Origin of the sequence: Marinifilum sp. D714 (assembly GCF_030851345.1) — a bacterium.
Lineage (GTDB): Bacteria > Bacteroidota > Bacteroidia > Bacteroidales > Marinifilaceae > Marinifilum.
Genome location: NZ_JALPNU010000015.1, coordinates 1 through 57,671, shown reverse-complemented (window position 1 = coordinate 57,671; position 57,671 = coordinate 1). Strand labels below are relative to the sequence as shown.

The following is a 57,671-nucleotide window of genomic DNA, read 5'->3' as shown; positions in this document are numbered from 1 at the left end:
AACAACAAATTCACCATGAAGAAAATTGCATTATTCGCCTCAGGATCAGGTACTAATGTTGAAAATATAGCGTTGTACTTTAAAAATAATTCCAATGTTGAGATTGCTTGTGTTCTCACAAATAATCCCAATGCTTTTGTGCTAAATCGAGCAGAAAAGTTAAAACTTCCTTCTTTTGTTTTTTCAAGATCAGATTTTAAAGAGACATCAAAAGTGGTTGATTATTTAAAAGAAAAGCAAGTTGATTTAATAGTGCTGGCTGGGTTTTTATGGTTGATACCGACTAATGTGCTACAAGAATTTTCAGGTAGAATAATAAATATACATCCTGCTTTGTTACCAAAATATGGTGGGAAAGGAATGTATGGTATGAATGTTCACAAATCGGTAGTAGAAAACCAGGAAACTGAATCTGGAATTACCATTCACATGGTAAGTGAGAAATATGATGAGGGTGAAATTGTTTTTCAGGCCAAGTGTTCAGTGGAACCTAATGATACTGCAGAGGATGTTGCAAATAAAGTACACAAATTAGAATATGAGCACTTCCCTAAAATAATAGAGCAATTACTTTAAAGTAATTGCTCTATTATTTTTTGACTCTCTTTTATTTTTTTGATGCCAGGGTATTGTTCAAAGAATCCGGTATTAATGGTTCTGGAATATTATCTAATCCATTTAATTCTTTCATCAATTTGTTTTTAAGAATTTCAAATTGAGCCTGATTTTCTTTCTTAACGGGAGCTACAGGAGGTGATTTCATTTTTAATGGATTAATTGGGCTTCCATTTTTATGAACTCTAAAATCGAGATGTGGTCCTGTTGATAATCCTGAAGAACCAACATATGCTATGGTTTGCCCTTGTTTTACCCTAACACCTGTGTTCATACCTTTGGCAAAACGGGATAAATGCATATAGGTTGTGGTGTATACACTGTTGTGTTTTATTTTTAAATATCTTCCACCGCCTCTTTTTTGGTAACCTTTCTTAATAATAACACCATCTCCAATAGTATGAACAGGAGTTCCCGTTGGAGCTGCATAATCTACACCATGATGAGCTCTATATCTTTTTAGCACAGGATGGTATCTGCGATTAGAAAACCTGGAACTAATTCTTGAAAAACGCAGAGGAGCTTTTAAGAATGCTTTTTGCAGGCTTTTCCCTTCTTCATCAAAAAAGCCTTTTTTTTCACCTTCTTTAAAGGCAAAGGCATAATTATCTGATTTGTGATGAATAAAATTGGCAGCTAGTACCTTGATATCATGTATTGATTCATCATCAACAAAAGCTTCTTCATAAATAATATTGAATTCATCGCCTTTACCTATACCAAAGAAATCTATAGTCCAGGCATAAATTTCAGATAATTCGATGGATAAAATAGGATCAGCCTGGGCTTCTACCATGGCATTCCAAAGTGAACTTTCAATGGTTCCTTTAATTTGTTTGCGCTTATAAATAATCTCTTTTTCCCCTTTGTATACATGCAAAGTATCTCGTAAATCAAATACAATATATTCAACTGGTGTGTTTTCGTATACAAAATACTCTGGAGTTCTTAAGCTATCTTTTGAGAACAACACAGAATATTCTCGTCCTGATTTTATCCTTCTTACATTAAAAACATTTTTGGCTTTTTTTGCAATTTTATCGATTGCAGCATATGATACATCGTATTGTCTTAATATTGTTGACAAACTCTGATTTCTCTTAACCTTACTTTCTTCAACATTAAAATTATCAATAGGAAATCCATATTTTAAATTAACAGGCTCTAAAGCTGTTGAATCAATCAATTCATGATTATCGCTTTTTACTTCCTCAGGTACATCTGATTTAAATTTTTTAAAAAGTAATAGGCCTATTACTACAAGGGCAGCAATAATGAGAGTTTTATAGTTGAAGAACTTTTTCATTTCGGAAATTTTGAATTCGCCCCTAAAGGTATAACTGTTTTTATAGTCATACAACTTGAAAAGATAGAGATTGTAGTATTTAAGCTTTTTTAAGTATTAAGATTTAATTTTGTCGAAACCTTGACCATAAACACCCATTACACTACCCATAGATATGAATGCATCGGGATCTACATGCTTTATCATTTTTAAAATGGTTTGAGAATCGCGTTTTTTTGCCAGTACCATCAATATTTTCACATCCTCATTACTATATCCTCCGGTGGCATTTATTACTGTAAGTCCTTGATCTAAATTGTGAATTACTTCTTTTCGAATTACTTCAGGTTTCTGTGTGAAAATTATTATTTGAACAGATTGTTTACTTCCTTCAATAATCATATCAACTACATAAGCACTTACACCCATTGTTACAAACCCGTATACCACCTGTTCAATGGAGTTTTCTAAAAAATATGATGAAGAGATTATTATCACATCAATTGTTAAAAGAAGTTGTCCCGGACTATAATTTTTGTACTTGTTGATCATCATGGCTAGAATGTCGGTGCCGCCTGTGCTTCCACCACGCGATAAAATCATTCCTGCACCTGCTCCAGCCATAATACCTCCGATGATAGCACACATAAACCTGTCGGAAACCAAAGGTTCGGTGATAATGGATTGAAGCAGCCATAGGAAAAATGAAATTACGGTAATTCCATACAATGTTTTTATTCCAAAAGAAAAGCCAAGCACACGTAATGATATCAGTAGAAATACCGTATTGATTAAAAATACACTATAACCAACCTTTATTCCTGTTACAAAATAAATCATGGTTGCAATTCCACTTACTCCTGAACCTACAATTCCAGATGGTATTATAAAACCGGTCCATGCCAAAGAACCAATAAGCAATCCTATGGTAATAATTAAATAGGAACGAATGTTTTCTGATAAACTGATTTTCTGATTAGCCATTATTTCTTTTTTTATGCTCTAATTTCTTCAAAACCTAATCCGTAAACTCCCATCACTGAGGCCATTGAAATAAAAGCTTCCGAATCGATTTCTTTAATTAATTTGAAAATACGCTGTGTTTCATGTTTACGAACCACAATCATTAACATTTTGCTTTCTTCTTTTGAATACCAACCAGTGCTGTGCAACATCGAAATTCCTCTTCCGGTTTCTGTGCTAATTCTATTTGCAATTTCTTCATGATGTGGTGATATGATGAATAGCTGAGCTGATTGTTTTGCTCCAGATATAACCATATCAATAGCATAGGCAGCAACGCCCATTACAACGTATCCGTATACAATGGTTGAGATATCTTTAAAAAGAAAATAAGAAGATGCGATGATAAAAATATCTAGATAGAGGATAATTCTGCCAGGACTTATATTGTAATATTTGTTAACCATCATTGCAATAATATCAGTTCCTCCTGTACTTCCTCCTTGAGTAAAAGTGATTCCAATACCTGCACCGCCTAGGATACCTCCTATAATGGTTGCCATAAATTTGTCATCTACTAGAGGTTCTGAAAAAATTCTTTGTTGCAATGTTAATAAAAGGGAACCTACAATAATTCCAAATATGGTTTTTATACCGAATTTACTCCCCAGTACTCGTAAAGCAATTAAAATTAAAAAAACATTAATTACAAGATAGGAGTACCCAACAGGAATTGTTTCACCTGATGCGTAATAAATAAGGGTTCCAATACCACCAGCACCTCCTGCTACGATTTCTGAAGGAATCAAAAATGCAGTCCATCCAAAGCTATAAACACACAAGCCAAGTGTAATAATAGCATATGATTTTAATTCATTAATAGAGAATTTCATTGTATTTTAAAAATAATTCAATGTGAAAAAAAAAGGCTCCGTTTATTAGAAAAACGAAGCCTGATTATAAATTGTGCTTATTGTTTTCTACTTTATACTACTATGTTGATGATTTTTTTAGGAACGATAATCACCTTCTTAGGTGTTTTTCCATCAATCCATTTTTGAGCCTGTTCACAATTCAGGACTTCCTGTTCAATTTCATCCTTACTCATACTTAATGACAGCTCTAGCTTAAACCTCATTTTACCATTAAATGACACTGGGTATGCATGAGAATCTTCAGCAACAAAGCTTTCATTGAACTCAGGGAAACTTGCTTTGGTAATACTTTCGTTATTACCACATTTGTTCCACAATTCTTCTGAAATATGCGGTGCGAAAGGAGCAAGAAGTTTTAAGAAATCTTCTAGTACAGCCTTATTGTTACACTTTAAGCTACTTAATTCATTCACACAAATCATGAAAGCAGAAATTGATGTATTGAAAGAAAATCTTTCGATATCATCCTGAATTTTCTTGATGGTTTTGTGAAGAACTTTCAATTCATCTTTTGTTGGTTCTGCATCAGAAACTTCAAAGTTTTCACCTTTGTAGAATAATCTCCAAAGTTTCTTTAAGAATTTGTGAACACCATCAATACCATTTGTATCCCAAGGCTTGTGAGCTTCCAATGGTCCAAGGAACATTTCGTACAAACGAAGTGTATCAGCACCATATTCTTCTACAATTACATCAGGGTTTACAACGTTGAACATCGATTTCGACATTTTTTCAACAGCCCATCCGCAAATGTATTTGTCATCTTCAAGAATAAATTTAGCATCCTTAAATTCTGGTCTCCAGGCTTTGAAAGCCTCTGTGTCCAATACATCATTCTTCACGATATTTACATCTACGTGAATTGCAGTTGTATCGTACTCTTTTCTTAAGCCGTAAGAAACAAATTTGTTGGTGTTCTTAACTCTGTAAACAAAGTTCGAACGACCTTGAATCATTCCTTGGTTGATCAATTTTTTGAAAGGTTCATCTTTGCAAACTTCGTTGATATCGAATAAGAACTTGTTCCAGAAACGTGAATAAATCAAGTGACCAGTTGCATGCTCAGTTCCTCCGATATACAAGTCAACATCTTGCCAGTATTCATTTGCCTCCTTAGAAACTAGCGCATCGTTATTGCGTGGATCCATATAACGCAAATAATATGCTGATGATCCTGCAAAACCAGGCATTGTATTCAATTCAATTGGGTGACCATCTGCTGTTTTCCAATCTTTAGCACGTCCCAATGGTGGTTCCCCACTTTCAGTTGGCAAGTACTTGTCAATTTCTGGTAATTCCAAAGGCAACTGATCCATTTCCATCATGTATGGCATGTTTTCTTTGAAATACACTGGGAATGGTTCTCCCCAATATCTCTGACGAGAGAAAATAGCATCTCTCAATCTATAGTTTATTTTTTTCTTACCTAAGCCTCTTGCTTCTACTTCTTCATTTGCTTTTACAATCGCATCCTTAACATCTAATCCGTTTAGGAAATCAGAGTTCATCGATTTTCCTTCTTTGGCATCGTATGATTCCTCCGAAATATCACCACCAGAAACAACCTGGATGATTGGCAAATCAAAATGCTTTGCAAATGCGTAGTCACGGCTATCGTGAGCTGGTACAGCCATAATAGCACCAGTACCATATCCGGCCAACACGTAATCGCTTACCCAAATTGGAATTTCTTCTCCTGTGAATGGGTGAATTGCATAAGCACCTGTGAACTCACCGCTAACTGTTTTTACATCAGCTAAACGTTCTCTTTCGGTTCTTTTCTTGGTAGCTTCAATATATGCATCAATTTTTTCTCTGTATTCTGGAGTGGTTAAAGTATCTACCAATTCACTTTCTGGTGCCAATACCATAAAAGTAACTCCAAAGATGGTGTCAGGCCGAGTGGTGAAGATTTCCATTTTGATATCAGAATCTTTCACTCCAAAATTCACCTCTGCACCAACAGAACGTCCAATCCAGTTTTTCTGAATTTCCTTCAAAGAATCTGTCCATTCCAAATTGTCAAGACCATCCAGTAATCTTTTTGCATAAGCCGATACTCGAAGTGACCATTGACGCATTTTCTTTTGAACAACAGGATGTCCACCGCGCTCAGATAAACCATCTTTTACTTCATCGTTGGCTAAAACAGTTCCCAATTCTGGGCACCAGTTTACCATTGTATCCGCAAGGTAAGCCAAGCGATAATTCAAAAGAATTTCCTGCTGTGCTGTATTTGATAAAGCTTTCCACTCTTCAGCTGTGAAAATATCAGTTTCAGAACAAGCAGCATTTATATTTGCATTACCTTCTGTTTCGAATTTTGTTACCAATGCTGAAATTGGTTGAGCTTTTTCTGTTTCGTTATCGAAATAGTGGTTGAACATTTGAATAAATGCCCACTGTGTCCATTTGTAATATTCAGGATCACAAGTACGCACTTCTCTGTCCCAATCGAAAGAGAATCCAATTTTATCCAATTGTTCTCTGTAACGAGTAATGTTTTGCTCAGTGGTTATTGCTGGATGTTGTCCAGTTTGAATAGCATACTGCTCTGCAGGCAATCCGTATGCATCGTATCCCATTGGATGGAGTACATTAAAACCTTTGAGGGTTTTGTAACGAGAATAGATATCAGACGCAATGTAACCGAGTGGGTGACCAACATGTAATCCCGCTCCTGATGGGTATGGGAACATATCAAGCACATAAAATTTGGGTTTGTCTGCATCGACATCAACCTTATAGGTTTTATTGTCGTTCCAGTACTTCTGCCATTTTTGTTCTATTTCTTTAAATGTGTACTCCATTGTAATATTTTGATAAAATATGGTTATTTCAATGTATTCAGTCCGCAAAATTAGTAAAAGTTTAGAAATAAAAGAGCTGTTTTTTAGCGAACTGTTTTTTTTATTAAAAATTGGTTAATAGAGCATTAGGAGAGTTGGTGAAAATCAATTATAGATTGAATGTTAGAGTAGGAAAGGAGAACAAAATAATTTTTTAAATTTGTGCACACATTGGCCCGTTAGTTTAGCTGAATAGAACATCAGATTCCGGTTCTGAAGGTCACAGGTTTGAATCCTGTACGGGTCACAAAGCTTGGATGCATTTCCAAGCTTTTTTTATTACAATTCATTGCATAAAAAAAGGAGCCCTAATGGACTCCTTTTATATTTTTAAGCTCGAAAATTTTTAGTTTTCTTCAGCACCTTGAAGAGCTGAATAGTTCAGCTTCAAAGCACTTGCTTTTCTTAACTCTTGTTTGATGTCAACAATGATACCCATTTTTGTGTATCTGTCAACTTTTAGAGAGGTTGTCAACTTGTTACGTAATTCTTCTTTTCTTGCTTCTCTTTCCGATGCAATGAAAGATTGAATATCATCAACAGTTGCAAACTGATCGTTCAGCTGGATTCTTGATTCAGTACCAAAAGTTTTTTGGTATTTTCTCAAAGGAACACCTACATGGATGTTACTTACCAAATCCTTTTTTTCAAGCTTTGTCAATTCCTTAGCTTGTGGCTGTACATAGCTTACATTCAATTCTACATCACGCATGGTAGTTGATACCATGAAGAAGAATAGAAGCATGAATACGATATCAGGAAGTGACGCTGTTGAAATTTCAGGAGTTTCTTTACTTCCGCCTTTTTTAAATTTTGACATTATCTTTTCCCTCCTACGTTTTTAGGTTCAGCCTCGGATATTGCCATTGGGACATATTTCTTTACAGCATCTTGTTGTTCTTTATCCAACTCACTGTAAACTTTTCCCCACTTAGACATTGCTTTTTCGTCTTTTAACTCACGAGCAGCAATGGCTAGCTCATCCTGAACTCTAATATACATTTCGTAACTCGTACCGCGGTCGTTCTGCAATGAAACCAATCCTTTCGAAACCATAACATCTCCAAAATATGGAACTGTTTTTACTTGTTTTTCAGGAAGTTCTTCACTGTTGTTTGGATTCAGGATAAACTCTTTGGTTTTTTCACGCAATTGTGAAATGTCCAAAAGTTCACCATTCACCAACAACTCATCGTTACGGTTTACCAATATCGCTAAAACATTACGTTTTTTTACCTTAACTTCTTCATCAGGTTGATCTGTTTCAGGGATAGGAGGTAACTTTTTATAGATACCAGTATCCACATCCATCGTAGTTGATACCAAGAAGAAAATCAGCAACAAGAATGCAATATCGGCCATCGAACTTGAGTTAATCTCTGGTGTTTTTCTTGCCATAATAAAGGTATTGCGATCCGAATCCGTAAATTCGGATCATATTCTTAACGTAATCTTCTAATAATTTCAGTAACAACAATTGAAGCTACAGTTCCTATACCTAGGATGTACATAGTGTAAAGTACTGTATCAGCAAATTGAAGTGAAGCAGGGTTGTTGTCAGTACCTGTGTAACCTGGAAGGTTTAACAATGTAGCATCTGACATACTATATGATACAAGGATTACCAATCCAAGTACTACTAATCCCATCAAACCTTTAAGCGCTCCTTTAGGGTTAACAACGATCTGAATGATTGGGAAAAGAATCGCTAATGCAGCAGATGCAAAAAACAAAACTTTAGCCCAGTTGATCAAAAGATCAGTGTAAACTGGAGTAGTGTGTGCTTGATTTGGGATTTCTCCACCTACGTAAAACATGATCACAAAAATAGCTGTTAGACCAATCATTACATAGGTAAGAATATTTAAATATTTACTCAATGTATTTGACATAGTCTATAATTATTTTTTCATGTTGTATTTTACAAGGATATCAAGAAGAGAGATAGAAGCATCTTCCATGTTGTTTACAATGCTGTCAACTTTAGCAGTACAGTAGTTGTAGAATACTTGAAGGATCATTGCTACGATCAAACCAGATACAGTTGTAATCAAAGCGATTTTAATACCACCTGCTACAGCTGCTGGAGAAATAGTACCCATAGACTGAATTGAGTCGAAAGCGTCAATCATACCGATTACAGTACCCATAAATCCTAACATAGGAGCCAAACCGATCATCAAACCAATCCAAGAAAGACCTTTTTCCAAAAGACCCATTTGAACAGATCCGTAAGAAACAACTGATTTTTCTACTACTTCAATACCTTCATCGATACGGTCAAGACCTTGGTAGAAAATGCTTGCGATAGGACCACGAGTATTTCTACAAACTTCTTTAGCAGCTTCAACACCACCGTTGTTTAATGCATCTTCAAGGTTAGCAATTAATTTCTTAGTGTTTGTAGTTGAAAGGTTCAAGTAAATGATTCTTTCAATTGACAAAGCAAGACCTAAGATAAGAGCTAGCAATACGAAGCTCATAAACATTGCACCACCTTGGATGAATTGCTTCTTAACAACTTTATGGAAAGATGTGCTTTCGATAGCTTCTTCTTCCATAACTGGAGCTGCAGGCTCTTCAACAGTAGTTTCCTCTGCAACCTGAGTTGTGTCTACGGTAGTTTCTGCTGTCTCATCCTGAGCAACTGCGTAAGATGATGCTCCTAAGCTTAGCATCCCGATAACTGCTATAAATGCAAATAACTTTTTCATAGTCTGTTTTTCAAATTTTAATTAACGAAATTATTTTTTACAAAATTAAACGATTGCGATCTCATAAACAACTAATTCCTTAGTTGTTTGTATATTATTCTTTAAAACTATTCTGTTTTTAATGCTTTCAACAACCTGCGATTAGGTATTTATGTAATATAGAAAGCTTTAAACAGTGCACCAAATTACAAAAAAAATGTGAAAAACAAATATTCTATTGGCTTAATTCGCCCTTTAGAGATTTATTTAAAAGCAATTTGGTTTGTTGCATGTCAAGCTTTTTACCTAAGATGAACATCAGTTTGCTAATTGCAGCCTCAGTGGTGATGTCGTGTCCGCTTACTACACCTGCGTTAAGTAGCTCTAAACTTGTCTCATAGAGTCCCATTTCAACGCTTCCTGCTGCACATTGTGTAATATTGTATACAACAATTCCTCTGCTGATTGCCTCCTTAATGGAATCAATAAACCATTTATCGGTAGGAGCATTGCCTGCACCATAAGTTTCCATTACTACTCCTTTTAATCCTTCTATATTTAAAATGGAATCGACTACCTGTTTATTGATTCCTGGAAAGATTTTTAAAATTGCGATGTTGGTATCAAACTCAGTGCTAATTTCAAGTTGTTTTGGATGACTTGGATAATGAATTGCGTAATAATTGTAATTGATATTGATTCCAATTTTTGCCAAATCTGGATAATTGTATGAGTAGAATGCGTTAAAATGCTCTGCATTGTGTTTTGTGGTTCGGTTTCCTCTAAACAATTGATTTTCGAAAACAATACAAACCTCAGGTACCATTGCTTGTCCATTTTTGTATGCAGCAGCAATCTCAATGGCTGTTATTAGATTTTCTTTCCCATCCGTTCTTAAGGTTCCAATTGGTAATTGAGATCCAGTTAATATTACTGGTTTTTGCAAATTATCAAGCATAAAACTTAAAGCAGATGCAGTAAAAGACATTGTATCTGTTCCGTGAAGAACAACAAATCCGTCATAGTTGCTGTAATTCTCCTTAATCAATTCTGCAATTTTTACCCAAACTTTAGGATTTAAGTTTGAAGAATCGATTAATGGATCGAAGGCAATGGAAGTAAGTTCGTATCCGAATTCTTTTAATTCCGGAACTTGTTTTAGAATATGATCAAAGTCAAATGGAATTAACGAGCCAGTTTCAGGATCGTTTACCATACCGATTGTACCTCCGGTATATAATATTAGAATAGAAGTTTGTTTTTTGTCCATTGAGAGAGGCATTATAAGTTGAACAAATTTCTTGCATTGTGGCTAGTGATTTCTGCCACTGTTTCTATACTGGTTTGATAAATATCTGCAATTTTTTGTGCGGTGTACTTTACGTATGAACTTTCGTTTCGTTTTCCTCTTTTGGGAACAGGAGCCAGGTAAGGGGCATCTGTTTCCAGCATTAGCCTTTCTAGAGGTACTTCAGCAATGGTTTTATCTAAACCTGAATTTTTAAAGGTAACGATGCCATTTATGCCAAGTAAAAAGCCCATATCTATGGCTTTGTTTGCTTGCTCTAGATTTCCTGAGAAACTATGAAATACTCCTTTTAAGTTAGAATTCTTATAATTCTCTAATATCTCAAATATTTCATTGAACGATTCTCTGGAGTGGATCACTATTGGCAAGTTGAATTTTAAAGCCCAGTTAATTTGAGTATCGAAAGCAATTTGTTGTTCTTTTACGAATGTTTTATCCCAGTACAAATCAATTCCAATTTCACCAATTGCACAGTATTTTCTCGAGTCTAACCAATTTTTACAAATGTCTAATTCATTCTGATAATTCTCCTTTACCGATGTAGGGTGCAAGCCCATCATTGGAATACAATACCCCGGAAACATTTTTTCCAAAGAATGCATTGGGTCAATTGATTCAGAATCGATGTTTGGTAAAAGTATTTTTTCAACTCCTGCCTTTTTCGAATTTTCAATGATTTGATGAATATCACCATTAAAATCTTCTGAATAAATATGTGAATGTGTATCGATTAGATTCATGTTTTTACTTTTTGTGCAAACTTATTGAATCGCAATAGGAATACAAAGGGAATTTGAACAGAAATCAGTACAAAAAAAGCCGGCAGAGCCGGCTTCTTTATATATTTAGGCGTGATTGCATATTAAACGCATCCTTGAGCTAGCATAGCTTCAGCAACTTTAACGAATCCACCAACGTTAGCACCTTTAACGTAGTTGATGTGACCGTTTTCTTTACCGAAACGTACACAAGTATCGTGAATATCTTTCATGATACGACCCAATTTTTCATCAACTTCTTCAGCTGACCAGTTGTAACGCATAGAGTTTTGAGACATTTCTAAACCAGAAACAGCTACACCACCAGCATTAGCAGCTTTACCAGGAGCGAATGCACAATTATCTACCAAGTAGATCATAGCTTCAGCAGTACAACCCATGTTAGAAGTTTCTACTACATACTTACATCCGTTTTCAACCAATTGCTTAGCATCTTCTTCGTTCAATTCGTTTTGAATTGCACAAGGGAAAGCTAAGTCAACTTTACATTCCCAAGGTTTTTTACCAGGGAAGAACTCAGCACCGAATTTTTCAGCGTAAGGAGCAACAACGTCGTTGTTAGAAGCTCTAAGATCCAATAAGTATTCAATCTTTTCAGCATCTAAACCTTCTTTGTCGTATACATATCCGTCAGGACCTGAAACTGTAACAACTTTAGCACCTAGCTCAACCAATTTAAGAGCAGCACCCCAAGTTACGTTACCGAATCCTGAAAGAGCAACAGTTTTTCCTTTGAAATCTTCGTTGTTTTCAGCCAACATGTGTTGAGCGAAGTATACAGCACCAAAACCAGTAGCTTCAGGACGAATTAATGATCCACCGTACTCAAGACCTTTACCAGTTAATACACCAGTAAACTCGTTACGGATTCTCTTGTACTGTCCGAATAGGTATCCGATCTCGCGACCACCTACACCTATATCACCTGCTGGCACGTCAGTGTTAGGACCAATGTGCTTGCAAAGCTCAGTCATGAAGCTTTGGCAGAAGCGCATGATTTCGTTATCTGATCTTCCTTTAGCGTTGAAGTCAGAACCACCTTTACCACCACCCATAGGTAGAGTAGTTAATGAATTCTTGAAAGTTTGCTCGAAACCTAAGAATTTCAAAGCACTTAACGTTACAGAAGGGTGGAAACGTAAACCACCTTTGTAAGGTCCAATTGCACTATTGAATTCAACGCGGTAACCACGGTTGATTTCAACTTCACCGTTATCGTTGATCCATGGTACGCGGAACATGATTACGCGCTCAGGCTCACACATTTTTTCAAGAATCTTTGCAGCCTTGTACTTAGGATTTGCATCATAAGTATCCCAAACTGTTTCTACTACTTCTTGTACTGCCTGATGGAACTCAGCTTCACCTGGAGTTTTAGCCTTAAGGCTATCCATGAATTCAATTATTTTTGCTTCCATATCCAAACTTGTTATGAAATTAAAATTGTTTGTTGTGTTTTAATTATTAGTTCTTGGTGTCAAATGTATACAAATTTTCATAATCACAAATTAAAAGCTGATTTTTTTTACAACGTTTTCGTAAAAATTAAAACGCAGAAAATCAGACATGTAGAAAGGCGTAATTTCTGTTCTACAACATGAAACCATAAAAATTGACAATTTTCAGGAATTTAGAGAGTAGATTTTTCCTGGATGTGACTTCACCATGCCATCAAATTCTAATTTTAAGAGCAAACTTGACACCTTACTCATCGGAAATGAACTCTTCAAACAAATCAAATCTATCGGTGTTTTTTCTAAATCTCGAAGTGCCGATATTATTTTTTCTTCCTCCTTGGTAAGCTCTACAAAAAGCTTCGTTTGAATTTCCTTTGCTTTTGGAGTTTGATCGTCCCAACCTAATATATAGTCCAAGTCTGAGATGTTTTCTATTAAGTGAGCTTGGTTGGTTTTGATTAGAAAATTACAGCCCTCGGAATATTTATCACTGATTCTTCCCGGGAAAGCAAATACATCTCTATTATATGAGTTAGCAATATCAGCAGTCACCAATGAACCGCCCTTTTTGGCAGATTCTATGACTATCGTTGCATCTGACATGCCAGCAATTATTCTGTTGCGTCGGACAAAGTTTTTAGGATCGAACTTGCTGTTTGATGTGAACTCACTAACAATTGCTCCTCCTTTATGGATGATTTCCTCAGCATAGTTTCTATGCTGGGCTGGATACATTTGCTGAAAACCATGACCAATAGCTGCAATCGTAGGAAGTTGATATTGCATGGCGGCTTTATGTGCACAGATATCAATACCATAAGCCAGACCACTAATTATTGTTGTTTTTATTGATTTATCCGATAAATCCTTAACCAGTTTGGAGCATTGTTCTTTCCCGTAATCGCTTGCATTTCTTGTGCCAACTATACTGATGTTTCTGTTGGCGTTAAAATCTGCATTACCTTTATAATATAGCGTGCAAGGAGAATCGGAGCAATTAAGAAGTCTTTGTGGATAATTGGAATCCAGATAGAATGCAATTTGAATTTCATTCTGCTCTATAAACTTGAGCTCCTCTTCGGCTTGAAGAAGAGCTGTTTCTCGGTCGAGCTTTTGAATAAATGCCTGACCTACTCCTGGAATTTTCAGGAGATTTTGTTTCTTTTCAGTAAAGAAAGCTTCAACGCTTCCTGTATAGGCAATGGCTTTTTTTATATTAACGGGTCCAAAACCATTGATAAAACTTACTGCAATTTTGTATATTTTATCCATACCTTATTAATAGGAATACCACAATCTGGATATGAATTTACAAAAGATTTATAAAGTAAATGATGTTCCAATGGTTAAAAATCCGGCATTTGCCCAACCTATTTCTGTAAATAATCCAAATTGATTTGAAAAATGATAACGTGCACCTAGTACAACTCCCAGATCAAACAGTAAATCATTTGATGTGTTGTCAGAGTATACTGCATTTGAACTTGCATTGGGGCTTGTGTTTTCGTATTTCTTGTGCTCCAAAGAAATACCTGCTTTTACCGAAGTGTACAGGTCAACATCATATCCTGTCGAGATATTCATATCCGATAGCCAATCGTTCAATTCATAAGTAAGTACACTTCCTAATCTGTAATAATTGTAATTGGTTTCGCTGTGACCAAAATCGTATTCATGTTTCTGGCCAGCATAACCAATGTATGCACCTATGCTAAAATTGTCCTGCCACTCTTTTTCAAGCTGTATTAAAATAGAAGGATAGTTGCTTTCATCGGATCCTGCAAAGTTGTGGTCGAACTTGCCATACTTGCCTAAAGGAATACCTATATTAAGGCGTAGTTCGTTGTTTTGAGCAAGAGTATTTAATGATAATGTGCATAGCAAAATTGCTACTAGTGTTTTAATTTTCATTCCTAATAGTATTTGTTAATGGTATGGCTAACGATTAATAAAGTAATATAGTATGCCCTGAATTACTTTTTCAGACTGTTTCGAGAAAGAGAATCAATCAATTTCTTTCGTTCAGTTTTGGAAAGTGCAGACAAACAAACCGATGGATATTTTGCAATTCCTTTTTCGGTTAATTGATATAGTGTAACAATTGGCTTGAGTCCAAATGTCTTTGTCTCCAAATCGTATTTGGCAAGACAATTCTTAGGAATCTCAATGGATTTAAAATTATCATGAAAGGGATGAAGAGGATAGTATCGAAGAATGATTTTATCATCACCTTCCTTATATATGATGAAATTAAAATTTAAATGAAAAGAACAGATAATGACCGAAATTACAGATGCACTTATTATTCCAATAACCTGATATGGTTTGTTGATATTTAAATACAACAAAAGAATAATTGAAGCTAAAAAAAGAAATATTAATAAATAGTAGGCTAGTTTAATCCAGCTTGCGCGATTTTGATTGTTTATTGTCATGGCATGTGTGTAAAATTCCAATCCAAAGGTAAAAACTAATGGATATATTCGACAACAACTGATCGAAAATATCTTTCCGAATGTTGTTGATAGTCTTTATTTAAATATCTGTAAAAAGATTGTGCAATTTTTGCAATTTAGAATGTTTATTTAAACGGACTTTTTTATTTTTACCCGGAATTATCCCACACTTTATCAAGTAAATATTTTGAATAATTAAGTGATGAGGGGGTGAATATTCCACTTCTTCCGAATTGTTGCGCCTTTTAGCCAAGTCGGATTTGTGTTTTTTACACCTGGAAAAATAAATTAATAATGGAAGCAAGACTTCAAGAAGCAAAAGATTCAATCAGAGATGTGATTGACTTCCCAAAGGAAGGAATCGTTTTTAAGGATATTACTACAATGTTGAAAGATGAAAAGCATTTGGCAACATTGGTAGAAACATTATACGAGCAATATAAAGACAAAGGAATTACCAAGGTAGTAGGACTTGAGAGTAGAGGTTTTATATTGGGAACAGTGTTGGCTTATAAATTAAATGCTGGATTTGTACCAATTCGTAAACCAGGTAAATTGCCTGCTGCAACTTATTCTGAAAAATATACTTTGGAGTATGGCGAGGATGAAATTCACATCCACCAGGATGCTTTAACTGAAGATGATGTTGTTTTGTTGCATGACGATTTGTTGGCAACAGGTGGAACAGCAGCAGCTTCTATCAAGCTACTTGCAAAATGTGGTGTTAACAAGGCTTTTGTAAATTTCCTTGTGGAGCTTGACTTTTTAAAAGGTCGCGATAAGCTAAATACGAATTTTGAAGTAGATTCTTTATTCCATTTTTAAAGGGTTTTACTTTTAATGATATGTCGGCCAACAATCGTTCATAATTGTTGGCCTATTTTTGTATAAGCATATAAATTTCTCTGTGATCCATTTGAAAAACAGAGGGATGTTTAACTTCCGATTTAAAATTAATCGGTGTAACTATCAAACCAAAAGACCATGCAATATTCCATTTCTAAAGCCAATAAAGTTCTGGAAGGAAGAGTTGTACTTCCATCTTCGAAAAGTATTTCGAATCGAGTTCAGATTATTAATGCCTTAAGCAATAGTTTCGAGCCCATTAAAAATCTATCGGATTGTGATGATTCGAGAGCAATGCAAAATATTTTATTCTCGAATACCAATACTTTTGATGTTGGACATGCAGGGACAACCATGCGCTTTTTGACTGCTTATTTGTCGAAAATTGTTGGAGAATGGACTTTAACAGGATCTGATAGAATGAAAGAGCGCCCTATTGGCGTTTTAGTCGATGCATTAAATTCCTTGGGAGCTCAAATTTCTTACTTGGAGAAAGAAGGATATCCGCCTTTAAAGATTTTTGGATCAAATATCACTGGAAAGGAAGTAGAATTGAAGGGTGACACCAGTTCGCAATACATATCGGCACTTTTACTAATTGCACCAACTCTGGAAAATGGATTGCGCATTAAATTAAAAGGTGATGTGGTTTCACGATCCTACATCGAAATGACTCTGAATATTATGGAAGAGTTTGGTGTAAAATCGGAATTTAAAGGACAAGAAATATTTGTTGCCAAACAAGCTTACCAAAGAATTCCGTATACGGTTGAAGGCGATTGGTCAGGAGCATCATACTGGTGGTCTTTTATGGCTTTGGCTGGCGAAGGGAAATTGTACTTGGATGGATTGAGAAGAAGAAGTTTCCAGGGAGATTCGGGTTTGGTTTCTGTGTTCGAAAAGTTGGGTGTGAAAACACAATTCTCGAAACGAGGCATGTTTATAGAAAAGAAGGAGAGCGATTGCAAAAAGTTGGTTTATGATTTCTTGCAAATGCCCGATTTGGCACAAACTTTTGCAGTGTGTTCCTGCCTTAAAGGAATTCCATTTCACTTTAAAGGATTAGAAACTTTAAAGATTAAAGAGACCGATAGAATTCACGCTTTAATTACCGAGCTAGGCAAGTTGGGATATGTGCTTCATGAGCCGACAGAAGGTGAGTTGGCCTGGGATGGAGAGCGAAAAGAGGAGGATGAGAAAATTGTTATCGAAACCTATCACGATCATAGGATGGCCATGGCATTTGCTCCGGTTGCCATGTTGAGAAACGATGTTTTGATTGACGATCCTGAAGTGGTGAAGAAATCTTACCCTGAGTTTTGGGAGCAGTTACAGAAATTGGGATTTATTGTTGAAGAAAAATAGTTCTTTATAAAATATCAAAAGCTTGTCTGGAAGTATCTAGGCAAGCTTTTTTTAATTCATTCAAGTGCAAAAAAGAAAGAGGAGCCCCGATAGCTCCTCCATTCCGTACATTAAAAATGTATCTGATCTAAATTATTGCCTAATTGCAGTTTCCAAACCAATTTCAATCATTGTGTTCAAAGTGGTTTGACGCTCATCAGCACTTGTCTCTTCTCCTGTAAGGATGTGATCACTTACAGTCATAATGGCTAGTGCTTTTGCGTTATAACGAGCAGCTAAAGTATATAAAGCAGTAGCTTCCATTTCAACAGCTAATACTCCATAATCTGCCCATAGTTTAAACGGTTCAGGATTGTTGTCAAGGTCGTGATAGAAAATATCAGAAGTTAAAGTTGATCCAACTTTTACATTTACACCTTTTTCAACTGCAGCTTTGTGTGCATCGCTTAACAAGCCAAAGTCAGCACATGGAGCATAATCCATTCCTCTAAATAAATTCTTGTTGATTGCAGAATCGGTACATGATGTCATTGATAAAATTACGTCGCGTACGTGAACATCTTTGTTGAATGATCCGCAAGTTCCAATTCTAATCAAGTTTTTTACACCATATTGGTTGATTAACTCATGAGTATAAATAGAGATTGATGGAACTCCCATTCCTGTTCCTTGAACCGAAATTCTTTTTCCTTTGTAAGTTCCGGTAAATCCAAGCATGTTTCTTACTTGGTTGTAGCATACTACATCTTCCAGAAAGTTATCAGCAATATATTTTGCTCTTAACGGATCGCCTGGTAAAAGTATTGTTTCGGCAATTTCGCCCATTTTTGCTTCGTTGTGTGCACTCATGGTATCCTTTTTTAAAAGTTTACTAATAAAGATAATCGTTTTACGTATAATAATTAATCATATCGCAAATAATTGCGCTTTACTCGCTTTCTAAAAAAAGAGAATGGATTATAAAATGGGTTGGACGGTAGTATGCTTCTTTGCTTTAAGACAGATGAATTATTACTAATAAAATCTGCTTAAAAATTTAAAGCCGAGCACAAAAGTAATCTTTTTTTGTAAAAAAATAATTTTGATTCGATTTTTTTAAGACTAGTTCCTCTTTTTAGAGAAGAAACTTTTTATAAGCTCTGAGCTTTCCTCTTTTAGTATTCCTGATGTAATTTCGGTTCTCGGATGTAAGGGAGAAGGAGTAAATCTTGTGAAACCTCTTTTTTTATCGCCAGCACCATAAACAATTCGGGTGATTTGCGACCATGCCAAAGCACCTGCACACATGTTGCAAGGTTCCAAAGTAACGTAAAGGGTGCAATCTTTTAAATATTTTCCGCCCAAATAATTGGCAGCTGAAGTAATGGCTTGCATTTCGGCATGTGCTGTCACATCGTTTAATCGCTCGGTTAAATTGTGCGAACGGGCAATTATCCTGTTGTTACTAACGATTACAGCACCTACAGGAATCTCATCTTCTTCGAAAGCTTTGTAGGCTTCTTGCATGGCTTGTTTCATAAAATATTCATCGGAGAAGGGAGTAATTGTATCGTTCGAATTCATAAATAATCTTTTTTATAAATCTGTTAATGAAAGCTATTCTGTTTCACAAATTGTTAGTATTTTCGCAAAGTTAACAAAACCAGTAACAAAGAATGAATTCCATTTTTCGAATTGATGGTTTGATTTGGATGTTCTGGTGTAGAATTTTAAAAGCTAAGAGCTAATAGCTAAAGGCTAAAAGCTAGTTTAATTCAATTAATTGGTAAAAGATGTACAGAACTCATACTTGCGGAGAATTAAGAATTGAGAATGTAAGCGAAACGGTAACATTAAGTGGTTGGGTGCAAAAAGCACGCGATTTGGGTGGAATGACTTTTGTCGATCTTCGAGATCGTTACGGCATTACACAGTTTGTTTTCAATATGGAAACAAATGCTGAATTGTGTGAACAAGCTCGTAAGCTAGGACGTGAGTTCGTTGTTGCCATTACAGGTAAGGTTGCAGAAAGAGAAAGCAAAAACAGTAAAATGTCTACAGGTGATGTAGAGATTATTGCTGAAAAACTTGAGGTGTTGAGCAAATCGGCTTTGCCTCCATTCACAATTGAAGATGATACCGATGGTGGTGATGAGTTAAGAATGAAATATCGTTACCTTGATTTGCGTCGTTCTTGTGTTCGCGAAAATCTTGTAATGCGTCACAAAATGGGTATCGAGGTTCGCAACTATCTTGACCAATTAAACTTCATCGAAACAGAAACTCCTGTTTTGATTAAGTCTACTCCTGAAGGGGCTCGTGACTTTATTGTTCCATCGAGAATGAATCCGGGTGAGTTTTATGCATTGCCACAGTCGCCACAGGTGTTTAAGCAATTGTTGATGATTTCTGGTTTCGACCGTTACTATCAAATTGTAAAATGTTTCCGCGATGAGGATTTACGTGCCGACCGTCAGCCTGAGTTTACTCAAATTGATTGCGAGATGGCATTTGTGGAGCAAGATGATATTTTGAATACTTTCGAAGGATTGACCAAAAACTTATTCAAGAAATTGAAGAATGTGGATATCGATTACGATTTCCCACGCATGGATTACGCTACAGCTATGGAAAAATATGGTAGCGATAAACCAGATATCCGTTTCGGAATGGAGTTCGTAGACTTAAGCGTTATTGCAAAAGGGAATGATTTTAAAGTATTCGACGAAGCAGAGTATATTGGGGCAATTTGCGCTGAAGGCTGTGCAAATTATACTCGTAAACAATTAGATAAATTAACCGATTTTGTAAAGCGCCCACAAGTGGGAGCTAAAGGATTGGTTTACGTGAAATACAACGAAGACGGTTCATTTAAATCATCGGTAGATAAGTTCTACAGCGCTGAAGACTTACAAAAGTGGGCTGAATCTTGTAATGCAAAACCAGGCGATTTGATGTTGATTTTGGTTGGTGATAAGAATTCAACTTTAACTCAACTTTGTGAGCTTCGTTTGGAATTGGGTACTCAGTTAGGTTTACGTGATAACAAGGTATTCAAACCAATGTGGGTTGTTGATTTCCCTCTTTTGGAGTGGGATGAAGATTCTCAACGATATCATGCAATGCACCATCCGTTTACTTCTCCTAAGGCAGAGGATTTCCACATGTTGGAAACAGAGCCAGGAAAAGTTCGTGCAAATGCTTACGATCTTGTTATCAATGGTGTTGAGATTGGTGGAGGTTCAATCCGTATTCACGATACTGAATTGCAAGCTCAAATGTTCAAGCATCTTGGATTTACCGATGAGGAAGCAAAAGCTCAGTTTGGTTTCTTAATGGATGCATTCCAGTATGGTGCACCTCCTCATGGTGGTATTGCTTTTGGTTTCGACCGTTTGGCATCATTGTTTGCAGGAATTGAGTCTATCCGTGATGTAATTGCATTCCCTAAAAACAATTCAGGTCGCGATGTAATGATTGATTCTCCTTCAACAATTGCTGATGAGCAAATGGTGGAGTTAGGCCTTGATTACAGAAAAGAATAATTTAAAATTCAGATAAAGAAAAACCCGATCCATTGATCGGGTTTTTTTGTGAGGTAATTTATAGTATTGTTTCCTCTTCGTTTTCTTCGCTAGAAGAAGAAACTTCTCTTTTTATCATGTCTTGGTACATTCTTCTCATGAATCTGGTACCGTATTTTACAGCTTCATCTTTGCTCGTAAAATTCCCTTTAATTAGTTGGTGAACACTTAATTCTTCATTTGGGTCATCTGTATAGTAAAATATACTCACATTAGGTTTTCCACCTTTTTTCTTAATGTCCATCCCAAACCAGGTTTCGAAAACCTGATCATCAACTTTAATATGACGTTTAAACTTTATCATCTCTTTAAATTTTATCAGCTGCGAAGTTAAGCTAATTTTTCGAATTGGAAATGAGTCACTGATAGGAAATTACAAACACAAAAAAAGAGAGGCGTGATGCACCTCTCCTTATTATTGGTTGTTATAAATATTATAAAGACAATTGTGGGTGGAGAACTTCAGATACGATTTCATCGAACCTTCCTGAAAAATTTTCCGAACACCAGTTTTTAAGTGCGGCTACTTCTGATGGTTGCAGCCATTTAAGAGCCTTAATAAGTTCTTTTCGAAATAAGCCTAAGTCAAAGCTGACGTTAGATAGTACAATTTTTGTTTGTTCAAGCATTACTTTTTTCTTTTTGTTTTGAGCCTGCATTCGAATATACCAAAATCTTTATTGAAATATTGAATGTATTAACAAGCCTTAACATTATTTAGGATTTTAGTAATTCTATTTTTATAGTTTCTTAATGCCTGTAATTTGTAGGTTTTAGGCATAAAAAAAGGAGCCATTAAAGCTCCTGATCCTGTTTGTTTTCCAATTGTTTCATCTTTTTTTCTACGTTGTTCAATAATACCATTGTAAGGGTAAGGACGAACATTACAACTAGCTCGATATAAACGCCTGTTCTGTCAGGTGTTTCGGCATTAGCATTTAAAAGATTAAAAATTGCGGCTACCATTATTAAAAAGGTAGACATGATCAGAAGAAACTTTATCAATTTCATAATTGTGTAGTTGATTTTTCGTTAATCGAAATTATTAAAAATCTCGTTCAATAAAAAGAAAATACAATAAAAAAGGCTTTCATTACGAAAGCCTTTTGAGTTATTTAATCTTCAACAAATTCTGGTTTTGTTAATTCTAACCTGTTTTTTACAGGATTTGCATAAATCTCAAAGAAGATCTGGTGCAATCTTTCCATGTTTTCAGCACGATCTTCGATTGTTGCAATTTTCTTTTCCATGTGTTTAAGGAATAATTCCTTTTCCTCAATGGTATATTTGTCAAGAAACTCTTTGCTGTTGTTAACAATGTCGTAAGCAATATAATTGTCAGGCCACAATTTGTAATTTTTGTGAATTCTGTAATCAATTAAATCAGCAAGGGCTTTGTATTTGTCTTTGCTTTCATCCATATCTTCTATGGTATCCAACATGTGAGATATTGGCTTGCCGATATGGAAGTGAACACGACCTTTTTCGTTTATCATTCCGCGAATCATACTTCTTAAGTCATCTTTCGCAGTTTTTTGATATCCGGATTCAGTTTCTTTCAAGTGAACCTCAAGAGTTTTCATTGCATCGCAAGGTTCGTATTCATAAGAAATAGCAACAGGAACAATTCTTAGGTTTTTGAAGTGGGAACAAAATTCTTTTCCGCCACTCATTTGTAGCATTTTTAAAAGACTTTGTTGCGTTCTGTCATCACCATCTTTTGTTCTACCTTCACGTTGGGCAATCCAAATTGAGGATTTCTTGGTGTTTAAGGCAAAGTTGATGTAATTGGAAAGTTGTTTTGAGCTTTCCAACATCTGGCGAACAGTTACATTTCTGTTTACGACAAAACTTTTATTCAGCTTAACTAAATCAGCAATCCAAGGCTGAATTAATAAGTTACTTCCAATAGCAATTTCTGTTGTTTCAAAACCATGATGATGCATCATTACATTGAGCAATGCTGAATCAAGGATAATATCACGATGATCAGAAATGAATAGATAACTTTCGTTAGGGTCTAAGTTTTCCAATCCGTCAATTGTGATTCCTTTGGTTGTGTTGTCGATAATATGTTGCGCCAATCGGATAATAAAATTACCCTGAAATTCCTTGATGGTTTTCACTTCGCTCAAGGCTTTTTCTATCATTTCTTTTGTGAAACCAGGAAAAAGTTGCTGCGCAAACTTAATAAACGCTTCTTCTTGAAGAAGGCGATTAATTACTTCAACTACCTCTGAATCGTTATATGGTCTTATGTCATCAAAATCTGATTCGGTGATCATTCTTTGGTTGAATTAGTTTTTTAAGGAGTGGCAAAAATAAGCATTATATGTGTAAATCTAAGAAAATGTAGCGATTTTTTGGATTTACAGCTCTTAAATCTGTCTGAAATTCAAAGATTTGGATTTTAGGATAACAGGTTTAGGAGGGTGATTTTGATAGTGATACAAACAACATGTATCAAAGTTATGCCTGACAAATCGGCACTAATATGAAATGATTATATATTGGCAAAGAATTTGATCCAATTGAAGTGAAATAATAAAATGAGAGAATATGAGTATTTGGATAATTTTTATAGGATTTACATTGTTGAGTTGGTTGGTGAGTCATCAGCTCAAGTCACGATTTCAAAAATACTCTCAAATCCCTACCTCAAATGGAATGAGTGGAAAAGAGGTGGTAGAGAAAATGTTGAGAGATCATGGAGTAACTGGAATTAGAATAGGATCGGTGAGTGGACAGTTGTCAGACCATTACAATCCGGCTGAGAAAACAATTAATTTGAGCCAGGAAGTTTATCATGGACGAAATGTTGCAGCTGCTGCTGTTGCTGCGCACGAAACAGGGCATGCAATTCAGCATGCGCAAGCATACTCATGGTTGCAAATGAGATCGGCTTTGGTACCTGTGGTGAGTTTTAGCTCAAAATGGGTACAGTGGATTTTATTGGCTGGTATCATCATGATTAATTCTTTTCCTCAGCTATTACTTGCAGGGATTATAATGTTTGCAGCAACTACTTTGTTTAGTATTATTACTTTGCCAGTTGAAATTGATGCCAGTAATAGGGCTTTAAAATGGTTAAAGACAACTGGGATTACAACTTATGAGTCGCAAAAAAGTGCAGATGATGCTTTGCGATGGGCAGCATACACGTACATTGTTGCTGCATTGTCCTCTTTGGCAACATTGATGTATTATGTGATGATGTACATGGGAAGGAGAGAGTAGTGGTTTGTATATTATTAAAGAAAAGGCCCCATTTTTAATAGGGCCTTTTCTTTTTGAATTGGTTCGGTTTCAAGAATGACAAACAATTTTTCTATTTATATGATGGGGAACTTGAATGTTTTTGTAATTCTGCGGAGTTAGTTCGTATTCTTTTCTTATTTTTATTCGTTCAAAATAATAAAATAAGACATGAGTAAATTTATTAAATACGGCTTTGTAGTCACTTTTATCTGGGCAGGCTTTATTCTTGCCATTAGTTTTATGGAAGCCTGGGTGAAATTTCGTGCAGAATCACTTGATACTCCAACAGCTTTAGAGGTGGGGATGCATGTGTTTGGGGCGTTGAATTTTGTTGAGCGGATTTTTACCGCAATCTTGTTGGTATATGTTTTCGTTTATTATACCGATAAAGTGGTTGTGGTAAGTGGGATTGCCATTTTTACATTTGTGGTGGCACAGTCGGGTTATCTCCTGCCGGAACTTAATGAACATGCACAACTAATAATGCAAGGAATGCAGCCCGAAAAAAGCTCGGTTCATTTAATGTATGTAGTAATGGAAGTAATCAAGTTACTTGCTCTATTTGTTCTTGGCTTCAGGCAAGTTAAAATTTATAAACACTTGTAAGAGATTTAGAGAAGAGAATTGTTATTTCGCCGCAAGTTATTGCGGCCTTCTTAAAATATAAGCCGAGGGTTGCAATCTTTATAATGCTTCCCTCGGTTGTTTTGTGTTTGCTTATTTATTCTCCTGATTGTTATAGGGAACTTTCTTACTTCTGTGTTAGTTCTTTCTTATCCTTCTCTTCTATATAGTATCCTTCACGAGAAAGAATATGATTCAGGTTGGCGATTCCGTATACTACAACAGCTGTTACGATTGAGGAGTGTTCTTGGTACTCAACAATACTCATGTTGTACAGATCTCTTTCTGTGTGCCAGATTTCCCTGTAACTGAAATCGTATCCAAAGTGATCGGTTTTACCGAATTCCATCGTAGGAACGCCTGCTACTGCAAAAGGACCACTGTCGGTTCCCCATGGTGTTTTAGGACGCTTGGTTGGCTGTCGCTTTTTAAGTGTGAAAGGAATGTTTGGATTAATTGTTGATAGAGGTTTGCAGATCTTTTCCATATCGTCCCACATGGCTTCTGTAACACTCAAGCTTGTTGTTGCTGTAGGGCCGCTGTCGCGGTTGAACATGTTGGCAATTTTATCCAGCTTGTCCTGATTTGTCTTGATCCAATGTTTTGAACCTAGTAAGCCAAATTCTTCTCCTGCCCACAAACAGACCAAAATTGTTCTTTTGGGTTTTCCTCCTGCTTTCATAATCAAACGGGCAGCTTCCATTGCTGGGGATACTCCAGAACCATTATCAACACCTCCGGTTGCAATGTCAAAAGCATCCAAATGTCCTCCCATAATCACATATTCGTTAGGATATTTGCTGCCTTTAATTACACCAATTACACTGTGGTACTTCACAGGGCCCATTCTAAAATGATTGCGAATGTCGAACTCTAGTTCGAATCGCTGGCGCTCTTTTGCCATTTGGGCAATGACTTTATATTGATGTTCATTTAGTTTGATGTCTGGAATTTTAGGTAGTGTATCGAAAGTCATATTCATCAGGTTCTTTCGGTCGTACATGGCAGCAATTGGAAGTTTTGCTGATTGAATAATTCCTAGAATGCCAGCATCTACCATTTGTTTGTAGAATAAGGCTGGCTCTTCTTTCAGGGGAATCAATTCAATTTGTTCTCCATGTCTGTTTTTCCAGTTGATTCTTCTGATGCTATCGTTTTTCTTCTCAATTTTTGCATTTTCTTCCCGAATTTCTGCCCTGTGTTCTTCAGCTTTTTCCGAATAATCGATTGGCCATCCTTTGTTTTTTCCACCGATAAGCACCCATGCTCCTTTTAATTTGCCCTTCATTCGATCGAATTGTCGCTGGGTTTTTGGTTCTAAAAGTACATGGCCTTTTTGTACTCCTTTTGTCCCTACAGTGTACGAAGGAGTTGCAAAGTGAAGGTGCATGTTGTTTCCGCCAAGCATTCTCCCGAACCATGGACCACGATTAAATCCCACTGGTAAACTGCCAACTTCATCCATGATGACCTCCATGCCCCATTCTTTGAATTTGCTTGCCGCCCATTCTGCAGAATTGTCATATGCATTTGAACCGATTAACCTTCCTCCAAATCGGTTACTCAGAATGTCGAGGTGGGACATGCACTGATTATCATTTTTTCCGATTTCGATAATTTTTTTGACCACAGGATCTTTTTGCCCAAAGGAATTGTGAACTGCCACAATGAAAATGGCAATGAAGATGATTTTTAGGTTGCGTTTCATAAAAAGTGTGTTTTGGTTGTTTAATTAAAGGTTGAATTGTGAGCATTAAAAGTAGTGAAATCAATTGAGCTGATATGATGTTAAGATATGTTGAATGGCAACTTGATGTGATTTTGTATAATTAGCTTGGATTACGTCATTTTAAACTTTATGCTGTAAAACATGTGCTTAAAATAATTCTGCATTACATGTTTTGTAGCAGTTATTTTTTTGTGTGTGATTTATTATTTGTGATATTTTGAAATAAATAGTTAAAAATACAACAAGTAAATTGGATTTTTTAACGGAAAATTGTTCGATCTTGATCTTGTTTAGAATGGTTTTACGCAATAAATGTTTCTTGGTTTTTTCGTTTAGAATCAGTCTTAATATGAAGATTTGCAATCGTTTTCAAGAAATGAATATTCCGTTATCTTTGTCATTGAATTAATCAATGTGATTTCTGATTTTCCTTGAAAATAATGGGATGAGAAGAAATCTCTCCAAAAAATTATTTCAATGAACAAGATAATCTCAATTAACGAAGCAGTGTCGAAAGTAAAAGACGAAATGACTCTTATGATTGGAGGCTTTATGTCTGTAGGTACTGCAAATAATATGGTTGATCAGCTGGTAAAAGCTGGTGTTAAAAATTTAACTATCATTTGTAATGATACTGCTTTTGCAGATAAAGGTCTTGGTAAATTGATTGCTAATAAGCAAGTGAAGAAGGTAATCACTTCTCATATTGGTACCAACCCTGCAACTATCGAGCAGATGAATAATGGTGAAATTGAGGTTGAGTTTAGCCCTCAAGGAACGCTTGCAGAACGTGTTCGTTCAGGAGGGGCTGGCCTGGGAGGTGTTCTTACTCCAACTGGTTTAGGTACCATTATAGCTGAAGGAAAAGAAGTTGTAAAGGTCGATGGTAAGGAATATTTGCTTGAGAAACCTTTACGTGCTGATATCGCATTGATTGGTGCAAGTATCAGTGATAAGCAAGGAAACTTGATTTACAAAGGAACCACTCAAAACTTTAATCCGTTGATGGCTACTGCAGCTGATTTGGTAATTGCTGAGGCGGAAAAAATGGTTGAAGTTGGAGAGATTAGCCCTGAACAGGTAAGAACTCCTTCAATCTTTGTGGATTATATCGTTAACAACAACTAAACTAATATAGACAAATGGAAAAGGCAATGATTAGAATGCGTATGAGCTCTCATGACGCACATTATGGTGGAAATCTTGTTGATGGAGCAAAAATGCTTCAATTATTTGGTGATGTAGCAACAGAATTATTAATCCGTCGTGATGGTGACGAAGGATTGTTCGCAGGTTATGAAAATGTTGAGTTTTTAGCTCCTGTTTATGCTGGTGATTATATCGAAGCAGTTGGTGAAATTATTAAAGAAGGAAATTCAAGTCGTAAAATGACTTTTGAAGCTCGTAAGGTTATCGTTCCTAGAACTGATATCTCTGAATCTGCTGCAGATTTTCTTGAAGAACCAGTAGTAGTTTGTCGTGCTACAGGAACTTGTGTTACACCTAAAAATTGTCAACGTAAATAATATACTGCCATGGAAAAATTGATCATCACAGCTGCTATTTGCGGCGCTGAAGTAACTAAAGAGCATAATCCAAATGTACCTTACACTGTAGAAGAATGTGTTCGTGAAGCAGGTTTAGCTTACGAAGCTGGTGCAAGTATAATTCACCTTCATGTTCGTGAAGATGATGGTACTCCTACTCAAAATAAAGATCGTTTTAAAGCGGTTATGGATGCGATTCATGCAAAATATCCAGATGTAATCATTCAGCCATCGACTGGTGGAGCTGTTGGAATGAGCAACGATGAAAGATTGCAGCCAACAGAGTTGAATCCAGAAATGGCAACTCTAGATTGCGGTACTTTGAACTTTGGAGGAGATGAGATTTTCGAGAATACTGAAAATACCATCAAATACTTTGGTGAAAAGATGATCGAAAGAGGCATTAAGCCTGAGTTGGAAGTGTTTGACAAATCAATGATTGATATGGCACTTCGTCTACACAAGAAGGGATACATCCAGTCGCCAATGCACTTCGATTTTGTAATGGGTGTAAATGGAGGTATTTCAGGAACACTTCGTGATTTTGTTTTCTTGCGTGAAAGTATTCCTGCTGATGCTACATATACTGTAGCAGGTATTGGACGTTTTGAATTCCCATTGGCAGTTGCTGCTATCATTGATGGAGGTCACGTTCGTGTAGGATTTGAAGACAACACAATGATTGCAAAAGGTCAAGTTGCAGAATCAAATGGTCAATTGGTTGAGAAAGTGGTTCGTTTGGCAAAGGAATTAGGTCGCGAAATTGCTACTCCAGCTGAGGCAAGAGAAATTTTAGGATTAAAACAAAAATAGAGGACAGTCTTTGTACTTGATACTAATATAGAAAATGAACAAAGGAAATAAATACGGAACTCACAGAGTACTTGAACCAAAAGGTACTCTTCCACAGCCAGCTCAAAAGTTGGATAACACAATGTCGATTTACGACAATGAATTGTTGATTGATGTTCAGACTTTGAATATCGATTCTGCAAGTTTTACTCAGATCAAAGGTGCTTGCGATGCTGATACCGCTAAAATGGAAGAAATGATTCTTTCAATTGTTGGCGAGAGAGGTAAAATGCAAAATCCGGTTACCGGTTCGGGTGGAATGTTGATTGGAACCATCAAAGAAGTTGGCCCTAATTTCCCAAATCAGGATTTAAAGGTTGGTGATAAGATTGCAACTTTGGTTTCTCTTTCACTGACTCCTTTAAAAATTAATAAAATCAAGAATATTAATGTTTCTAACGACCAGGTTGATGTTGATGCAGAAGCAATTTTATTCGAGAGTGGTTTATACGCAGTTCTTCCAACTGATATTCCTGAAAAATTGGCTTTGGCAGCTTTAGATGTTGCTGGTGCTCCTGCTCAGGTTGATCGTTTGGTTAAAGAAGGCGACACAGTTTGTATCATCGGTGGAGGTGGTAAATCGGGTGTGCTTTGCTGCTATCAGGCTATGGAAAAAGTTGGTCCTAAAGGAAAAGTAATCGTTGTAGAATATTCTGAAGAGAATGCAAAGCGCATTAAGGATCTTGGATTGGCTCACGAAGTGCTTGTTGGTGATGCAACTGATGTAATGGATGTTTACACAAGAGTTACTGAAATTGCTGGTGAAGAAGGATGCGATGTTGTAATTAACAACGTGAATGTTGCTTCAACCGAGATGTCATCAATCTTGATCACTAAAGACAGAGGGTGTGTTTACTTCTTCTCAATGGCTACATCATTTACTAAGGCTGCTCTAGGAGCCGAAGGTGTTGGTAAAGATGTTGACATGATTGTAGGTAATGGATATGCAATTGGGCATGCCGACCTAACTTTAGATATTATTAGAAAATCAGAAGGAATTAGAGAGTTGTTCGAAAAATTATACGTGTAATGGCTAACAACAGTAGAAGAAAAGAATTATTTCCAGAGGTAACTGACATTCAGTGGAACGATTGGAAATGGCAGGTGAGAAACCGTATTGAAACTTTAGAACAACTGAAGAAATACGTTCACCTTACAGTGGAAGAAGAAGAAGGAGTTAAAAAATCATTGGCAACATTGCGTATGGCAATTACTCCATACTATTTGACTTTGATTGATCCTGAAAATCCAAATTGTCCTGTTCGTAAGCAAGCGATCCCTACTGCAGCAGAGGTTCACAAAGCAGATGCCGATTTGTTGGATCCATTGCACGAGGATGAGGACTCACCAGTTCCTGGATTGACTCACCGTTATCCGGATCGTGTGTTGTTCTTGATTACTGATATGTGTTCGATGTATTGTCGTCACTGTACTCGTCGTCGTTTTGCAGGTCAGTCAGATGCTTCAACTCCACAAGATAATATCGAGAAAGCAATTGAATATATTGCAAATACTCCACAAGTTCGTGACGTTGTTCTTTCTGGTGGTGATGCATTGTTGATCAGTGATGATAAATTAGAATACATCATTAGCCGTTTGAGAGATATTCCTCACGTTGAGATTATCCGTATTGGTAGCCGTACACCTGTTGTATTGCCACAGCGTATTACTGATAACCTTGTGAATATGTTGAAGAAGTATCACCCAGTTTGGTTGAATACTCACTTTAATCACTCAGACGAAATTACTCCTGAAGCGGAAGAAGCAGTTGCACGTTTGGCTAATGCTGGTGTACCATTGGGTAACCAATCAGTATTGTTGAAAGGGATTAACGATTGTGTTCATGTTATGAAGAAGTTGATGCATAACCTGGTAAAAAACAGAATTCGTCCATATTACATCTATCAGTGTGACCTTTCTATGGGATTAGAGCATTTCAGAACTCCGGTATCGAAAGGTATTGAGATTATCGAGAACCTTCGTGGTCATACTTCTGGTTTTGCTGTGCCAACTTTCGTTGTTGATGCTCCAGGTGGAGGTGGTAAAACTCCGGTAATGCCTCAGTATGTAGTTTCACAAAGCCCGGGTAAAGTGGTGTTGAGAAACTTCGAAGGAGTAATTACAACTTATACTGAGCCTACTCATTACGAAGATAAGTGTACTTGTCCTGAATGTGCAATGGATGATAAACGCGAGGGTGTTGCTTCATTGTTACATGGCGAGAAACTGTCTATCGAACCAGATCATTTGGCAAGAAAAGAAAGAAATAAAAAAGAAGATGCCCTTTCTTAAGGACATAGAAAAATATAAAAGTCTTTCAATTGTTGGACTTGAAAAGAATACCGGGAAAACCGAGTGTTTAAATTACGTGCTGTCTCGATTAAGAGACAGCCGTAAACAAATTGCTCTTACATCCATTGGTATTGATGGTGAAAACCGTGATCAAGTCACACAAACACATAAACCTGAAATTGAGCTTAACGAAGGAATGATGTTCGTTACTTCGGAAACACACTATGCAAAACGCAGGTTGTTTTCTGAAGTAATTGATGTTTCTAACCAAACCACAAGTTTGGGAAGGTTGGTAACTGCTAAAACCATTCATTCAGGAAAAGTGATGTTATCAGGACCTGCTAACAATGCAGAAATTATCAGGTTGATTGCTGATTTAAAAGAAAAGGGTGTTGACCTTACCATTGTAGATGGTGCGCTGTCTCGCAAAAGTTTAGGTTCACCTGCGGTTACCGAAGCCATGATTTTGGCTACAGGAGCAGCTTTGTCGGCAAATATTCCTCAATTGGTTTTCAAAACACAATATGTGTATGATTTAATTCAGTTGACCGAGATCGATTCTGAATTGAAACCAAAATTTAGAGGAATAGAAAATGGAATTTGGGCATTGGATGAATCAGGAGAAGTGAAGGATACTGGCATATCATCTGTTTTAATGATCAAAAAAGAAAAGGACAAACTATTTCAGTTTGGAACCGATTTTTTTGTGAGTGGAGCAGTAACCGATCAGTTTCTTGATTTTCTGAAGAATCAAAAGCAGGTAAATCAAATTAGATTAATTATCAGAGACTTTACAAGAGTCTTTGCAAATCCTGAAACCTACTATGCCTTTGTGAAAAAAGGTGGTAAAATTCAGGTACTTGATAAAACTAACCTTGTGGCCATTACCATTAATCCGGTATCGCCAGATGGTTACATATTAAATTCAGATGAACTTAAACTTGCTTTGGAAACAAAATTGCAAGTGCCGGTTTTCGATGTAAAAAGAATTGAAAATGCAGTTTCGTAAAGCAATATCAGAGATAAAAGGATTACAATACCTGGCTGAAGAGTTGGATTTGCAATCGCCAATGGGAAAGAGATTCCTGTTGGATTCTGAAATGCTGTACAATGAAACAGACTTGAACATCGAGTATGATTTGACTGATAAAGTAATTCAATCAATCGAATCTGATCCAAAGCTAATTGCTGATATTCAAAGCAAACTTTCTCACTTAAGAGATATTAAGGGAACAGTTGGAAACCTTGATGCAAACTTGATTCTGGATGATATTGAATTGTTCGAAATCAAATCTTTTGCATTTCATTGTCATGGTATACTCAATCTGCAAAAAGATTTAAAGCAAGAGGTGATTGGTCTGCCAAACTTGTCTGGTTTGGTTGATATTCTTGATCCTCAAAAATCTGGGATCCCATCTTTTTATATCTACGATGATTATTCGGAAGAGCTTGCCGAGGCTAGAAAGAACTTAAGAATTGCCAAATCAGAAAATGGTGATTCGGAAGCAAAGCTCGAGGAGATTTTTGATAAGGCTCAGGAAATAGAATCAAGAGTAAGAGAAGAACTTTGTGGTAAAATAAGAGTGTTTGCTAATGATTTGGAAACTGCCTTGAATCAATTAGCTCATTTTGATTTGTTAATCGCAAAAGCAAAACAAGCCATTCAACTGAGTTTTAATCGACCGGAATTGGTTAAAGAAAGTACAATATACAATGGAATGTTTCATCCTATGATTAAGGATGAGCTTCTAAAACAAAAGAAACAATATCAAGCAATTGATATTGAACTTCAAAAATCGGTTTGTTTGATTACAGGTGCGAATATGGCAGGCAAAACAGTGGTGTTGAAAACATTGGCTCTTTGTCAGTACCTGTGTCAGTTTGGTTTTTTTGTGCCAGCCTCGCAAGCCAAAGTTAGTTTGGTAAATCGTATCATGCTTTCGGTAGGAGATGATCAGTCAGAATTAAATGGTTTGTCATCTTTTGCATCAGAAATGATGAATGTAAACCAAATGGTCGAGGTTTCTCAATCGCATGAAAATGTATTGGTGTTGGTTGATGAATTGGCAAGAACAACAAACCCGGTAGAAGGATTGGCAATTGTAAATGCGGTTGCAGATATCTTTTATCAGAACAATACACGAAGTGTGATTACAACGCACTATAGTGGATTGAATACTTATTTCAGAAAGTTACGTGTTAAAGGTCTGGATAAGGATTTTGGGGATCAGAGAATCACCAAAAACAATATAAACAGTTATATGGATTATTCTTTGGTAGAGGACAATACAGGGGAAGTGCCTCATGAAGCTTTAAGAATTGCTTCTTTATTGGGAATCAATAAAGAGATCGTTGAAAAAGCTCAAAACCAATTGAATATGAATGCTAGTAAGGAAGAAATTTTATAATGGATAAATTGAATATGCAAAGGAGTAAACTAGGTCTTGACTTTGAAAAAGTTGGACACGCCAAAGAGGTGTCGAAGCGAATTGCAGACGATGTTCAGAAATTCGTAGACAACTACTCAACTGTTGCAGTTGAGCGTACTTTGTGTCGCTTGTTGGGAATCGACGGAGTGGATAGCAACGAGGTACCGCTTCCAAATGTGGTAGTTGATGCTATTAAAGACAAGGGTGTATTGAGTGAAGGTGTTATGTTCTTCATTGGTAATGCCATTCTTGAAACCGGAATGAACCCACAGCAAATTGCTGAGAAAATTGCTGAAGGAGAATTGGAAATTACAACTCTTCCGATTCGTCCAATGGAAGAAATTCAAAATGCAATTCAACCATTTGTTGATGAGAACATCAATAAAATTAGAGAGCGTAAAGCGAAAAGAGACAACTATCTTGATACAATTGGTGAAGGTCCAAAACCATACCTATATGTAATTGTTGCAACTGGTAACATTTACGAAGATGTGGTTCAGGCTGAGGCAGCTGCTCGTCAGGGTGCTGATATCATTGCAGTAATTCGTACAACAGGTCAGTCGTTGCTTGACTATGTTCCTTATGGTGCAACTACCGAAGGGTTTGGTGGTACTGTTGCTACACAGGAGAACTTCCGTATCATGCGTACTGCTTTGGATAAAGTTGGCGAGGAAGAAGGTCGTTACATCCGTTTGTGTAACTACTGCTCTGGTTTGTGTATGCCTGAGATTGCAGCAATGGGTGCATTGGAAGGTTTGGACGTAATGTTGAACGATGCATTGTACGGAATTCTTTTCCGTGATATTAACATGCAACGTACCATTGTTGACCAGTACTTCTCAAGACTATTGAACGGTTTTGCAGGTGTAATCATCAATACTGGTGAGGACAACTACTTAACTACTGCTGATGCGTTCGATGAGGCTCACACAGTTTTAGCTTCTGATTTTATCAACGAGCAGTTGGCATTGGTAGCTGGTTTGCCTGAAGAACAAATGGGGTTAGGACACGCATTCGAGATGACTCCTGACCTGGAAAATGGTTTCCTATATGAGCTTGCTCAAGCACAAATGATTAGAGAAATCTTCCCGAAAGCACCTCTTAAATACATGCCTCCTACAAAATTTATGACTGGTAACATTTTCAAAGGAAATGTTCAGGATGCATTATTCAATCAGATTTCAATTTGGACAGGACAAGGAATTCAGTTGCTTGGTATGTTAACCGAAGCAATTCACACTCCTTTCATGTCTGACAGATATCTTTCAATCGAAAATGCCAAGTACATCTTTAGTAACATGAAGAGTATTGGTGACGAAATGGAATTCAAAGAAGGTGGTATCATCCGTAAGAGAGCTGCTAAAGTTCTTGATGATGCAACTGAATTGGTTGAAAATATCGAGAAAGAAGGATTATTTACCGCATTGGAAAAAGGAATTTTTGCTGATATCAAGCGTCCGAAAGATGGAGGTAAAGGTTTAGATGGAGTTGTTGAAAAAGGAAGCAACTACTTCAATCCATTTATTGAGATTTTGCATAAGAAATAAATTAATTAGTAAGTACAAAGTGTCAAATGTCAAATTTGATACTACTTAAATATAGGAGACAAAGAAATGAGTGGAGGTCTTTATTCAACTGATTCCAACGATTTTGATAAAACCTTAGATCTTACCAAAATTAAGCCTTACGGCGATACCATGAACGATGGTAAGACTCAGGTAAGTTTTACGCTTCCTGTAAAAAAAGGAGAAGAAGCCATTGAAGCTGCAAAGCAGATGATGAAAAAAATGGGTTTCGAGAATCCTCAGGTGGTAATGGTTCAAGAGTTAATGGAAGGTTTTACTTTCTTTAACTGTTACGGAAACTGTACACATACAGTAGATTTCACAGGGATTCATGTTCCAAAAGTAGAATCAACTACTATGGATATGCATGAAACTGACGAGTTTGTAAAAGAAAATATTGGACGTCCGATTCGAGTGGTTGGTGCTAGTACTGGTACTGATGCGCACACAGTAGGAATCGACGCAATTATGAATATGAAAGGTTTTGCAGGCCACTATGGCTTGGAAAGATATGAAATGATGGAAGCCTTAAATATGGGTAGCCAGGTGCCAAACGAAGAGTTCATCGCCAAAGCCATCGAGATGGAAGCAGATGTTCTTTTGGTATCGCAAACAGTTACTCAAAAGGATGTTCATATCAAAAACCTAACTGAACTTGTGGAGCTTTTAGAAGCAGAAGGATTGCGTGAAAAAGTAATCTTGATTTGCGGAGGTCCACGTATCTCACACGAACTTGCAAAAGAACTTGGTTACGATGCAGGTTTCGGAATGAACAAGTATGCTGATGATGTGGCATCTTATGCTGCTCAGGAATTAAGCAGAAGATTGAATGGATAGTATATCGTCAAACTGACCAATAACTAATAAAACATGGATAAAAAAGAAATCAGAGAGGTAATTGCTAAAAGAGCTGCTCTCGAATTAAACGACGGTGATGTGGTAAATCTGGGAATTGGTTTGCCTACAATAATCCCTAACTATGTTTCGGCAGATGTTAACGTGACTTTACAATCGGAAAACGGAATGCTTGGTATGGGTGCTGCTCCTGCTGAGGGAGAAGAAGATCCTGATTTTGTAAATGCTGGTGGTGGATACATTACTTGCAAAGAAGGAGCTAGTAGCTTCGATAGCTCTGTTTCTTTTGGAATCATTAGAGGTGGTCATGTTGATGTAACAATTTTGGGAGCTCTTCAGGTTGACGAGCAAGGTAATCTTGCAAACTGGATCATTCCTGGAAGATTAACACCTGGAATGGGTGGTGCTATGGACCTAATTGTGGGTGCTAAACGTGTAATTCTTGCAATGGAACACACGGCTAAGGGAAGACACAAAATCTTGAAAGAGTGTAATCTTCCATTAACAGCTGCCGGTCAGGTTAATATGATTATTACTGAAATGGGAGTAATGGAAGTTTTACCTGAAGGTATCGTACTTAAGGAGTACAATCCTTTATTTACATTGGAGCAAATTCAGGAAGCTACTGATGCAAAATTGATTATTGCTGAAGATTTAATTGAAATGCGTAAAAACTAAAGATATGAGCAAAGTATATATTGTTGCAGCAAAACGTACTGCAATAGGAAAATTTTTAGGAACATTAACTCCTGTAAAAGCTGCTGATTTAGCTGCTACAGTAATTAAAAATATTGTTGAGGAAACTAAAATTGACCCAGCAAACTTAGATGAAGTTGTGGTAGGTAACATCCTTATGGCTGGTCAAGGTCAGGGAATTGCTCGTCAGGCTTCTATCAAAGGGGGAATTCCTCAAGAAATTCCTGCTTACGGAATCAACATGATTTGTGGTTCTGGTATGAAAACCATCAACTTGGCTTATGCAAACATTAAGGCAGGTGAAGCAAACATGATTCTTGCCGGTGGTACAGAATCTATGTCTGGTTCTGGTTTTGTGATGTCTGGACAAGTTCGTGGCGGACACAAAATGATGGATTTGAAAGCGGTTGACCACATGGTTTTTGATGGTTTAACTGATGCTTTCGAAGGATATCACATGGGTATTACAGCAGAAAATATTGCTGATAAATATAACTTGACTCGTGAAGAGCAAGATGCTTTTGCTTTTGCTTCTCAGCAAAAGGCTGCTGCTGCTCAGGATAATGGTAACTTCAAGAATGAAATTGTTCCTGTTGAGATCAAATCTCGCAGAGAAACAATTGTATTTGACGCTGATGAATTCATCAATAGAAGAACCAACGAAGAAAAGCTAGGTGGTTTACGTCCTGCATTTAAGAAAGATGGTACTGTAACTGCTGGTAATGCATCGGGTATTAACGATGGTGCTGCTTTTGTATTGGTTGCATCAGAAGAGGCAGTTAAAGAGCATGGTTTAACTCCATTGGCAGAAATCGTAGCTACTGGTCAAGGTGGTGTAGATCCTGCAGTTATGGGTATGGGACCAGTTCCTGCTGTTGCTAATGTATTGAAGAAAGCTAATATGACTCTTGAACAAATGGAAGTTCTTGAATTAAACGAAGCTTTTGCTGCTCAGTCATTAGGAGTTGTGAAACAATTGTGCGAAGATCACAAAGTTGACATGGATTTCTTCAAAGAGAGATGTAATGTGAACGGTGGTGCTATCGCTTTGGGTCACCCAATTGGTGCTTCAGGAACACGTATCACTGTAAGTTTGATTCATGAAATGAAGCGTACTGGTAAAGAGTATGGTTTGGCTTCACTTTGTATCGGTGGTGGTATGGGTACCGCATTAATTTTGAAAAACGTGTAATTAGTACTGAGTAGGTAAAGCGCAGTAAAAAAATATCTTATCTCAAATGCCCTTAAATAGGGCATTTTTGAGGTGAGAATAGGGGAGAATTGCATAAAACCTACTAACATCTAATAAAAAATATGGATTTTAGCTTAACAAAAGAACAAGTGTTGTTTCAGCAAATGATTAAAGATTTTGCTGAGAGAGAGGTAAAGCCTTTAGCTGCTGAGGTTGATGAGCAGGAACGTTTTCCTATCGAAACTGTAGAGAAAATGGCAAAAATTGGAATTATGGGGATTCCAATTCCTAAGCAATATGGTGGAGCTGGTGGTAACAATGTAATGTACTCTATGGCTGTTGAAGAATTATCAGCTGTTTGTGCTACTACTGGTGTAATTGTATCAGCTCATACTTCATTGTGTGCTGCTCCAATTATGGAGAACGGTACAGAAGCACAAAAACAAAAATACCTTCCAAAATTGGCTTCAGGTGAGTGGATTGGTGCTTTTGGTTTAACAGAGCCTAACGCAGGTACCGATGCTGCAGGTCAGCAAACTACTGCTGTTGAAGAGGGAGACAACTATATCATTAATGGTAGTAAAATCTTTATTACCAATGCTGAGTACGCTCATGTTTATGTGATTTTTGCAATGACTGACAAGTCGAAAGGTACTCGTGGTATTACTGCTTTCATCATTGAAAAAGGAACTCCAGGTTTCTCAATCGGTAAGAAAGAGAAGAAAATGGGTATCCGTGGATCGGCAACTTGTGAGTTGATTTTCGAAAATGTAGTTCTTCCAAAAGAGAACATGTTAGGAAAATTGAACAAAGGGTTCGGTATTGCAATGAAAACTTTGGATGGTGGTCGTATTGGTATCGCTGCACAGGCATTAGGTATTGCACAAGGAGCGATCAACGAAACTGTACGTTACGTGAAGGAAAGAAAGCAGTTCGGTCGTCCAATTTCTGGTTTCCAGAACACTCAGTTCCAGTTGGCAGACATGAACACCAAAACTGAAGCTTCTCGTATGTTGGTTCGCAAAGCTGCCAACAAGAAAGATCAGAAAGTTCCTTATTCAGTTGATGCTGCAATGTGTAAACTTTACGCTGCTGAAACAGCAATGGAAGTTACCAACAAAGCAGTTCAGCTTCATGGTGGATATGGATATACAAGAGAATATCCTGTTGAACGTATGATGCGTGATGCGAAGATCACTGAGATCTACGAAGGAACTTCAGAAGTTCAGAGAATGGTGATTTCAGCGAATATGCTGAAGTAATTAAGGCTATTATTACGTAAATAATAAAAGAAATGAAAATAGTTGTCTGTATTAAGCAGGTACCGGATACTACCGAAATTAAAATAGATCCAAAAACGGGTACTTTGATCCGTGATGGTGTGCCAAGTATCATGAACCCGGATGATAAGAGTGGTTTGGAAATGGCACTTCAATTGAAAGATGAAAAAGGAGCTCACGTAACAGTAATTACCATGGGACCTCCTCAGGCTGATTTGATTCTTCGTGAGGCTTATGCTATGGGAGTTGATCGTGCGATCCACTTAACAGATAGAAAATTTGCCGGAGCGGATACTTTGGCTACTTCACACGCATTGGCTGGTGCATTGAGAAAGATCGATTTTGATCTTTTGATCACAGGTCGTCAGGCGATTGATGGTGATACTGCACAGGTAGGTCCTCAGATTGCTGAACACCTTGATTTACCTCAGGTTTCTTACTTGGAAGATTTGAAATTCGACGGTGAAAAGACTTTCACTATGAAGCGTCATATCGAAGAAGGATACCAAATGCTAGAGGTAGAAGCACCTTGTGTGGTAACTGTTCTTTCATCGGCTAACAACCCACGTTACATGAACGTTGGAGGTATTGTTGATGCTTACCAGAAGGAAGTTGAGGTTTGGGGATTCAACGAAATTGAAGTTGATGAGAAAAACCTTGGTTTGAAAGGTTCTCCAACAAGTGTACACAAAGCATTTGCACGTGGTTTGAAACCAGCAGGTGAATTGTACGAGGTAGAGACTGATGAGGCAGTAGGAATCATCATCAAGAAATTAAAAGAGAAATTCATTCTAAACTAATATATAGCCATGAATTTAGAAGATTACAAAGGGATTTACGTTTTCATTGAACAACGTGAAGGTGTTATTCAGAATGTAGCTTTAGAGTTGTTAGGACAGGCTAGAAAATTAGCTGATGAGTTGAACGACAAAGTGTATGCAATGTTTTTGGGACACAATATTGCTGATCAGGCGCAGAGCTTAATTGCTCGTGGTGCTGACGAGGTAATTGTTGTGGATGCTCCTGAATTGACTGAATACACTACAGAACCATATACACAGGCAATTTGCCAGATTATTGAAGACAGAAAACCAGAATCGATGTTGATCGGAGCGACTACTTTGGGTCGTGACTTAGGTCCTCGTGTATCAGCTCGTGTTGAAACTGGATTGACTGCAGACTGTACTAAAATTGAGGTAGGTGCAAACAAGGAGTTGTTAATGACTCGTCCTGCTTTCGGTGGTAACCTAATGGCGACTATCGTTTGTAAGAATCACCGCCCACAAATGGGTACTGTTCGTCCGGGTGTATTGTTCGCAATGGATGCTGACGAAAACCGTACAGGTGAAGTTGTGAACTACGAAGTGAAATTCAACACTGCTAAGTTTAAAGTAAAATTGATTGAAACTGTAAAAGAAGATACTGATTTGATCGACATTACTGAAGCTAAAATTTTGGTTTCAGGAGGTCGAGGTATTGGTAACGAAGAAGGTTTCAAAGCAATGGACGGATTGGCTCAGACATTGGAAGCTGAAGTGTCTGCTTCTCGTGCAATGGTTGATGCTGGTTATATCGGACACGAGCGCCAGGTAGGTCAAACAGGTAAAACTGTACGTCCTGACTTGTATTTCGCTTTTGGTATTTCTGGAGCTATTCAGCACGTTGCTGGTATGGAAGAATCAGATTTGATTATCGCAGTGAACAAAGATAAGGATGCACCAATTTTCCAGGTAGCAGATTTGGGTATCGTGGGGGATGCTAAACAAATCATCAAAAAGCTTACCGAGCGATTGGAAAAGTAATTTTGGGGTAACCACTAACTAAAAGTTGAAAGACCTGCTTAGAATGATTCTGGCAGGTCTTTTTTTGCTTTGTAAAATTAAAGAGTTCCTAATAAAATCATTTAGCAGGATGAATTGTTATCCATATCATATGCATACTTTATCAGAGAGAGACCTTTAGTTGAACTTTTGTCACTTTTTTTAAGTCCCTTTTTTATTTGATCGTAATAGGTTTGTAGAATGCAATACAATTGTATAACTTTTTCATCTGTTTGGGGAATGTCAAAATATTCAGAAAGATTCAAAAAGCAATCTCTGGTAATGCTACCAACAGATGTAGCATCTTCAAACATACCTTTAATGTAGACTTCACCTCCACTTCCCTGGTGTATTTTACTTCTGATCTCTACATATCTTTTAACCAAATAGGGATGATAACCGTGCTCGAAAAAATAAAAACACATTAAGGATTCAACTATATCTCTAAATGAAAAAATTAAATATACAGGATCAATTTGATAGACATCCAGATCGAAAAGTTTTTCTTCTCCCGATGGCTCAAAGCAAGTATCTAAAGCCATTACGCTATAGTAAAGAAATACTTGTAATTCTTCATCTTCCTCTGTTAATTCCTTTTCAAGTTTAGCTGGGTAATCTAACATTAACCTCTTCCAGAGATTCGTTTTGCCATCCAATAGGCTTAGGAGATCTTTTTGCATAGTTTTACGAGGAATAATAAAATGAAGAATGAAGTTTATTAAAAATCACTAATTAAATCTATCATAAATATAATGAAATTTGCTTAGTAATCAAGTAAAGTATTTTATGGTGATAATTATAAATAAAGGAAAAGGTAAAGATTGAAAAGCCTTTTTTTAAGTATGGAATTTTGAATTGATGTGGCCAATGACTTTTACAATTTCTGGCAATGGATCTTTTAGAATGTATGGCCAGGATGAAGTTTTAAGTGCAGAGAAACTTTTGCTTTTTAGAGCTGGTTTGGCCAGATAAAATTTGGTCTTTTGATATCCTTCAAAATTAATTTCTTTATGATTTGCCCGTGAAACCATTAAGCCTGGAAAATTAACTCCGGCATGCAACGAACCAATCACTGTACTCCACATCCTTGGATTGAAGTCAATAAGCAAATAGGAATCTGTTTCCTTTCGGTAAATAAAATCGAGGTGTGCAATGCCACTCCATTTAAGTTTTTTGACTATGGCCTTTGTCTCATCCAATAGTTTTTGATCTTCCAGGAACTCTATCCCAGTAGCAAAAGAAAAGGCTTCGCGAACCAAACCTTTTTGTATGGTATAGGCTAGAATTTCTCCATTTTCAGCAAGGAAACTGATATCGATATCTTCTCCATTCAACTTTTCCTGAATCACAAAGTCATCTGCTTTAAAATCTTCTTTACTGATATTTTCTTCGTATTCTTCTCTCGATTTACATTCCATAATTCTGTTTTCCTCATAATCAGTTCTTGGCTTAAGAAGTAATGGAAAATTAAACAGCTGAATATTGTCGGCTGATATCTCTTTAGTTTTAGGACTTGGAAAAGAATTGTTTACTAAAAACTCTGCAAGAAAAAGCTTATTGGTAACGGTAGCAAATGTACTTTGGGTAGGCATTGGTGGAAAAACCGAACCATTAAATAGTGCTCTGTGCTTTGTTATAAATTGATAGTTAGAGTACTTAACGGGTAGAATCATATCAATATCCCATTTCTTTTCCAAAGCACTTATTTCTTGAATGATCTCTTTGGGATCCGAAGACTTTAGATATTGATATTTTGATACATATCTCGAATAGGGAATGGTATTGAAATAAGTTTTCTTTTCGGGAGAAACCACAAAGATATTAACAGCCTGTTTATAACTCAGGCAGCGAATGGTGTCCAATAAATATGGACCTCCATAATCATCTATTAGTAGTACGTTGGTGGTCATCCTATGAGTTAAGGTAGTAAATATCACAAAAAACTGCAACGCTCAATGTAAAATAAAGATGTGGATATCCTAAATTAGGGTCTGATCTCAACTCAACTCGGTTCCTTTAAAAAGTCGCTTGATATTTGCAGTATGTCTTATAAATATGAATAGGGAACAAGTCAATAAATAAAGAATTACATTTTGATTGTGTCCCAAGAAGTAGGCCGAAAGAGGAAGGCAAATGGCAATTGCCAATGAGCCTAAAGAAACAAACTTAAAGCCTTTTTTCACAATAAAATAAACTGCTACCGAGATGAAAACAGATATGGGTGCGATTAGGACTGAAGCCCCTAAAGTAGTGTTAACACCCTTTCCGCCCTTAAACTTTAGAAGAAAACTAAAATTGTGACCAAGTATTGCAGCCAGTGCTACAAAGTAAATTAGCGAAGGGGAAATTGTGAGGAATTGATATTCTTGGATAAGAAGGATAAAGAAGACAGGCAATAATCCCTTGACCATATCGGTAATTTGTGTGTATATGGAAATCTTGTGGCCTGCGATTCTTTTTACATTGGTAGAACCAATGTTGCCACTCCCGAAATTACGAATGTCTTTTCCGGTTGAGATTTTGGTATAGACATAGCCTGCAGGGAAAGATCCTAGCATGTAAGCTGTCAGAATTAGTACGTAGTCCCAAAAGAATGTCATTCAAGTTGTTTTAAAATGTTTTTGGCCTGCTCGATGTGCTCCTCAGCTCTAAACTGTGAATTAAAGATATGAACAATTTTCCCCGATCGGTCAACAACATAGGTAACTCTTCCCGGTAAAAGCCCAAAAAAGTTGGTGGGTACTCCAAATTGTTTGCGAACCGTATTGTTTACATCGCACAGTAGGTTGAAATTCAGTTTGTGTTTTTTTGCAAATTCTTTATGACTGCTAACCGATTGACCACTGATGCCAAAAACTTCTGCGTTTAAATCATTAAAATCTTCGTACTGATCACGAAAACTACATGCCTGCTTTGTACAGCCTGGCGTATCATCTTTCGGGTAGAAGTAAATCACTAGATTTTGCTTTCCAACAAAATCCTTGATATTGATGAGTTCTCCATCTTGGTTTTGAAGTTGAAAAACCGGAATTTGATCACCTATCTGTAATTCTTTTGATTTGTCTGCCATTACTGAAAAAGGAAAAATAATTGTGAGTACTAAAATTAATGTCTTTATCCGCAGATCCCAAAGAAATTGGCTGGAATAATCCTTTATATTGATATGTGTTGCTTTCTGTATCATGATAAGCCCATTTGATTTATTGTACTTGCTTTTTAGGAAACCATGGAAAAAAAGCATTGGTTCTCTCTACATAATCCTTGTATGCAGGTTTATCGGTGGTAAGTGTTCTTTCCAACATGGCAACACCCGATATCTTAATGATGAGGTAAGTCATTAACAGGGAACCCAGAACAAACCAGTATTGTTGGGCTGCAATGGCAAAGAGTGCATAACTCCACCACACGGCTGCATCACCAAAATAATTGGGATGCCTGGTATACTTCCAGAAGCCTGATGAGAGCACTTCATCCTTGCTCTTTCTTTGTTTTCTAAATTTGGTTAACTGGTAATCACCACCTGCTTCGAAACTGATACCAACAATCCAAAATGCTATAGCCACAAAGTCAAACACATTTAGAGGAGTATTTTCTTCTGTCATATATACACCAAACAAAGGTGAAGCAATCATCAACATTAATACTCCCTGTAAAAGGAAAACCTGGAAATAACTGAACCACCAGTAGCGGTGTTCCCCGTAATCTTTCCTGAATTTTTGATATCTGAAATCTTCGGGCTTGCCAAAGTTCCGAATGAATAAATGGATGGTGAGGCGCAATCCCCAAATGGAAACCAAAACAAATAAAATGATTTGACGCAGCGACAAACTATCGGTTGTAAAAAACAGGTAAGTTCCGATTACAACAAAACCAAATCCCCAGAAAATATCTACGATACTGGCATTTTTAATGTATACACTGTACATCCAAAGCAGTGTTACCAACACGATAATTAGGATGCTTGTATTGAGATATAAAACCATAATTTTAAGCTAATTGTTCTCTCTTTAAACAAGCGAATAATAAAAAATGTTTTATTACAACCATTTAATTTTCAGTTGTCATTAATTTGAGAGTCTCATACCGGTGGTGCTGTTAATAATTGTAATGATATTTTTGTAGAGACGGCATTAATGCCGTCTTTACAGTTAATAACAATTATCTTAGTCTTATTCGAATTGGAAAGCCACAGCAACAGTTCCTTCTCCTGCATTCATCCCAATAACTGGCGAAATGTTGATCACTTCAATCGGAGCTTTGCCTAAGAGATCATTCAGGCGATCTCCGTATTTTTTGGCCACTTCATGATTGTTGGCGTGCAGAATGATATAGTTCCAGATTTTTTGATCTTTCTTCAGATTCAGAACATGCTTAATGACTTTATTGATATTGGCTTTCTGACCAATGGCTTGTCCAAATAATTTAGATTCTCCCAACTCGTTGAGTGATACAATAGGATTAATTCTTAGAAACATTGCAAGTTTTCCCACTGTAGGAGGAACACGACCACCTTTAATCATGGCAGTTAAACTCTTTACACTCACAAATATCTTGGTTTTGTTCAGCCACGAATCTACCTGGGAAAGAATTGTTTCAATGTTTTCTCCTTGCTCAATCGCTTTGGCAATACGCAGAACTGCCAGACCTAATCCGCCAGATACATTACGAGAATTGATCACATGTATGGGAATGTTGAGTTCTTTTTGTACCCTTTCGGCTGCTTTTTGAGCACTGCGGAAGGTACCACTGAATTTCTCAGACAAATGAATGGAGATGATGGCATCATAGTTTTGAGCCATTTGAGAATAGGTGTTTACAAAAGTATATTCATTAATTTGAGAGGTTTTAGGAAAGTGTTCCGATTTATCTAAAAGCTCATAAAACTCTTTGGCTTTAAGGGTTACCCCATCGAGATATTGACTGTCGCCAAAAGAGAGGTGCAAAGGCATTATATTCACCTGGTAAGAATCGATGATTTCCTGCGGTAGATCGCAGGTGGAATCGCTTACAATTCCAATTTTCCATTTTTGATTTTTGCTGATTTCACTCTGCCTTAGCATATCATCAACCTTTGGAGAATTAATGGTGGCAAAGTTTTCCAATTGATGAAAGAGTTCAGATGGATTGTTGGTATGCACATGAACTCTGCAAGAGTTTTTCCCTCCGGTAATTACAATAGAATCGCCATTTTTATTTAAAATTTCTTTGATTTCCTTTAAGGCAATAGAAGAATTTTTAAGGATGGCTTCAGTGCAATATCTATAATTGATATCTTCCAAATGATCAATGGCAGCGGAGGCAGAAGGAATGAAATTAGGAGACTTTATTCTATCGATAATGCCATGGTTTACAAAATCCATAACCCCCTGAATAAACACCACAAATCCTTTGGCTCCCGCATCTACAATATTGTGCCTTTTTAAAACGGCCAGCTGATCGGTAGTTCTTTTAAGCGATGTTTCCAATACTTGCATAGATTCATTCAGAACTTGTTTGAATTCTTCCAGCTGCTTTCGTTTCGAATAGAGAAATTCCGACCAGTCTTTAATTACTGTAAGCATGGTTCCTTCAACTGGTGTACCTATCGATTCATAGATGTATGGAATAGAAGATTGAACACTTTCGACGAATTCTAAGAAGCTGATGCTCTTTTTCTCTGATGTTTCACTGCTTAATCCGTAAAGGAACTGAGCCATGATGATTCCTGAATTCCCTCTTGCGCCTACCTGTGCTGCTTCTGCAATCTGATCGACCATGAATTTATAGGAAACATTGGGCGAAATACGATCCATTACTGATCTCATGGTTGATGCCATATTGCTGCCTGTGTCCTTATCGGCAACAGGATAAACGTTAATTCGATTTAGTTCATTTAAGTTTTTTATCAACTTGTTGGCACCGGCTAAAAAGGCGAAGTAGAGGTAACGACCATCGATATTTTGCATGGTATTCATATATGATTCTTAAGATTGACTTTAAGGTACTTATATTATTGCATTTTGAAAACTACTTGGCTATAAACAATTGTATCGACCGAAAAGTTTAATACTGAATTTACATGCTAATTATCTTTTGCTACATTAGCTTACACAAGTAGGTTTATTATTTCTTACAACACCATAGGTATGAATCAGGCATCATTTCTCGTCGAGAAATAATACAATCTTCGACGAAGAGTGTAATCATTATCGACGAAAAAATCATAAATCTTCGACGAGGATTATAATGTAAGCATTACGCTCCCTTTACCTGTTCAAGTAAATGAGCTGTGTTATGTGATGTTTGTCACAAGGGAAAACTCATATTCGATCGAAATCGCAAATACAAGTGAGTAGACAAAAAGAAAGGAACCTGTCACTAACAAACAGATTCCTTTCGAGCGAATTTAAATGTACTTCTTTTTTATTAATTAATGATTTTAAATGAATTGAACATTTTATACATTAGAAGATATCATTATTTTGTCAGCACTTACATTTATTGTTGAAATAAAAAACCGAAAATTGCGGTGCCCCTATGCTGTGCAATTTTCGGTTTTATTTTGTCTGTTCAATATATAGAAGAGGAGGGAGGAACAGACTCTTCCAAAGTAAGTTTTCTTTGGAAGGGGGTATATTTGTTGTTCATTTAAAGCGAGGACAAAGCTCAAATCATTTGAGGTGAAATGAGAAGTATTGAGCTTTGCCTCTTATTTTTTACAGGCAATTAAGATTTCCCGAAAGCACTAGCCCAATGTGAGCTGTGCTTTTCGGGGTATCTTGACTACACAGACTAATTATTCTTTTTAATCTCTTCAAGCAAATGTTCTACAGCTTTTTCAAGTTGCTGATCACGTCCTTGAATTACCATTTCGTAATCGTTACGAACTTTAATGTCAGGTTCAATTTGTTGGTTCTCGATATATTTTCCTTTCATATCTTTTACACCTACCATTGGCATTCCAAAATACAAGCTTCTGTCTTGTAAAGTTTCCCACCAAACAGCTGTCATTGTACCTGGCACAGGCATACCAATTAGCTTACCAATTTTTAAAGTTTGATAGGCATATGGGAATGCACATGCATCAGAGTAATTTCCTTCGCCAGTTAAAACAGCCGATGGTTTCTTCCATTTAAACATTGGCTCTGTACCAAAGTCTTGTCCTCGAGGTGATAAAGTTGAATAGACTTGACCACTTAATAAGGTAACAAGATCATCGTGTAACCAGCCTCCGCCGTTAAATCTGGTGTCAACTATAATTGCATCGCAAGTACCGTATTTACCTAACATTTCCGAGTAGACTTTACGGTAACTTGGAGAGTTCATACCTTTAACGTGAACATATCCTATTTTACCATCAGATAAACGCTTCACCTCTTCTTGACGGCTTTTTACCCAACGTTCGTAAAGCAATGTACTAACACTTGAAACAGGCTTTACTACTTCTTCCCAGCGCTCTTTTGTATATGGGCTGTATAAGCTCAATAATACCTTTTTACCTGCTTTGTGGTTAAGCATTGGATAATGACTCTTATCCTTTGTGATTGCAATACCATCAATTTTTTCGATGATTACACCTGGCTTGATTTTAGAATCAGCTTGGTTTAAAGGTCCTTTTTCAAGGATTTCAGCAATTCGTAATCCATCACCTTCATAATTCCAATCGTAGAATGCGCCAAGTTTTGCAGTTCTATCTGCATTTTTTGAGCTATGACGATAGCCAGAACCTGTATGAGAGGCATTTAATTCTCCCAACAATTCACTTAGCATTTCTGCAAAATCGAAATTGTTATTAATGTGTGGTAAAAACTTTTCGTATTCCGACTTATAAAATTCCCAGTCAAGCTGATGCATCTCCGGATCGTAGAATTTTTTCTTCATGGTTGTCCAAACATGGTTGAACATGTATTCTCTTTCCTTTGATTTATCAAGATACATCTCGGCAGCGTAACTGATGTTTTTGCGCTTATTCGAAGCTACATCTACTTTAATAATACTTCTGCCTGACATTAGGAACAAATTCTTCGCATCTTTATCGAACTGCATAGCTCCACCGCCACCTTTCAAATCTAGTACCTTTTTAGTCGATTTTTCTTCCAAATCGTTAACCCAAAGGTCATATCCATCTTCGAATTTACTTAGGTAAAATAATTTTTTACCATCAGGAGTTAAAATTGCATCCGATAGGTTCGAAGGATTTATGGTTAGACAAATCTGACGATCCTCCATTCCTGAGAATTCAATGTCAAGAGGAGTCTTTTCATCATCCTTCTTATCTTTTTTGTCTTTTTTATTCTTCTTGTCTTTTTTATCAGACTCTTCTTCTTTTTTACTTTCCTTTTTCGCTTTTTCTTCCTCTTTCACTAGTTCCTTCTCTTCTTTCGAAAGTTTGAAGTCATCTAATGCTTTCTGATTGAAGAACTGAATGTAAACATCTGATTGAGAACCCCAACTACCATGAGAGCGATATCCTCTTCGGTCAGTAAACCATATCATTGCATTGCCTTTAAGCGACCATTTGGCATTTGAATCGCTATAACCACTTTCGGTAATATTAATCATCTTGCCTTTGCCTTGAGCATCTACAATTGCTACATCCGACATAAAAATGGTGTGAGGATAAAAATCAACCAAGAACCATTTTCCATCGTTCGACCATTCGTAATGCTGATCGCCATCAGAGTAGGAGTAGTTGTATTTTTTGCCTAAAATTTCGCGAACTTTCTTTGTTTTCAGATTTATCACTTTAAGAATTACTCTTTCTTCAAGGAAAGCCACCTCTTTTCCATCAGGAGAGAATTTAGGTTGGAAAGTTGCAGCAGGAGATTCTAAAATTACTTCTTCTTTTAGTGTCGTTGCATTTGAAAATTGAGTTTCTCCCTCACGAACCAATTTGGTTTGATATAAGTTCCAACTTCCATTTCGTTCTGATGCGTATAATAATGCTTTGCCATCAGGACTAAAGCTAACCGATCTTTCTTGTTCAGGAGTATTGGTAATTCTTTTGGTAGTTCCATATTCTACAGAGGTTACAAACACTTCACCTCTAACAATAAAAGCAACTTCTTTGCCATTTGGAGATACGCTCATTTCTCTGGCTCCGCCACTTAACCTTTCGAAACTAACGGCATTTTCTTTATTATCTGTAGCAAGACTTACTTTCAGCTTGACAGGATCTTTGCCTTTTTCCTGAGTGTAAATCTCACCATTGTAAGAATAACATAGTTTGTTGTTGTTTGAAATGCTTAGGAATCTAACAGGGTGCTTATCGAAATTTGATATTTGAGTCAATTCAGATTTATTATCAACAGGAGCTTTCCAAACATTAAAACTACCTGACTTTTCTGATAAGTAGTAAATCTCATTGTTATCAGCACTAAAAACCGGATACAAATCCTCGCCATTAAATTCAGAGAACATGCTGTGTTTTTGAGTTTTGGTATTGTACAACCAAATGTCTCTTGTTACCGCAGATGTATGATGTTTTCTCCAGTGATCTTCATATCCTTTACTGTCGCGATATAGAATATATTCCATATTGTTGCTGTACTTGGCATCCAATGCCGGAGTGGTAAGAATTTGTGATATTTTTCCACCATTACTAGGTACGCTATAAAGTTCAGATAAAGCACCAGATGGGAACATTACATTTTTTGTATCATCGCTAATTAATGCTGAGAATAAAATGTGCTTGCCATCAGGAGTAAAAGAAGATGGAGATTCGCTACCAGAATAAAATGTTAGTCTTTCAGGAGTACCTCCATTAACGCCAACTTTGTAGATGTCAAAATTCCCAAATCTGTTCGATGCAAAAGCAATGGTAGAACCATCAGGTGACCATACTGGTTTGTAATCGTATGCTGTGTTAGTTGTTAGTGGGTATGCAACACCACCTTCAGCCGAAACAGTAAATAGATCGCCACCGTATTCGAAAACAATGGTTTCACCATTTGGAGAGATTGCCGGATACCTAAGCCATAAAGGCGTATCCATTCCGAGTAAACTTTTTGCTAGCGCAATTAAAAAGGTTGTAAGAAAAAACAGTTTTTTAATCATAACGAATTGGTCTAGTTTAAAAACTCTAAATTGTGACTTGATATATTTTTGACAAAGCATTCTTATCAGATACTATACCAAAAAATATAATGGTGTGATTATTAGGATGATTATTAGTTGAAATCTTGTTTTTAAAAAAAAAGTTGTTCGAATGTGAACAAAATCATGTTCGGTATCGTACTATGCTATTGGAATCGGATCAACTTTAAATTAGAATGTTAAAATTGGATTTTAAAGAATTTCCGTTTTCTTTGTTTGATACTATATAGCTAAAAATCAATTGGAATTGCAATGTTTAATTTTCGGATACAAGAACAATCTGTAATCGCATCTTTAGAAGGAACACGCAGAATTAATAGTATGATTTCGGAAATGGTGAAGAAAGAAATCATTGATTTTATTGAAAAATCTGGAAAACAAGTTGTGCTGGATTTGAATGGGGTAAGCTTTATTGATTCGCAGGGGTTTTCGGCATTAAAAGCCATTGCTGAGCTAGCCAGAGCCAACGAGAAATTGTTTTCTTTAGCGAACTTATCTGATGATGTTATTGAATTGGTAGATCTTGTTGGAATGAAAGATTCATTCTCTATTGGCAAGAACTGAAGCTGCTAAACTTCATCAAATTCTTTTGGATATTCAACGGTTCCTTCAACTGTTGACAAAGCACCTTTGACCATTTCCAAAGCCATAAATGCATTTTCAGGAACATTGAATGGGGCTTTGATATTAAATGTATTAGCTGGTTTAAAACCAAATTTAGGATAGTAATTTTCGTGACCTAATACGATTATGGATTGGTGTCCCAGCTTTTTTGCTTTAGCAATACCTTTTTCAACCAATTGACTTCCAACTCCCAAACCTTGCAATTCTGGAATAACCGACATTGGCGCTAATGCCAAAGTGTTGAATTCTTGTTCATTTCCCTTAATTGTAATTGGAAAGAAAAGAATGTGGCCAATAATTTCGTTGCCCATACATGCCACCAAGGACAAGTCTTTTATAAATTTTTTATTCTTTCTTAATTTCTCTATCAATATACCTTCTGCTTCCTGACCAAAAGCCATATCATTTATCATTGATATTGTAGAGTAGTCATTTTTATTTTCCGGGCGGATAGAGATTTTCATGGTAGAAGTATTGAAATAAATTTAAGAATAAAACATGAGCCATACGTTTTGCATGGCTCAATGAAATTATACTGATTCTCCTCTTAATGTTGCTTGAGTACAATCGGTAACTTTTACCTGAACAAAATCACCAACTTTATAATCCTTTCTTGGGAATACAATAACTTTATTTTGAGAGCTTCTTCCAAAAAGTTCTTCTTGAGATTTTTTAGAAACACCTTCAACTAAAACTTCGAAAACTTGTCCAATATCTCTTTGGTTACTTTCCAATGATAATTGATTCTGAAGTTCGATCATTTGAGTTAAACGCTCACTTTTAACATCTTCAGGAATGTTGTCTTCCAGATTTTTATAAGCAAATGTTCCTGGTCTTTCAGAGTATTTAAACATGAAAGCCAAATCGTATTTTGCCCATTTCATTAGGTCTAAAGTTTGTTTAAAATCTTCTTCGCTTTCGTTGTGGAAACCACAGAAAATATCAGTAGAAATACCACAATCCGGTACTATTTCACGAATGGCTTCAATTCTGTTCATGTACCATTCGCGAGTATATTTTCTGCGCATGTCTTTAAGAACCGAATCACTACCAGATTGTACCGGCAAGTGAATGTGTTTGCAGATATTTGGATATTTCGCGATTACTTTTAGGGTATCATCACTCATATCTTTTGGATGCGAAGTTGCAAAACGAATTCTCATGTTAGGTTCTGCCTTGGCAACCATTTCCAATAATTCAGGAAAGCTGATTTCTGAAACTGAGTTTTTAAATTTGAATGAGTTTACGTTTTGGCCAAGTAAGGTTACTTCCTTGTAGCCTTTTTCAGCCAAATCTCTAACCTCTTTTATAATGCTTTCTGGGTTACGACTTCTCTCTCTACCTCTTGTGTAAGGAACAATACAATAGGTACAGAAATTATTGCAACCACGCATGATTGAAACGAATCCTGAAATAGCAGTTTCATCGATTCTTGAAGGACAAATGTCTTTATAGGTTTCGGTTAGTGACAGTTCAATGTTGATGGCTTTTTCTCCATTTTCAGCTTTTTTTACCAACATTGGTAAATCCATATAAGCATCCGGACCAACTACAATATTTACATTTTTCTCTTGGTCAAAAAGTTTATCACCTAAACGTTCTGCCATGCAGCCAATAACTCCTACCAAAAGTTTAGGGTTCTTTTTCTTTAGTTCCGAAAATCCCTGAACTCGTCCTCGAACTCTTTGTTCTGCATTTTCGCGCACCGAACATGTATTGACTAGAATTACATCTGCTTCTTCTCTTGTTTTGGTAATTTCAAATCCATCGTGTTGCATAATCGCAGCAACCACTTCACTGTCTGCCACATTCATTTGGCATCCGTAAGTCTCCAAAAACAATTTCTTGCTCATTTCGCTCATTCTGATATCCTCAGTTTAAAATTTCGGGCAAAGGTACATTATCTCAATTGATTAACAAGACAGAATAAGATCATTTAGAATTGTTATAAAAACTCTATTGCTTAGGAATTAATTGATTTTGAGTTACAAAAATAGATGTCTTTTGTTCCCCGATAAATTTGTAAATTTAATTGTGATGGTTTTGATTCTGCTTGAATTCATTTTGTTCTTTTTTTAAGAATGTCTTGGATTGAAAATTGTGTTTGTTGCTAAAGAATTTTGTGTATTTTTAACCCGCAAATTCAACTTTTTAAAAGGCCTTGATATTGAGTGGGTTTAGAAATGAATTCTCTCGTTGTTGCCAATTTTGCTTATGTAAATTGAAGTTGGGAACTGTTTTTGTATCACAGAATAATGAAAAACTAAGAAAGATGAAACGTATTTTGGTTCCAGTAGATTTTTCCGGTGATTCGCTCAAGGCTTTAAAGTTTGCGCTTAATTTGGCAAACCATCTCGGTACGGATTTGAGAATGATTCATGTGAATAAATCAAAGAAATTTGAGATTCCATTTCACTTTAATGAATTTGAAGATCAAATAGTACATACCGTTCAAGAATATTTTGAAAAACTGATAGAACTTCATTCGCCTGCTTACCAAGTAGAGAATGGAGTTTTTGATTTTAAAATAAGAACGGGCAGTGTGTATAAAGAGATCGTCAACCAAGCCAAGTATGGTGATTCATACTTGATTGTGATGGGAGCGTATGGTGCATCGGGGTTTGAAGAGTTTTTTATTGGGAGCAATGCTTTTAAGGTTGTGAGTAATGCAAGTTGTCCTGTGATTACTGTTCGGAAAGAATTGTCGAAGAGCGGGGTTGATACTATTTTAATGCCATTTGATGCCAGTAATGAAACCAGAAAAAAAATCCCTTATGTGGCTGAATTGGCTGAGGCTTGTAAAGCAAAAGTTTATGTTTTAGGTGTTCATGAATCATCCGACGCAGCAATTGTTGGAAAGATTGAGCACTATATGAGACAAGCTGAAGAATATTTGAAAGAGAAAGATATAGAGGTGGTCAAAGATATCCGTAAAGGAGATAATAATACCACAACTGCTCTTGAGTATGCAAGAGAAATAAATGCGGATTTAATTGCCATTATGACTGAGCAGGCCGAAACAACTTTTAGCATGTTTTTTGGATCTTATGCAGAGCAAATGGTTAATAAATCGGAAGTGCCAATTCTTTCTGTTCCTAATTGGAAATAGACAATTGGCTATAGATGTAGAAGCTATTTATAATTTTTAAATATACATATATGAAGTATTGTTGGTTTATAGCAATTTTTGTTTTTATGTTGATTGGAGGTTCTGCGAAAGCTCAGAATTATGAAAGTATTGAAACGAAGAATGATTCAATTGGGACAGTAAATATTCTTCAAGATGAACGAATTGATCAATTGCTTGAAACTGATAGTATCATTAATTCTCAGAAACAAAGTTTCACAGGATATAGAATTCAGATATTTTTTGGAGGGAGTACCGATAGAGAAAAGGCTTTCCAAATAAAAGATGAGTTTTTGGAATTGTTTCCAGAAGAGAGAGCTTATGTAGTGTATACAGCTCCTGACTTTAGAGTTCGTGTAGGTAATTTTAGGACAAAACTTGAATCAATTGAGTTGTATAAAGCCTGTTCTGAATTCTATCCAAATTGTTATCCGGTGAAAACGGAGATAATGTTTTCTGAAATGAAGCCATTGAAAGCTCCAGCTGTTGATGACAAAATAGAATAGCAAAATACATACTAAATAACCATTTAAGAATAAAAGAATGAGTGACCAATTAAAGCATGAGTGCGGGATAGCAATGATCCGACTGCTTAAACCTCTTGAATACTACAAGGAAAAATATGGATCTTGGCAATATGGTATTCAAAAGCTTTATTTGTTGATGGAAAAACAACACAATAGAGGACAAGAAGGTGCAGGTGTTGTTGGTTTGAAGTTAGATCAAACCCCTGGAGAAAAGTACATTTCCAGAGAAAGATCGTGTGGAAACCAACCAATTAAAGAAGTTTTCGAAAACATATATGGAAGATTGCGTGAAGGAGAAAAGAATAATCCTGAAAGCTTTAAAGATCCTGTATGGGCAAAGGAAAATTTACCGTTTGCAGGTGAATTGTATTTGGGGCATTTGAGATACGGAACTTTTGGGCGCAACAGTATTGATTTTGTTCATCCTGTAATGCGTGAAAATAACTGGAAATCTAGAAATTTAGTATTGGCAGGGAACTTTAATCTTACCAATGTTGATGAGCTTTTTAACCTTTTGGTTGATTTGGGACAGCATCCTAAAGATTATACCGATACGGTTACAATCCTGGAGAAAGTTGGTCACTATCTAGATGAAGAGAATCAATTGTTATTCCGCCAGTATAAAAATGATGGATATTCAAATAGAGAGATTTCTCCTTTAATTGAAGATAGTATTGATATTCAAAAAATACTTTCAAGCGCAAGTAGATCTTGGGATGGAGGATATGCAGTTGGAGGTATGTTTGGTCATGGTGATTCATTTGTAATGCGCGATCCATGGGGAATTCGTCCAGCATTTTATTATCAGGATGATGAAGTTGTTGTTGTTGCTTCGGAAAGACCTGTAATTCAAACAACATTTAATGTTCGAGCCAATACAATTAAGGAAATTACTCCTGGTAATGCGGTTATTATTAAGAAAGATGGTAAGGTGGAAGAGGTTCCGGTTCGTGTTCCTCAGAAAAGAAGATCTTGCTCGTTCGAAAGAATTTATTTCTCAAGGGGTAGTGATAAGGATATCTATTTAGAGAGAAAGAAACTGGGGCAATTGTTGACTCCTGCAATTCTTGATTCGGTAGGTAATGATATTAAGAATACAGTATTTTCTTTTATTCCAAATACTGCGGAAACAGCATTTTATGGTATGATGGAAGGAGTACGCCAGAAGTTAATGGAAGAGAAGAAAGAGCGGATTCACGACTTAAATGGCAGTTGGACTGAGGAGAAATTGCAAGAGATTATTTCTGTAGAACCTCGTGTTGAGAAGATTGCAATTAAGGATGTTAAGCTTAGAACTTTTATAACCAACGACGAAGGAAGAGATGATTTGGTAGGTCATGTTTATGATGTAACCTATGGTGTTGTTAAGAATCAGGAAGATAACCTTGTTGTGATTGATGACTCTATTGTTCGTGGTACTACGCTTAAGAAGAGTATTTTAAGAATTTTGGATCGCTTACATCCGAAAAAGATTGTTATTGTTTCTTCGGCTCCGCAAATTCGTTATCCAGATTGTTATGGTATAGATATGACAAGGATGGGTGAGTTTATTGCCTTTAACGCAACCATTGCTATGCTTAAGGAGCGTGGAATGGAGAACGTTATTGAGGAGACTTATAAAAAGTGTAAGGCTCAGCAAAATCTTCCAAAAGAAGAGATTGTGAATTACGTGAAAGAAATTTACAAGCCTTTTACAGCAGAGGAAATTTCAACGAAAATTGCAGAATTGCTAACTCCAGAAGGAATGGAGGCAGAAGTGCAGATTGTATATCAATCAATAGAAAACCTTCATGAAGCGTGTCCTGAAAATAATGGTGACTGGTATTTTACTGGAAACTATCCAACCCCAGGAGGAAACAAAGTTGTGAATACTTCATTCATTAACTACGTGGAAGGAAACGATAAGAGATCTTATTAATAAGAAAAAAATAGAAAAGAAAAGCCGATCAAATCGATCGGCTTTTTTTATTTAGTAGTATCCCATAAAGTGTGTAACTAAAGTTATTCTGATTTTTTCGGAGCCCAAAATTAGCTCAAGAAAAAAATCGGAAATAACTTTAGGTTG

Annotated in this window: 54 protein-coding genes and 1 tRNA gene (1 of these 55 running past the window's edge); 25 read left to right on the top strand and 30 right to left on the bottom strand. The window is 36.5% G+C overall.

Annotated elements, in window-relative coordinates; translation table 11 throughout:
• A protein-coding gene (purN, locus tag M0051_RS13725; RefSeq protein ID WP_306742081.1) for a phosphoribosylglycinamide formyltransferase crosses the window boundary here: on the top strand, positions 1-576 show its 3' portion. It extends 33 nt beyond the left edge of the window; 576 of the gene's 609 nt are visible here — the last part of the coding sequence; its start codon lies beyond the left edge, outside the window; its stop codon occupies positions 574-576.
• A gap of 31 nt (positions 577-607) precedes the next feature.
• On the opposite strand, the gene M0051_RS13720 is transcribed toward purN, so the two are convergent.
• The 4 genes from M0051_RS13720 to leuS all read right to left on the bottom strand — a co-directional run bounded on the left by M0051_RS13720 (position 608) and on the right by leuS (position 6,608).
• Positions 608-1,921 (bottom strand): peptidoglycan DD-metalloendopeptidase family protein, encoded by a 1,314-nt coding sequence (locus M0051_RS13720; protein WP_306742080.1) that lies wholly within the window; start codon positions 1,919-1,921, stop codon positions 608-610.
• Positions 1,922-2,017: 96 nt separating this feature from the next.
• Positions 2,018-2,884, bottom strand: coding sequence for a YitT family protein (locus M0051_RS13715; RefSeq protein WP_306742079.1), 867 nt, complete (start codon positions 2,882-2,884; stop codon positions 2,018-2,020).
• A gap of 11 nt (positions 2,885-2,895) precedes the next feature.
• Positions 2,896-3,756, bottom strand: a complete 861-nt coding sequence (locus M0051_RS13710) for a YitT family protein (RefSeq protein WP_306742078.1) — start codon at positions 3,754-3,756, stop codon at positions 2,896-2,898.
• 92 nt (positions 3,757-3,848) lie between these two features.
• Entirely contained in the window at positions 3,849-6,608 is a 2,760-nt protein-coding gene (gene leuS / locus M0051_RS13705) for a leucine--tRNA ligase (protein WP_306742077.1), read from the bottom strand.
• Between the two features lie 212 nt (positions 6,609-6,820).
• Between leuS and M0051_RS13700 the strand changes: the two genes are divergently transcribed.
• Positions 6,821-6,894: transfer RNA gene (locus M0051_RS13700), tRNA-Arg, on the top strand.
• Positions 6,895-6,993: 99 nt separating this feature from the next.
• Here the strand turns inward: M0051_RS13700 and M0051_RS13695 are convergent.
• The 10 genes from M0051_RS13695 to M0051_RS13650 all read right to left on the bottom strand — a co-directional run bounded on the left by M0051_RS13695 (position 6,994) and on the right by M0051_RS13650 (position 15,320).
• Positions 6,994-7,467 carry a biopolymer transporter ExbD gene (locus tag M0051_RS13695; RefSeq protein ID WP_306742076.1) on the bottom strand — a complete coding sequence of 158 codons (474 nt, stop codon included), beginning with the start codon at positions 7,465-7,467 and terminating at the stop codon, positions 6,994-6,996.
• Positions 7,467-8,045, bottom strand: a complete 579-nt coding sequence (locus M0051_RS13690; RefSeq protein ID WP_306742075.1) for a biopolymer transporter ExbD — start codon at positions 8,043-8,045, stop codon at positions 7,467-7,469. Before M0051_RS13690 ends, M0051_RS13695 begins: the two co-directional genes overlap by 1 nt.
• A 44-nt stretch (positions 8,046-8,089) precedes the next feature.
• Positions 8,090-8,539: a hypothetical protein gene (locus M0051_RS13685; RefSeq protein ID WP_306742074.1), complete on the bottom strand. Its 450-nt coding sequence runs from the start codon at positions 8,537-8,539 to the stop codon at positions 8,090-8,092.
• A 9-nt stretch (positions 8,540-8,548) separates the two neighbouring features.
• Positions 8,549-9,361, bottom strand: a complete 813-nt coding sequence (locus M0051_RS13680; RefSeq protein WP_120241744.1) for a MotA/TolQ/ExbB proton channel family protein — start codon at positions 9,359-9,361, stop codon at positions 8,549-8,551.
• Between the two features lie 214 nt (positions 9,362-9,575).
• Positions 9,576-10,610 (bottom strand): asparaginase, encoded by a 1,035-nt coding sequence (locus M0051_RS13675; protein ID WP_306742073.1) that lies wholly within the window; start codon positions 10,608-10,610, stop codon positions 9,576-9,578.
• A gap of 11 nt (positions 10,611-10,621) precedes the next feature.
• A complete protein-coding gene (locus M0051_RS13670; protein ID WP_306742072.1) occupies positions 10,622-11,389 on the bottom strand; it encodes a TatD family hydrolase in 768 nt (255 codons plus the stop codon).
• 122 nt (positions 11,390-11,511) lie between these two features.
• Entirely contained in the window at positions 11,512-12,846 is a 1,335-nt protein-coding gene (gene gdhA / locus M0051_RS13665) for an NADP-specific glutamate dehydrogenase (RefSeq protein WP_306742071.1), read from the bottom strand.
• 204 nt (positions 12,847-13,050) lie between these two features.
• Positions 13,051-14,157 carry a DNA-processing protein DprA gene (dprA, locus tag M0051_RS13660; RefSeq protein WP_306742070.1) on the bottom strand — a complete coding sequence of 369 codons (1,107 nt, stop codon included), beginning with the start codon at positions 14,155-14,157 and terminating at the stop codon, positions 13,051-13,053.
• 48 nt (positions 14,158-14,205) lie between these two features.
• A complete protein-coding gene (locus tag M0051_RS13655) occupies positions 14,206-14,796 on the bottom strand; it encodes an outer membrane beta-barrel protein (RefSeq protein WP_306742069.1) in 591 nt (196 codons plus the stop codon).
• A 62-nt stretch (positions 14,797-14,858) separates the two neighbouring features.
• On the bottom strand, positions 14,859-15,320 hold the full coding sequence (locus M0051_RS13650) for a hypothetical protein (RefSeq protein ID WP_306742068.1): 462 nt from the start codon (positions 15,318-15,320) through the stop codon (positions 14,859-14,861).
• 315 nt (positions 15,321-15,635) lie between these two features.
• Here M0051_RS13650 and M0051_RS13645 point away from each other — a divergent pair, with 315 nt between their 5' ends.
• Positions 15,636-16,166: an adenine phosphoribosyltransferase gene (locus M0051_RS13645; RefSeq protein ID WP_306742067.1), complete on the top strand. Its 531-nt coding sequence runs from the start codon at positions 15,636-15,638 to the stop codon at positions 16,164-16,166.
• 159 nt (positions 16,167-16,325) lie between these two features.
• Positions 16,326-17,552 carry a 3-phosphoshikimate 1-carboxyvinyltransferase gene (gene aroA / locus M0051_RS13640; protein ID WP_306742066.1) on the top strand — a complete coding sequence of 409 codons (1,227 nt, stop codon included), beginning with the start codon at positions 16,326-16,328 and terminating at the stop codon, positions 17,550-17,552.
• A gap of 132 nt (positions 17,553-17,684) precedes the next feature.
• On the opposite strand, the gene deoD is transcribed toward aroA, so the two are convergent.
• A complete protein-coding gene (gene deoD, locus M0051_RS13635; RefSeq protein WP_306742065.1) occupies positions 17,685-18,401 on the bottom strand; it encodes a purine-nucleoside phosphorylase in 717 nt (238 codons plus the stop codon).
• Between the two features lie 252 nt (positions 18,402-18,653).
• On the bottom strand, positions 18,654-19,115 hold the full coding sequence (locus M0051_RS13630; protein ID WP_306742064.1) for a nucleoside deaminase: 462 nt from the start codon (positions 19,113-19,115) through the stop codon (positions 18,654-18,656).
• Positions 19,116-19,324: 209 nt separating this feature from the next.
• On the opposite strand from M0051_RS13630, the gene aspS reads away from it, so the two are divergent.
• Positions 19,325-21,076 (top strand): aspartate--tRNA ligase, encoded by a 1,752-nt coding sequence (gene aspS / locus M0051_RS13625; RefSeq protein WP_306742063.1) that lies wholly within the window; start codon positions 19,325-19,327, stop codon positions 21,074-21,076.
• A 58-nt stretch (positions 21,077-21,134) separates the two neighbouring features.
• On the opposite strand, the gene M0051_RS13620 is transcribed toward aspS, so the two are convergent.
• The 4 genes from M0051_RS13620 to M0051_RS13605 all read right to left on the bottom strand — a co-directional run bounded on the left by M0051_RS13620 (position 21,135) and on the right by M0051_RS13605 (position 23,400).
• On the bottom strand, positions 21,135-21,419 hold the full coding sequence (locus tag M0051_RS13620) for a hypothetical protein (RefSeq protein ID WP_306742062.1): 285 nt from the start codon (positions 21,417-21,419) through the stop codon (positions 21,135-21,137).
• A 130-nt stretch (positions 21,420-21,549) separates the two neighbouring features.
• Positions 21,550-21,744 (bottom strand): hypothetical protein, encoded by a 195-nt coding sequence (locus M0051_RS13615; RefSeq protein ID WP_306742061.1) that lies wholly within the window; start codon positions 21,742-21,744, stop codon positions 21,550-21,552.
• A 166-nt stretch (positions 21,745-21,910) separates the two neighbouring features.
• Positions 21,911-22,126, bottom strand: a complete 216-nt coding sequence (locus M0051_RS13610; RefSeq protein ID WP_306742060.1) for a hypothetical protein — start codon at positions 22,124-22,126, stop codon at positions 21,911-21,913.
• A gap of 104 nt (positions 22,127-22,230) precedes the next feature.
• Positions 22,231-23,400: a 1-acyl-sn-glycerol-3-phosphate acyltransferase gene (locus tag M0051_RS13605; protein WP_306742059.1), complete on the bottom strand. Its 1,170-nt coding sequence runs from the start codon at positions 23,398-23,400 to the stop codon at positions 22,231-22,233.
• A gap of 274 nt (positions 23,401-23,674) precedes the next feature.
• Between M0051_RS13605 and M0051_RS13600 the strand changes: the two genes are divergently transcribed.
• On the top strand, positions 23,675-24,352 hold the full coding sequence (locus M0051_RS13600) for a zinc metallopeptidase (RefSeq protein WP_306742058.1): 678 nt from the start codon (positions 23,675-23,677) through the stop codon (positions 24,350-24,352).
• Between the two features lie 189 nt (positions 24,353-24,541).
• Positions 24,542-24,979: a hypothetical protein gene (locus M0051_RS13595; RefSeq protein ID WP_306742057.1), complete on the top strand. Its 438-nt coding sequence runs from the start codon at positions 24,542-24,544 to the stop codon at positions 24,977-24,979.
• A 145-nt stretch (positions 24,980-25,124) separates the two neighbouring features.
• On the opposite strand, the gene M0051_RS13590 is transcribed toward M0051_RS13595, so the two are convergent.
• Complete coding sequence (locus M0051_RS13590) at positions 25,125-26,705, bottom strand: M28 family metallopeptidase (RefSeq protein ID WP_306742056.1); 1,581 nt, start codon at positions 26,703-26,705, stop codon at positions 25,125-25,127.
• A gap of 498 nt (positions 26,706-27,203) precedes the next feature.
• Here M0051_RS13590 and M0051_RS13585 point away from each other — a divergent pair, with 498 nt between their 5' ends.
• From M0051_RS13585 to M0051_RS13520, 14 genes are all read left to right on the top strand, one after another.
• Positions 27,204-27,854, top strand: coding sequence for a CoA transferase subunit A (locus M0051_RS13585; protein WP_306742055.1), 651 nt, complete (start codon positions 27,204-27,206; stop codon positions 27,852-27,854).
• 14 nt (positions 27,855-27,868) lie between these two features.
• Positions 27,869-28,252 (top strand): hotdog domain-containing protein, encoded by a 384-nt coding sequence (locus M0051_RS13580; RefSeq protein ID WP_054718840.1) that lies wholly within the window; start codon positions 27,869-27,871, stop codon positions 28,250-28,252.
• A 9-nt stretch (positions 28,253-28,261) separates the two neighbouring features.
• Positions 28,262-29,086 carry a 3-keto-5-aminohexanoate cleavage protein gene (locus tag M0051_RS13575; protein WP_306742054.1) on the top strand — a complete coding sequence of 275 codons (825 nt, stop codon included), beginning with the start codon at positions 28,262-28,264 and terminating at the stop codon, positions 29,084-29,086.
• Positions 29,087-29,120: 34 nt separating this feature from the next.
• Positions 29,121-30,155: a zinc-binding dehydrogenase gene (locus M0051_RS13570; protein ID WP_306742053.1), complete on the top strand. Its 1,035-nt coding sequence runs from the start codon at positions 29,121-29,123 to the stop codon at positions 30,153-30,155.
• Positions 30,155-31,417 carry a lysine 2,3-aminomutase gene (gene ablA / locus M0051_RS13565; RefSeq protein WP_306742052.1) on the top strand — a complete coding sequence of 421 codons (1,263 nt, stop codon included), beginning with the start codon at positions 30,155-30,157 and terminating at the stop codon, positions 31,415-31,417. The genes M0051_RS13570 and ablA overlap by 1 nt, the downstream gene beginning before the upstream one ends.
• Complete coding sequence (locus tag M0051_RS13560) at positions 31,404-32,426, top strand: hypothetical protein (RefSeq protein ID WP_306742051.1); 1,023 nt, start codon at positions 31,404-31,406, stop codon at positions 32,424-32,426. Before ablA ends, M0051_RS13560 begins: the two co-directional genes overlap by 14 nt.
• Entirely contained in the window at positions 32,413-33,825 is a 1,413-nt protein-coding gene (locus M0051_RS13555; protein ID WP_306742050.1) for a hypothetical protein, read from the top strand. Before M0051_RS13560 ends, M0051_RS13555 begins: the two co-directional genes overlap by 14 nt.
• On the top strand, positions 33,825-35,393 hold the full coding sequence (locus M0051_RS13550; protein ID WP_306742049.1) for a lysine 5,6-aminomutase subunit alpha: 1,569 nt from the start codon (positions 33,825-33,827) through the stop codon (positions 35,391-35,393). The genes M0051_RS13555 and M0051_RS13550 overlap by 1 nt, the downstream gene beginning before the upstream one ends.
• 66 nt (positions 35,394-35,459) lie before the next feature.
• Complete coding sequence (locus M0051_RS13545; RefSeq protein ID WP_268192093.1) at positions 35,460-36,248, top strand: OAM dimerization domain-containing protein; 789 nt, start codon at positions 35,460-35,462, stop codon at positions 36,246-36,248.
• Between the two features lie 33 nt (positions 36,249-36,281).
• Positions 36,282-36,944: a 3-oxoacid CoA-transferase subunit B gene (locus M0051_RS13540; protein WP_306742048.1), complete on the top strand. Its 663-nt coding sequence runs from the start codon at positions 36,282-36,284 to the stop codon at positions 36,942-36,944.
• 4 nt (positions 36,945-36,948) lie between these two features.
• Positions 36,949-38,154: an acetyl-CoA C-acetyltransferase gene (locus M0051_RS13535; protein ID WP_306742047.1), complete on the top strand. Its 1,206-nt coding sequence runs from the start codon at positions 36,949-36,951 to the stop codon at positions 38,152-38,154.
• Positions 38,155-38,276: 122 nt separating this feature from the next.
• A complete protein-coding gene (locus tag M0051_RS13530) occupies positions 38,277-39,416 on the top strand; it encodes an acyl-CoA dehydrogenase (RefSeq protein ID WP_120241719.1) in 1,140 nt (379 codons plus the stop codon).
• 32 nt (positions 39,417-39,448) lie between these two features.
• Entirely contained in the window at positions 39,449-40,234 is a 786-nt protein-coding gene (locus M0051_RS13525; RefSeq protein WP_306742046.1) for an electron transfer flavoprotein subunit beta/FixA family protein, read from the top strand.
• Between the two features lie 9 nt (positions 40,235-40,243).
• Positions 40,244-41,236 carry an electron transfer flavoprotein subunit alpha/FixB family protein gene (locus M0051_RS13520; protein ID WP_306742045.1) on the top strand — a complete coding sequence of 331 codons (993 nt, stop codon included), beginning with the start codon at positions 40,244-40,246 and terminating at the stop codon, positions 41,234-41,236.
• Between the two features lie 101 nt (positions 41,237-41,337).
• On the opposite strand, the gene M0051_RS13515 is transcribed toward M0051_RS13520, so the two are convergent.
• The 7 genes from M0051_RS13515 to M0051_RS13485 form a co-directional block, all read right to left on the bottom strand.
• Positions 41,338-41,934: a hypothetical protein gene (locus M0051_RS13515; RefSeq protein WP_306742044.1), complete on the bottom strand. Its 597-nt coding sequence runs from the start codon at positions 41,932-41,934 to the stop codon at positions 41,338-41,340.
• A gap of 156 nt (positions 41,935-42,090) precedes the next feature.
• Positions 42,091-43,164 carry an ATP-grasp domain-containing protein gene (locus tag M0051_RS13510; protein WP_306742043.1) on the bottom strand — a complete coding sequence of 358 codons (1,074 nt, stop codon included), beginning with the start codon at positions 43,162-43,164 and terminating at the stop codon, positions 42,091-42,093.
• Between the two features lie 87 nt (positions 43,165-43,251).
• Positions 43,252-43,854 (bottom strand): glycerol-3-phosphate 1-O-acyltransferase PlsY, encoded by a 603-nt coding sequence (gene plsY, locus M0051_RS13505; protein WP_306742042.1) that lies wholly within the window; start codon positions 43,852-43,854, stop codon positions 43,252-43,254.
• Positions 43,851-44,438: a peroxiredoxin gene (locus M0051_RS13500; protein WP_306742041.1), complete on the bottom strand. Its 588-nt coding sequence runs from the start codon at positions 44,436-44,438 to the stop codon at positions 43,851-43,853. Before M0051_RS13500 ends, plsY begins: the two co-directional genes overlap by 4 nt.
• A 16-nt stretch (positions 44,439-44,454) precedes the next feature.
• Positions 44,455-45,237: a DUF1295 domain-containing protein gene (locus M0051_RS13495; protein WP_306742040.1), complete on the bottom strand. Its 783-nt coding sequence runs from the start codon at positions 45,235-45,237 to the stop codon at positions 44,455-44,457.
• Positions 45,238-45,423: 186 nt separating this feature from the next.
• Positions 45,424-47,208, bottom strand: coding sequence for a DegV family protein (locus tag M0051_RS13490; protein WP_306742039.1), 1,785 nt, complete (start codon positions 47,206-47,208; stop codon positions 45,424-45,426).
• An 817-nt stretch (positions 47,209-48,025) separates the two neighbouring features.
• Entirely contained in the window at positions 48,026-51,289 is a 3,264-nt protein-coding gene (locus M0051_RS13485; RefSeq protein ID WP_306742038.1) for a S41 family peptidase, read from the bottom strand.
• 291 nt (positions 51,290-51,580) lie between these two features.
• Here M0051_RS13485 and M0051_RS13480 point away from each other — a divergent pair, with 291 nt between their 5' ends.
• Positions 51,581-51,892 (top strand): STAS domain-containing protein, encoded by a 312-nt coding sequence (locus tag M0051_RS13480; RefSeq protein ID WP_306742037.1) that lies wholly within the window; start codon positions 51,581-51,583, stop codon positions 51,890-51,892.
• A gap of 5 nt (positions 51,893-51,897) precedes the next feature.
• On the opposite strand, the gene M0051_RS13475 is transcribed toward M0051_RS13480, so the two are convergent.
• Positions 51,898-52,416, bottom strand: a complete 519-nt coding sequence (locus tag M0051_RS13475; protein WP_306742036.1) for a GNAT family N-acetyltransferase — start codon at positions 52,414-52,416, stop codon at positions 51,898-51,900.
• A 66-nt stretch (positions 52,417-52,482) separates the two neighbouring features.
• A complete protein-coding gene (miaB, locus tag M0051_RS13470) occupies positions 52,483-53,805 on the bottom strand; it encodes a tRNA (N6-isopentenyl adenosine(37)-C2)-methylthiotransferase MiaB (RefSeq protein ID WP_306742035.1) in 1,323 nt (440 codons plus the stop codon).
• Between the two features lie 419 nt (positions 53,806-54,224).
• Here miaB and M0051_RS13465 point away from each other — a divergent pair, with 419 nt between their 5' ends.
• Genes M0051_RS13465 through M0051_RS13455 form a run of 3 tightly spaced genes read left to right on the top strand, consistent with a single transcriptional unit; the run spans position 54,225 to position 57,524 of the window.
• A complete protein-coding gene (locus M0051_RS13465; RefSeq protein WP_306742034.1) occupies positions 54,225-55,061 on the top strand; it encodes a universal stress protein in 837 nt (278 codons plus the stop codon).
• A 50-nt stretch (positions 55,062-55,111) separates the two neighbouring features.
• Positions 55,112-55,585 carry a hypothetical protein gene (locus tag M0051_RS13460; protein ID WP_306742033.1) on the top strand — a complete coding sequence of 158 codons (474 nt, stop codon included), beginning with the start codon at positions 55,112-55,114 and terminating at the stop codon, positions 55,583-55,585.
• A gap of 37 nt (positions 55,586-55,622) precedes the next feature.
• Entirely contained in the window at positions 55,623-57,524 is a 1,902-nt protein-coding gene (locus M0051_RS13455; protein WP_306742032.1) for an amidophosphoribosyltransferase, read from the top strand.
• Positions 57,525-57,671 lie beyond the last annotated feature (147 nt).

Bases quoted from the DNA above. Each gene is read 5' to 3' on its own strand.
- M0051_RS13650 (WP_306742068.1), bottom strand. From the start codon at position 15,320: ATGACAATAAACAATCAAAATCGCGCAAGCTGGATTAAACTAGCCTAC.
- miaB (WP_306742035.1), bottom strand. From the start codon at position 53,805: ATGAGCAAGAAATTGTTTTTGGAGACTTACGGATGCCAAATGAATGTG.
- M0051_RS13500 (WP_306742041.1), bottom strand. From the start codon at position 44,438: ATGATACAGAAAGCAACACATATCAATATAAAGGATTATTCCAGCCAA.
- M0051_RS13715 (WP_306742079.1), bottom strand. From the start codon at position 2,884: ATGGCTAATCAGAAAATCAGTTTATCAGAAAACATTCGTTCCTATTTA.
- M0051_RS13555 (WP_306742050.1), top strand. From the start codon at position 32,413: ATGCAGTTTCGTAAAGCAATATCAGAGATAAAAGGATTACAATACCTG.
- M0051_RS13645 (WP_306742067.1), top strand. From the start codon at position 15,636: ATGGAAGCAAGACTTCAAGAAGCAAAAGATTCAATCAGAGATGTGATT.
- M0051_RS13685 (WP_306742074.1), bottom strand. From the start codon at position 8,539: ATGTCAAATACATTGAGTAAATATTTAAATATTCTTACCTATGTAATG.
- M0051_RS13710 (WP_306742078.1), bottom strand. From the start codon at position 3,756: ATGAAATTCTCTATTAATGAATTAAAATCATATGCTATTATTACACTT.
- aroA (WP_306742066.1), top strand. From the start codon at position 16,326: ATGCAATATTCCATTTCTAAAGCCAATAAAGTTCTGGAAGGAAGAGTT.
- M0051_RS13455 (WP_306742032.1), top strand. From the start codon at position 55,623: ATGAGTGACCAATTAAAGCATGAGTGCGGGATAGCAATGATCCGACTG.
- M0051_RS13460 (WP_306742033.1), top strand. From the start codon at position 55,112: ATGAAGTATTGTTGGTTTATAGCAATTTTTGTTTTTATGTTGATTGGA.
- M0051_RS13595 (WP_306742057.1), top strand. From the start codon at position 24,542: ATGAGTAAATTTATTAAATACGGCTTTGTAGTCACTTTTATCTGGGCA.
- M0051_RS13610 (WP_306742060.1), bottom strand. From the start codon at position 22,126: ATGAAATTGATAAAGTTTCTTCTGATCATGTCTACCTTTTTAATAATG.
- M0051_RS13590 (WP_306742056.1), bottom strand. From the start codon at position 26,705: ATGAAACGCAACCTAAAAATCATCTTCATTGCCATTTTCATTGTGGCA.
- M0051_RS13675 (WP_306742073.1), bottom strand. From the start codon at position 10,610: ATGGACAAAAAACAAACTTCTATTCTAATATTATATACCGGAGGTACA.
- M0051_RS13550 (WP_306742049.1), top strand. From the start codon at position 33,825: ATGGATAAATTGAATATGCAAAGGAGTAAACTAGGTCTTGACTTTGAA.
- M0051_RS13535 (WP_306742047.1), top strand. From the start codon at position 36,949: ATGAGCAAAGTATATATTGTTGCAGCAAAACGTACTGCAATAGGAAAA.
- plsY (WP_306742042.1), bottom strand. From the start codon at position 43,854: ATGACATTCTTTTGGGACTACGTACTAATTCTGACAGCTTACATGCTA.
- M0051_RS13545 (WP_268192093.1), top strand. From the start codon at position 35,460: ATGAGTGGAGGTCTTTATTCAACTGATTCCAACGATTTTGATAAAACC.
- M0051_RS13495 (WP_306742040.1), bottom strand. From the start codon at position 45,237: ATGGTTTTATATCTCAATACAAGCATCCTAATTATCGTGTTGGTAACA.
- M0051_RS13570 (WP_306742053.1), top strand. From the start codon at position 29,121: ATGAACAAAGGAAATAAATACGGAACTCACAGAGTACTTGAACCAAAA.
- M0051_RS13720 (WP_306742080.1), bottom strand. From the start codon at position 1,921: ATGAAAAAGTTCTTCAACTATAAAACTCTCATTATTGCTGCCCTTGTA.
- M0051_RS13655 (WP_306742069.1), bottom strand. From the start codon at position 14,796: ATGAAAATTAAAACACTAGTAGCAATTTTGCTATGCACATTATCATTA.
- M0051_RS13670 (WP_306742072.1), bottom strand. From the start codon at position 11,389: ATGAATCTAATCGATACACATTCACATATTTATTCAGAAGATTTTAAT.
- M0051_RS13690 (WP_306742075.1), bottom strand. From the start codon at position 8,045: ATGGCAAGAAAAACACCAGAGATTAACTCAAGTTCGATGGCCGATATT.
- M0051_RS13465 (WP_306742034.1), top strand. From the start codon at position 54,225: ATGAAACGTATTTTGGTTCCAGTAGATTTTTCCGGTGATTCGCTCAAG.
- M0051_RS13490 (WP_306742039.1), bottom strand. From the start codon at position 47,208: ATGAATACCATGCAAAATATCGATGGTCGTTACCTCTACTTCGCCTTT.
- M0051_RS13695 (WP_306742076.1), bottom strand. From the start codon at position 7,467: ATGTCAAAATTTAAAAAAGGCGGAAGTAAAGAAACTCCTGAAATTTCA.
- M0051_RS13480 (WP_306742037.1), top strand. From the start codon at position 51,581: ATGTTTAATTTTCGGATACAAGAACAATCTGTAATCGCATCTTTAGAA.
- M0051_RS13580 (WP_054718840.1), top strand. From the start codon at position 27,869: ATGGAAAAGGCAATGATTAGAATGCGTATGAGCTCTCATGACGCACAT.
- ablA (WP_306742052.1), top strand. From the start codon at position 30,155: ATGGCTAACAACAGTAGAAGAAAAGAATTATTTCCAGAGGTAACTGAC.
- gdhA (WP_306742071.1), bottom strand. From the start codon at position 12,846: ATGGAAGCAAAAATAATTGAATTCATGGATAGCCTTAAGGCTAAAACT.
- M0051_RS13680 (WP_120241744.1), bottom strand. From the start codon at position 9,361: ATGAAAAAGTTATTTGCATTTATAGCAGTTATCGGGATGCTAAGCTTA.
- M0051_RS13575 (WP_306742054.1), top strand. From the start codon at position 28,262: ATGGAAAAATTGATCATCACAGCTGCTATTTGCGGCGCTGAAGTAACT.
- M0051_RS13525 (WP_306742046.1), top strand. From the start codon at position 39,449: ATGAAAATAGTTGTCTGTATTAAGCAGGTACCGGATACTACCGAAATT.
- M0051_RS13515 (WP_306742044.1), bottom strand. From the start codon at position 41,934: ATGCAAAAAGATCTCCTAAGCCTATTGGATGGCAAAACGAATCTCTGG.
- M0051_RS13520 (WP_306742045.1), top strand. From the start codon at position 40,244: ATGAATTTAGAAGATTACAAAGGGATTTACGTTTTCATTGAACAACGT.
- aspS (WP_306742063.1), top strand. From the start codon at position 19,325: ATGTACAGAACTCATACTTGCGGAGAATTAAGAATTGAGAATGTAAGC.
- M0051_RS13540 (WP_306742048.1), top strand. From the start codon at position 36,282: ATGGATAAAAAAGAAATCAGAGAGGTAATTGCTAAAAGAGCTGCTCTC.
- M0051_RS13475 (WP_306742036.1), bottom strand. From the start codon at position 52,416: ATGAAAATCTCTATCCGCCCGGAAAATAAAAATGACTACTCTACAATA.
- deoD (WP_306742065.1), bottom strand. From the start codon at position 18,401: ATGAGTGCACACAACGAAGCAAAAATGGGCGAAATTGCCGAAACAATA.
- M0051_RS13600 (WP_306742058.1), top strand. From the start codon at position 23,675: ATGAGTATTTGGATAATTTTTATAGGATTTACATTGTTGAGTTGGTTG.
- M0051_RS13510 (WP_306742043.1), bottom strand. From the start codon at position 43,164: ATGACCACCAACGTACTACTAATAGATGATTATGGAGGTCCATATTTA.
- M0051_RS13620 (WP_306742062.1), bottom strand. From the start codon at position 21,419: ATGATAAAGTTTAAACGTCATATTAAAGTTGATGATCAGGTTTTCGAA.
- M0051_RS13560 (WP_306742051.1), top strand. From the start codon at position 31,404: ATGCCCTTTCTTAAGGACATAGAAAAATATAAAAGTCTTTCAATTGTT.
- leuS (WP_306742077.1), bottom strand. From the start codon at position 6,608: ATGGAGTACACATTTAAAGAAATAGAACAAAAATGGCAGAAGTACTGG.
- M0051_RS13615 (WP_306742061.1), bottom strand. From the start codon at position 21,744: ATGCTTGAACAAACAAAAATTGTACTATCTAACGTCAGCTTTGACTTA.
- M0051_RS13530 (WP_120241719.1), top strand. From the start codon at position 38,277: ATGGATTTTAGCTTAACAAAAGAACAAGTGTTGTTTCAGCAAATGATT.
- dprA (WP_306742070.1), bottom strand. From the start codon at position 14,157: ATGGATAAAATATACAAAATTGCAGTAAGTTTTATCAATGGTTTTGGA.
- M0051_RS13630 (WP_306742064.1), bottom strand. From the start codon at position 19,115: ATGAATTCGAACGATACAATTACTCCCTTCTCCGATGAATATTTTATG.
- M0051_RS13585 (WP_306742055.1), top strand. From the start codon at position 27,204: ATGAACAAGATAATCTCAATTAACGAAGCAGTGTCGAAAGTAAAAGAC.
- M0051_RS13485 (WP_306742038.1), bottom strand. From the start codon at position 51,289: ATGATTAAAAAACTGTTTTTTCTTACAACCTTTTTAATTGCGCTAGCA.
- M0051_RS13605 (WP_306742059.1), bottom strand. From the start codon at position 23,400: ATGATCACCGAATCAGATTTTGATGACATAAGACCATATAACGATTCA.